Below are 57,671 nucleotides of genomic sequence, written 5' to 3'. Positions count from 1 at the left end.
TTACGAACAGTTGAAGCGTAGTTCAAACATTACTTGTCAAATTGTTACTTTATTATCTAGCAATACGTGTAAATCATGAAGCTTTTTAATTTCAAAATGTGGTTGAATATCGCTTGTATTTTCAATATCACGTATATTAAACCAGCATGTATCAATTCCGGCTTGTAGTCCGCCTTTAACATCGGATGTTAAGGAATCACCAATAATCAAGGTTTTATCCTTATTTATATGTTCGATACGATCAAAAACATAATCGAAAAAAGCTGGCATTGGTTTTTGATAGCCTGTCTGCTCCGAGATAAAAATGTCTTTAAAAAATTGTGCTAAATTTGCATCCTCTAGTCGTTTATTTTGAGTCATTGTTTTACCATTTGAAACGACATATAAATTATAGTTATCGGCAAGCTGTTCGATTACTTCGTAAGCACCATCTACAAAATGATGTGCCTCCTTCAAATATTTTTGAAAGACCGCTTCAACGTACTCCCCATCTACATCTAAGCCGAATTCTTTTAACGCAATCGAAAATCGAGTGTTATGTAATGTATTTTTAGACACCTCACCACGTTCAAAAGCACGCCACATAGATTCATTAATCTCTTTATAACGCGCAATCATCGTCGGAGTTGCTGCAATATTTTCCTGTTTAAATAAACGGTCAAGTGCTGCATTTTCAGCCAAGTCAAAATCTAATAATGTGTCATCCACGTCAAACAATAGTGTTTCATACTTAGTCATGTCTTTTCCTACTTTCTTTGGTGCTGTATTACCATATCATTCCTCCTATCATAACGTTTTTTTAGAAAAATAACAGTAAATTTACCCGCCTGCACTTTTTTCAGAATTTTAGTAATAATCGCATAAAGGAAACTTTGAAAAATATTTCCTTCATCGAGTAATAAAAATGATCATCTTACCTAAAAATAGCCCTTTCGATAATTTCATATTTGAAAATAACAGCGAATATGAGACAATAGAGTGCTAGAAAGGAAGATGTACGAATTATGACGACTCTACAAAAAATTACGCATACCTTTGATCCATGGGAAGCGTATTTAGATGTTGAAGAACATGGGCATATGACCCTATCTAATATTGAATTTACAACAACAACTCTTTGTAATATGCGCTGTGCACACTGCGCAGTTGGTTATACATTACAAACTAAAGATCCAGATGCACTGCCAATTGAGCTAATTATAAAGCGTCTTGATGATATTCCACACCTTAAAACAATCTCAATTACTGGTGGAGAACCGATGATGTCTAAGAAATCCGTTCAAAACTATGTATTGCCTTTATTGAAATATGCGCATGAACGAGGCGTGCGAACACAAATCAACTCCAACCTAACATTGGAGCCTGAACGTTATTTACTGATTGCACCGTATTTAGATGTACTACATATCTCACATAACTGGGGTACGATCGATGAATTCGTCGAAACAGGCTTTGCGATGATGGAGCGAAAACCGACATATGAACAGCGTGCGGCTTTGTTCCAACGCATGATTGATAACTCAAAGATGCTTGCAGAACACGGTGTAATGGTTTCAGCAGAAACAATGTTAAACAAAAAAACTTTACCGTACTTAGAACATATCCATAACCAAATCATCAATGAAATGAAGTGTGCACGCCATGAAGTGCATCCGATGTACCCTTCAGATTTCGCAAGTGCCATGACGTCTCTATCTCTTAAAGAAACTCGTGATGCGATTCATCATCTACTTGATGTTCGAGATAAAAATACTTGGATGCTTTTTGGTACGCTACCTTTCTATCCATGTAGCATGAATGAAGAAGATCAAAAACTCCTAAAACGACTACGAGAAGAAAAGAACGTTACGATGCGTAATGATCCAGATGGTCGCTCTCGCTTGAATGTCAATATCTTTACAGGTGATGTCATTGTGACAGACTTTGGCGATACACCAGCACTCGGTAATATTGAAAACGACGAATTACCAGCAATTTTTGATAAATGGATGGCAACAGATTTAGCGAAATCACTAAACTGCCACTGTCCAGCAGTAAAATGCTTAGGTCCTAACGTTCTTGTTAAAAATATGTATTATAAAGATACACAGTTTGTTAGTGGCTCCGCCAAAATGTAAAAGGAAAAATGTCCAATGCATACATTTGCATTGGACATTTTTTATAGGATTTATGATATTTTCGCCTTAACAATAAATGTTTTGTTAAGCTATTACCTGTTGCTTCTTCTTATTCCTGATGTAAATTTAGACTTTTTATTCTTTCAATTTCTTCTCTCGATAAGCCTAATAAATCCATTATTTCTTCAATCGATTCATGACGTTTTAATAGTTTTTTCACTAACTCTATTTGCTCTTGTTTACGCCCTTGTTCTAATCCTTGTTCTAGTCCTTGTTCTAGTCCTTGTTCTAGTCCTTGTTCTAGTCCTTGTTCTCTTCCCTTATTGATTCCATCAATGTAGCGAGCTTCTTCATCTAGGATATACTTTAAGCGAGACTGATAAGCAAGAATTGTTTCAGGGGATTGACTGATTTCTTCCCATGTTTCAAATGCTGCCCGTAAGTTTTCATCTTTCATCGCTAACTCCTCCAATTCTCGATATATCTCTGCATAAACTTTCTTTTTGCGACCGTCGACCATACCGAGCAATAACAACCATCGAACTAAAATATTATCAAGAACATCCAGTTTTTCTTCATGCCAAAAAGCAATAAACTTATTGATCTCAATAAAATGAATTTCCAGCACATCTTCTTCAGGCATTAACCTCGATAATGTTGTGTCTTCATGTAGATGATAAGTACTATGATAAGCTTTATTATCTTTAAACATCGTAAAGTTACATATATTGATCGTAATGGTTGGGCGTAACTCACTGTACCCCATTCCTCTAACTAGCTGTGACTCATACATTTTTGACCAATAATATAGCGTTCTCTTTGTCATATCATGCTGATTGGATAGTTGAATTTCTACATTGATAAAATCGCCATTTTGTGTTTTTACAAGAATATCGAGCCGAGATTGTTTATCGTCCTGATATTCACCGCCCAATTCATGCTGAATAAATGTTACTTCTTTAATAGTATCTCGTCCAGTAAGCTTTAAAACTGCATTCAAAAAGACAATAGTAATTTTCTTATTCTTTTCATTTCCGAACAATTGCTTGAAGGCAAAATCAACCTTCAAATCAAAAAACTTATCTAACGGGATTCTTCGTATTGCTTTTTGATTCAACAGGTATCACCTCTTTTTTAATTACTATCATTATAGCACGGGCGTACTACTAAACCTCCTTCAAACATCAAAAACGTATTTTGTTATTCATAAAATCATATATTCCTTTTAAGACCCACTCTCAATTACACAGTATCCGGAAGCAAAAAAGTTTAAATAAAAAAAGCCATGCTCACGTAGAACACGACTTCTTTTTTGTTATTTTCCACAAAACTTCTTATTACCAATATACATGGTGTCTTTATTATTTGCTGTTTTACATGAATCATAGAGTTTTTTCACTAGCAAATTCGTAGATACTCTTGTTGATCAGTAGATTCAATATAATACTTAAGTAATTCTTCTTTCACTAAAGCTATGGTGTTCTTATTAATTCCTTTGCCATTAACTTAAAAGTATTCAAGCGACTTTCAAGTGCGTATTGATTGCAGTTTAGCATCACTTCGTCAAATCCATATTGCTCTTGCTCTGCTATTAAAAATTCAGCGACTTCCTTCGGTGTTCCGACAAGATTTGCTTTTCGATTATTAGCAATTGTCATTTTATCCAACTCCGTAAGTGGATAATCCTTTGCTTCCTCAGGTGACATCGCTTGAATGATTTGTCCCTGCATGAGATGAAGACGAGTAATATCAATCGGTTTTGCCAAATATTTCGCTTCCTCTAACGTATCTGCAACTGTCGCCGCATAAGTAACGATAATTTGTGGCTTCTCCATATAATAGGAAGGTATAAAGTAATCCCTATACGTATCAAATATATCCTTTGACATATTGCCAGTGAAAAACTGTGCATATGAATAACCTACTCCTAATCGACCTGCCTGCATAGCGCTTTGACCACTTGACCCAAGTAACCAAGCTTCAGGTAATTGGATATTTACAGGTGCCGCAATCACTTGATCATAGACTTCTACCCCTGTTTTTTGATTATTCATCAGTTTTAAAATGATCTCGAGCTTATCGTATTGCTCTGTAAAACGTTGTCTTCGTCCCTCTGCTAGTGCATAAATAGAGGCATGGTCACCTCCAGGGGCTCTACCCACGCCAAAATCAATACGATTCGGTGCTAAGCCACTTAATGTTTTAAATACCTCTGCCAGCTTATATGGAGAATAGTGCATCATCATCACGCCTCCAGTACCGATACGAAGACGTGATGTTTTCGCTGCTAGGAAAGCAGCTGTAATCTCTGGAGCTGAACTTGCCAGTGAATGGCTATTATGGTGCTCTGCTAACCACATACGATGATAGCCAAGCTCTTCACCTAAGAGCGCTATTTGTTCTGTACGCCGAAAGGCCTCCTCAACAGTATGATCTTTTGGTATAGGCATTTGATCTAAAATGCTTAATCTCATTGATAACACCCTCTCTGTCTAAGCACTCCTCTCTACTGTAATATAGGAAGCTCTTTATACAAAGCAAAAGACCTTACTCATAGGCAAGCCGCTTTTCATGCCATGTGTCATAAACCATGCCAATAAGCAACCGTTTTTGTTCGGGACTCAATACAACATCATTAAATTTCATTGCATAAATAGAAAATTGCTTTGTTTGTTCATCCACTACGAACTGTAAAATGGCATGTCCTTTTTCATCTTCAAATGTAATATCACCTGATAATTCGACAACATTCTCGCCTGTTTTTGCCTGGTAATATCGCCAATACGGTTCAAAAAATGCGTAATTAAATGCATTACGAACAGATACATCTGAAAAGTTCCCCAAATACCCTTCTTTTACAGTATCGATATACTCATTATCAGTTATATCTTTTTTGGCATTATACACACATCCGACAAGAAGCCCCATACATACAACACAAACAAATACTCTTACATGATTTCCTAAACTCAAATGTCATCACGTCCCCTTTACGCAAGAAACATCATCACCTACATAATACATTAAAATATACACATAAAGTAGAATATTTTTGATTTTTGCAGAATTTAAAAATATCAAAAGAGCTAAAATCATCGAAATTAACAGAAAAATATCATTAAAGCTATTTACAGTTACTTTTCATTTCGCTACTATCAAATTATTATTATAGAAAAGAGATGACCTGCTGTGCCTTTTGATTTAGATGTAAACATTTTACTCATTCTTATTTTTTTTGGCTTTCTAGCTGCATTTATCGATTCTGTTGTAGGAGGAGGCGGGCTTATTTCATTACCTGCTCTTATGTTTGTTGGTCTTCCACCATCTGCAGCTGTGGCTACCAATAAGTTAGCTGGCACTATGGGGTCATTAACGAGCACTATAACATTTTATCGCTCTGGTAAATTGGATATTAAATCCGTTTATAAATTGTTCCCTTTTGTTTTTATAGGCTCTATGATCGGTGCATGGATTGTCCATCTTATGGATCCTAGTGTTCTAAAACCACTTATGCTTGTCATGCTTGCAGCTGTGGCTATTTATACTATTTTCAAGAAAGACTGGGGTAGCGTTTCTACCTATAAAAAATTGACACCTAAGCGTTATGCACTTTTTGTGGTGATTATTACCTTAATTGGCTTCTATGATGGCTTTTTAGGGCCAGGGACAGGTTCATTTCTACTGTTTGCCTTTTTAATAGTTGGCTTCGACTTTTTAAAATCGGCAGGTAATGCTAAATTTTTGAATTTCGGAAGTAATATCGCAGCCCTTCTTATGTTTATATACTTAGGGCAAATAAATTATGCCTATGGTTTACCGATGGGACTTGCACAAATTGCCGGGGCAATTGTTGGTTCTAAATTTGCCATTAAACGTGGCAGCGGGTATGTACGTAATTTATTTATCGTTGTGACAATTCTATTACTTTTGAAAAATACATATGACTATTTTTCATGATTGATTCGGTATATCTATCAATTTTTCAATGCCGTTATGATGAAGATCAAACTAGCTGCAGCAATCTCCATTGAAGATGTTATATACGTAGCTATCAATATATCAAACAACTAGAAGCATGCTAAAAATACAGCATGCTTCTAATAAAGTTCTGCGTTATTCATACTTCTCAGTCTATAATTATTCTTTCATACTATAAATTCCATAAGCAATCACTCCAAATAAATAGCCTATTCCAGCCCCTAAACAAATTGTAAACACTAGAAAGTTTGGTTTGAAATACATGCCAAAAATCTCACCGAGAGCACTACCAAAAATCATTCCCAATGGTATAAAACTATCCTTTAAATCTTTAGTGTCTTTAGACTTTTTCATACCTAATGTTCCTTTCTGTTATTATAATTGAGAATAAAAGATATCCTACCAAAAAAAGCAGATGAAAACTCTTTAAATTCATCACTGATCACTACGTAAAAAAATGCCTTTTATGCAAGATGGTGCTGGTCTATATTCAAGAATGGTGCCAATTAATTGTGATTTAAACTCCCCTGTTCAATAAAAATCCCTTTTCTTCAAATCTTATTTTAAGAAGTAATTACTTGTATTTCCCCTCTACTATATGTACGAGATGGTTCATGTAGAAAAAGGTCCGTAGTTGCTTTCTTATTTCGATACTATTCTAGGATATTTTCTTCGATTGCACTTCTAGCTATTCAAATGCTCTTCCTCCCCCGGGAAATATAATTTGTAATTGTGACCAATTTCCTCTTTCCCCTTTCTAAGCAATTGTAAAAGGTTTATAATTTGCTATGATTTTTCACCGCAATATAATGTACAGCAAAGTGCAACTTTACCAGTGGAGGATTTCTTCATCCCCACTAATGATTATCACAAATCGATTTTTTACTGGCAGTTATGCGGGATTAATTACTAAGTACTAATGACTTATCTTTGAAGTTATTAGAATGAGATAAGTTTTTTTGCTATCAACTTTTTTTCCCCTTTCATACGTCTAGTAGTTGTATACAATTTGAAAATGTTAAAAAGGAGCTTCTTTGGACATGAAAACAAGAAATGCATTTCAACATGAAGAGGTATTTGTCCAGTTAATTCGCGAACAGAAAGAGCGCTTTTATTTGCTCGCGTATAGCTATACGAAAAATGAACAGGACGCACTTGATGTTGTACAAGACAGTATTCAAAAAGCAATGCTTTCTCTCGATAGACTAGAAAATGTCGAGTATATGAAAAGCTGGTTTTATAAAATCGTCGTACGTACATCTATAGATTTTTTACGTAAGCATAAACGTTTACAGGTGACAGATGATGATACATTGCAATATTTAACTCCTGCACAAGAGGATGTTTACGAAAACGTTGATTTAGAGCACGCGTTAGATGAATTACCAATGATGTATCGTGAAGTTGTCATTTTACACTATTTTGAAGACTTAAAGCTCGCTGATGTTGCAAATATCCTTAACATTAAGCTGAGTACCGCTAAATCACGTCTTTATAAAGCGTTAAAACTATTGAAAATAGAATTAGAAGATGTGAAGGGAGAAACAGCACATGGATGAAAAATTAAAAGAACTAGAAAAACAATATAATGAGGTATCTATTCCAAAGGAGCTTGATTTTGTGGTTGAAAACGCACTAAAACAAGGTAAAAAGAAAAGAAAAAAACGAGCACCACAATGGTTACTAGGATCTGCGGCAGCTGCAATGCTTTTTACAGCTGGTTTAAATGTCAGTCCTGCAATGGCACGAACACTTTCAGACATTCCTGTTGTTGGTAGTGTCGTTAAAGTCTTAACATGGACTGAATATAAAGTAGCAGATGACTCATATGATGCTGACATAAAAGTACCTTCTATTGAAAACCTAGACAATAAAGATCTTGCTACTACTTTAAATGAAAAATACCGTTCAGAAGGTAAAGCTCTTTATAATGACTTTATTGCCGAAGTTGGTGATATCAAGGCTAAAGGTGGCGGTCATTTAGGCGTAGATAGTGGCTATGAGGTGAAAACTGATAATGACCAAATCTTGTCGATTGGTCGATATACTGTCAATACTGTTGCATCTTCTTCTACAGTAATGCAATACGACACAATTGATAAACAAAATGAAATTTTAATTACACTACCGATGCTATTTAAAGACGATAGTTATATTAAACCTATCAGTGAAAACATTAAGGAACAAATGCGTGAACAAGCTGCCGCATCTAACCAAGAAAAGGTATACTGGTTAAAAGGAGGAGGCCTTCCTGATGAAGAGGTTTTAGATGAATTTACAGCTGTTAAAGCTGATCAACAATTCTATATTTCTGATAAAGGGAAGCTTGTGATCTCTTTCGATAAATACGAAGTAGCACCTGGTTATATGGGTATTGTGGAATTTGAAATCCCAACAGACGTCTTAAAAAATAATCTTGTAAGCTCTAATTATATTCATTAATCATTTACTAATAATGTAAAACTACAATCCGTCGGGGTTTTCTTTATCCCCCACGGATTATTTAATCACTTCTTTGTAATGCGAAAAAAATATTATTCCCAAAAGCGAGGTATTTGACATTTCAATCGTCCAATACCTCGCTTTTTTCGGTGATTACCTTTTCATGATCGTGGTGGGATTACGAATTTAAATTCTTCTTTTCAGAGTAGTTTGTCACGCTTATAATCCTCTCACTTTTTGTCTAAGCTAAAGTGTATCAATTAACGTTAGAGGGTTTTCATATGAAAGGCGTAGGATCAATTAGTATTTTACATGTTGTCTTCTTATCTATGACTGTTATTGGCTTAAAAAATCACGTAACCATTATTCCCCCGATACTAGACGTTGCAGGGAGAGATGGTTGGGCATCTGTATTATTGGCCTCCGTTATTATATTCTTCTGGCTATTTCTTTTAGTTTATATTCAAAAAAAGACGAATCAGGAACCTATTCGAGACTGGTTAGAGGGCAAAATCGGCAAAATCGGCTCTACAATTGTCATTTATCTTATCGTCATTTATTTACTCATTCTAGCTGCTTTTACGATGGTCGAAACGTTACAATGGATAAACTCAACGTTTTTACCTCAAACACCAGCCTTTATATTATTACTCATTTATACAATTCTTTGTATTTTCCTCGTTACAACAAGTTTACAAACCATTGTTATTTTAAATGTCTTTGTATTATTCGGTGTAGTAGTCTTTGGTTTTTTTGTAGCATTTACAAATTTACAGGTAAAAGATTACGAGCTATTACGTCCATTTTTTGAGCATGGATTCCAACCCGTTATAAAAGGGGTGATTTACCCTGCATCAGGATTTATTGAATTATTAACACTTTTATTTTTACAGCATCAATTTAAGGACCGTATTCGTTGGTATCATTTTGGCATCATGCTTATCATTTTAATGGGGCTTACTTTAGGGCCACTCATGGGCGCAATTGCAGAATTTGGGCCTACTGAAGCCGCAAAGCAAAGATATCCTGCCTACGAGGAATGGGGATTAGTATCGATTGGTCGCTATATTGAGCATCTTGACTTTTTCTCTATTTATCAATGGCTTACTGGAACATTTATTAGAGTTAGCTTCTTCTTATATGTTATAGCGGACCTATTAAAAATGACTGGAGATCCGAAGCAAATATGGAAAATGATAGCTCCACCCTTCTTTCTACTTTGTCTACCGCTAATTATTTTAAATGAAAACATATTTTTGAAGGTAAAAGGGAACTATATATTATCAGTTACTCTTATTTTCTTTTTTCTTTTGTCAATTTTTTTCGTACTCGTAGCTTTCTTTTCAAAGAAATCTTCTAAAAAAGGAAAACCTGAAAAACAAGAAATGGAAAGTGGTGAATCATAATGCCTCAGCAGGAGAAGGCTATAGACCTAAACACCTTAAAAAAACTATTTCAAAAATCCGCAGATATTCAATTTCAGGAATATACATTTAATCAAAAAAAGGTTCATTTCGTTACCTGTGATGCAATGATCGACCAGCAAATGCTCAATGAAGTCATTATTCGGCGTATTCAATTTCTTTATGATCATTTAGATGAAACATCCTTTGAAGAAAATATTACAAATCAGCTTCATGTTCCGACTCTTCAAAAAGTCAAAGATAAAGAAGAAGCCATTACATTTGTCTATACCGGTTTTCTATTGCTTTATTTTGAAGAGGATGAACTACTATATGCTAGTAATATCGCTAAAAAGCCTAATCGAAATCCTGAAGAAACTAGGATGGAAGTACTTGTTAAAGGTCCAAGGGATAACTTTATCGAAGATATTCGCGTTAACATTGCACTATTACGTAAACGTTTACCTACAAATTCATTTTGTGTTGAAAAAGTGGAGTTAGGAAAACGTTCAAAAACAACCGTGGCTATACTTTATTTTGACGATATTGTCGATATGGATATTTTACACGGAATAAAAAAACAACTTGCTTCAGTAGATACAGATATTGTCTTTAGCGGGGATGTATTAATGGAGAGTATTAATAAAAACTCCAAACTTTTCCCAAAATTCGATTACACTGGACGACCCGATTATGCTATTCAAGCGCTAATCAGAGGACGTTTTCTCATTTTTGTCGATGGTGTAGCTTATGCCGTTATCACACCTGTCAATTTATTTTTATTATTAAAATCCGCTGAAGATAATGAATACCCCATCATTTTCAGTTCCATAGAACGAGTTTTGAGGATTCTTGGCATTTTAATTGGTTTGCTGTTGCCTGCTTTTTGGCTTTCGCTGACGACTTATCACCAAAATCAATTGCCATTCCAGCTTTTAGCAACCGTCGTCCAAGCAAAAACAGGTTTACCTCTCCCCTCCTCTCTCGAAATGCTAATAATGCTACTAATGTTTGAATTGTTTCGAGAAGCTGGCTTACGTCTGCCTTCTGTTATTGGAGGTACAATAAGCGTTGTTGGCGGTTTAATTATTGGTGATGCGGCCATTCGTGCAGGTGTGACAAGCCCAGAAATGATTGTGGTTATTGCAATTTCTACAATTGCATCATTTACTCTTGTGAACCAATCGCTTGTCACAACGATCAGTTTATTACGTATTACATTCATTCTTGCCAGTGCTTTCTTTGGTTTATTTGGATTTTTTATCTCATTATATTTCACACTTCTTTATTTGTGTAATATCCGGATCTATGGTTATTCTTACATGAATCTTGCAACAGATTTAAATTGGATGACTATAAAAAAATCGATATTCCGTTTATCGCCAAAGGGTTACACTGAGCGAAATAAAGCACTTGCACCCCAAGATAACACTCGTACTTCTATGAGCAAGAAGAAGCAATGAAGAAAAAGATAATTTTACTATCGGGCTTAGCTACTTCACTACTCCTTTCAGGTTGTTGGGATGTAACCGAACCGCAAAGAATGTATTATGTTGATGGCCTTGGTATTGATTATAAAGAGGGTCAATATGAAATCTACTTGCAATTAATTAACTTCACCAATGTAGCAACATCCGAAAGTTCTAACCCTAACCCTAACCCTCAAGCAGCACAGGCAGAGGTTGGCCAAGCTAAGGGAAAAACGTTGGAAGAAGCACTTTTTAAATTATTTCGATCTATCGACCAAAAAGTGTTTTGGGGGCATATGACTTACATTATTTTCTCCAAGGAAGCAATGCAAGATAAAAATGCCCTTTCCATTTTAGATAGTGTATTGCGCTATAGGGAAACAAGGTATCAAATTTGGACCTATTGTACACAAGACCCTATAAAAGACATCCTTCAAATAATGCCTATTTTGAATAAATCTCTAACATCATCAAAGCTTGGTAATCCCTTAAATACAGCAGATCAAGAAACATTTATCGAGCCGGTTAATTTTCGAAATTTAGTTATTGGTTTAAATGAACCAAATCATGAAATTGGCATCCCTTATGTAACCATCAATAAAAACTGGGAAATGGCAGAGCAACAAGGTCAGGATACTGCCTTTATGGGGGTAGGTGTGCTTTCTAAGGATGGGTTTAAAGGCTTCCTTAAGAAGGATACAGCAAGAGGCATGCAATGGATGCATAATAGAACGCATAGAGGTGAAGTAACTTTTAAATTAGATGATAACGAAACAGATTATTTAACGACAACATTAGAAAAAATAAAGGTAGCGATCAAACCAGTTGTTAAAAATAATCAAGTAACCTTTGAGGTAGATGTAAAATTAAATGCAACTTTAAATGGTTTCAAAAGGAATGTTTCAGAAAAAGAAATCAGAAAAAAGATTATCAAAGAAGTGAAGAAAGAAATCATAACAACGTATGAAGAAGCATTAGCGCAAGATATTGATATTTATCGCCTTTCTGAACAGCTATATCGGAAAAATGTAAAAGTGTGGAAAAAACTAGAGAAAGATGGGAAAATCCCACTAACATCTAGTTCTATTAGTAAATTAAAAATAGACGTTAACCAAGTAAATTCCGGTCGTAAAATATTTACGGGGACCATTAATGAATAATCTAAAAATATCCCCTCAAATGTACAAAACAATTTGTCAGGATATTTAAATTTATTGCATCAATTATGCCTTGGCATTGGGCCAACGTGATGGGTCACACAGTCGAATGTTGCTGTTGCTGTCGCACAGATAAAACTGTGTTGCTGTCGCTTTGCTTTCGGTACTAAAAATATATGCTGAAAGAAGTTAATTAGCTTCACATTTTTTATTTGCAATTATCGATGAGCATGCTATAATTCATGTAAAGAATTGAATAGCTTTTGACAATTATGTCAAAGGGGAGTAGCTAGCAGATGCGAACGAAGCATCTGATTTCACATTCGTCATTACATGGTTATTTACCATCGGGTGTGAAGGCATATATTGACGTACAGAAATTTTTCTGTTCAACAAACAGTTAATTGCTTAGCAAGACCTTTGCCTTTTTTTAGGCAGAGGTCTTTTTATTTTGCCTAAAAAAGCAAAGACTACGTTAAAAGAAGTTTATTCATTTCTGTTCTAATTAAAGGAGGAAATTAATTTGGAGGCAATCTTACTTGAATACGCATGGGTACTCGTCGTATTAATTGTACTAGAAGGTTTATTAGCTGCCGATAATGCAGTTGTTATGGCCGTTATGGTTAAGCATTTACCAAAGGCACAACAGCAGAAAGCACTGTTATATGGTTTGGTGGGAGCATTTGTATTCCGCTTTGCTGCATTATTTCTTATTACTACGCTCGTTAATTTCTGGCAAATTCAAGCTCTTGGTGCTGCGTACTTATTAATTATGTCTGGTAAGCATATTTATGATTCCCGGAAAGCCGCGCAAAATCCCGAAGAAATTCATGAGTCTAAAAAGCAAGCTGGCTTCTGGATGACTGTCATGAAAGTAGAATTAGCCGATATTGCCTTTGCGGTAGATTCAATTTTAGCAGCTGTTGCCATTGCGGTGACACTACCTCATATCGGAAATTTTGATGTTGGTGGCATTAATGCGGGACAATTCTCAGTAATGTTTTTAGGTGGTATTATCGGTGTCATCATGATGCGTTTTGCTGCTCGTTGGTTCGTGAAAGTTCTCGATAAATTTCCATCACTTGAAACAGCTGCCTTCTTAATCGTTGGTTGGGTTGGTGTAAAGCTAGCTGTTCTAACATTAGCACACGAAAAACTAGGTATTATTCCACATGAATTTCCACACTCAACTATATGGAAGGCTATTTTCTGGATTGTCTTAATTGGAATTGCCCTTGGTGGTTATTTAGTTGGTGTGAAAAACCAAAGAAAGAATGCAAAATAATACTTAAAAATATTACTTGGTCCTTGCGAAGACCAGGTTAGTGTTTGTATCACCAAACCGAGGTAATTCCCGAACGGAAACCACCCCCCTCGATATGGTGATACAATTTTTTTGTTGGAATCTTTTTCGAAATGGGTTCGTATGTTACTATAAAAGTTTTTTTACAAAAGAAAGGATTCTTCTATATGGCGTATGCTAAAAATCAAAACTTAAACAAAATTTTAAAACACTTTGCTTTTATGTGGGTACTGACGGTTGTCGGAATGTACATAGCAACATTATTACCTCCAGCGGTTGTCATGCCGTTATCTATTATTACTCTTGTACTTCTTATCATCGTCTGCTTTGTGCGTAGTCTTAAGCTTGCTAATTCCATTATGTATGCAATCCCCTTTTTAATGGGAATTTTATTATTCTGGACAACACAATTTTACATTGCGGAGCTAGGGCAACAGCTTGTTTTACTTGTCTTCGTAGCAACAGTAGCTATTTTCATTGTGCTAGCACTGATTGGTATGATGATGAATAAAGACATTTCCAATTGGGGAAGCTATTTATTCACCGTATTAATCGTCATAATTGTATTTTCACTAATCTTTATGTTTATCCCTGTTAACAACATAGTTGGACTGATTATTGCTGGAATTACTGTACTACTTTTTAGTCTCTATACGGTCTATGACTTCAACCAAATCCGACATAATCACGTTTCAGATGCTGAAGTCGTTGGTATGGCTTTAAATCTATACTTAGATTTCATTAATTTATTTGTCAATCTTTTAGAAGTAATTTGGCGTTTAAAGAATCAATTTGATTAAATTTTCTAATTGAGAATTAAAATCAATTAAACTTTGCCAACCTACCATTCTTCGCTGTATACTATAAGAGAAGCAGAAGATATATACTGTAAAGGGAGGAAAATATTTATGTTATCTGAAAAACTACACACAGCACTAAACGAACAAATGAATTTTGAATTTTACTCTGCGCATGCTTATATGGCGATGGCGGCATATTGCACAGATCAAGATTATGATGGCTTTGCCAACTTCTTTTTAGTACAGGCTGAAGAAGAACGCTTCCATGCGATGAAATTTTATAATTTCCTAAGTGATATGGGTTACCGTGCAACAATCCATGGCTTTGATAGTCCAGATAATCATTTCGAGTCTATCTTACATGCCTTCAAAACCGGCCTTTCACACGAGAAAGAAGTAACGCGCCGTATTTATCATTTATCTGATATCGCTTTAGATGAACGCGAGCACGCGACTATGGCTTTCTTAAAATGGTTCATTGACGAGCAAGTGGAAGAAGAATCTACGTTCGACACATTAATCCGTAAAATTGAACGCATAGAAAATGACTCCAACGCAATCTTTATGCTTGACGCAGAATTAGCGACACGTTCATTTACACCAGGTGCTGAAGCATAAAATTTATACTTAATTAAAAAAGACTTAATTAAAAAAGAATCTGCAGTATAAGCAGATTCTTTTTTTGACTATTTCAATGGAATATCAACCGTTTGAGTTCCATCTAAAAAGTTTTCATAATGTGAGAAATAAATGCGTACTGGATTGACAACTTCCTTTATGTCATATGTTTCTGTTTGTTCGATTACGTATTCATCAGGTCTATAGTAACTTCCTGAATTACTGTAAACAGTTTCTCCATTTGCATCTATTGCTGTACCAAGTAAACCGATATTTTTATCTTTATAAGAAGTTGGAACATTTATTGTTACCATTTGCTTATTAGCTTGAACTTTTAAGCCAGGAAGAGGTGGTTTGAATAGTACTTTATTTCGATTAAAATCAACCTCTATAAAATCCTCCCCTTTTGGCAATGCTTTTACTTTTCCAATGGATAATGTTAATTTTTTAGGCTCTCTAAAATAATTACTTTGCATAAAGATTGTTTCTTCTCCATCTATTAGATTACCTGTAGCTGTTAAGCCATTATTGATTGTCGTCCACTCCTCCCCTTTTTCATCCAATAAACGAATATCATCAAATCCTAAAATACGCATCTCATTATTAGGGTCAAGAGCGATTGTAATACCCGTACGGAGTGGTGAAATAGAGACAGATTTGATGGTGATTTGCTGGCCATCGAAGCTCATTTTTTCATTCAATTTATAGGTCTTCGTTTTCGCTATTTGCTTTTTAAGTGAAAATGGGATTGTAAACTCTGTTTGCTTTTTATCTGCAAATTGTATATATAATTCAAAATTAGCATTGTCATAATTAAAAGGATCAAATGTAGCCACAAATTTATCTTCAATCAAAGATGTTTCCTTTTCGCTAAACCCGCTGTAGCTTATTCCAGCGGGTAATACTTCACCATTTCGACGGAGCTCCACTTTCTTGGTTGCTAAATCATGAACATCGAATGGTGCTGACAATGTATAAGGCAAAATCATACCTGTTTCATCAGCAATAACACCTTGAAGTGTAAATGATAAACCATTTTTCGTTTGTGACAATCCTAGTTCTTCATAATAGTTATTATGGAGTATATCTTTAACCCCTTTATCATAAGTAATCATCTGAACTAGCGGCGCAAAGCCAGGGATTTTTGCGATGGCACTAGCAAAAGCTGGAGATACACGGATGGACGTTACAAATAGAAATAATAATGCACAAGTAACAGCAATGCTTTTCCATGTACGTTGTCTATTACTCTTTTCTTTTTGAAAGCGTATGACACTTTTCCTACGTGATTCTTCTAATTGCTCATACGGAATGTCGATTTTCGCTAGTTCTTTGACAAAAGTATCATAGTCATGCTTTTCAACCTGTTTCATCTACAGCTCCCCCTTCTCCGTAAAATATAGTCTCAGCTTTTTCAATGCCGCATGTAACCTCGACTTCACAGTTCCTTCCGGTATATTTTGAAGGATAGCAATATCTTGATTTTTATAGTCTTGAAAATATTTTAGAAAAATAAGCTCTTGCTGCTCGATTGGTAGCTTCGTAATGATATCTGTTATTTCAAAGCACTCGTGATTGGGTGCGTCATCACCGATTTCTATGTCTTCCTGCAAATCAAAACGCTTGCTTTTTTCACGCATATCATGACAAATATTGAGTAAAATTCGGACAAGCCATGTACCAAAATAACCTGGTTCTTTAATGGTATGTATCTTTTTTAAACTTCGATAAGTAGCTTCTTGTACCGCTTCAATTGCATCGTGTTCATTTTTTAAATAGGCAAATGCCATACGGTACATCGTCTGTTCATATTGTTTTATTAGATGTAAAAAAGCACCTTCGTCCCCTGCTATCGCACGCCTCACCAACGCTTGTTCATCCATCGCATTCACTCCCTTCTACTTATTAGACAGTCGAGCTGACCTTTTCGTTCGATTTATTTTCAACTATTTGATCATATGTAACAAATTTAGATCATCAGCTAAACGTGTGGTTGATTTCCGTTCCAACTGAGCACTTTGTTGCTGACGCTTCGCTTTCGCACAGATAAAACATTTGTTGCTGACGCTTCGCTTTCGCACAGAGCAAAGCTTCCTGGGGGCGTCCGGCCTTCACTCCAATCAACTTATTTACATAGTAGACATTTTATCAAAAGTCATCCATTCTTTTGGTGATGAATCACAAATTTCATTTTTTTATAATTGTATATTCTGTATCAAAACTACTACATAAAAAAGAGAAACGCCGGCAATCAACGAGGGCACTGAAAAACTTACGTTTTCATAAAAGCGAACCTTTTTCAGATGAAAATAAGGCACTTCTTGTTCAATTTTGAACAGGAAGTGCCTTATTTCTGTCTCTATTCCTTATTCATTTTCCTTTAGTAGCTTTAATATCCGTTTCAAATTGACAGCGAATATCGTTGTAGCACCTTGAATTTTCATGCCAAATAAACCCGCAGTCGATGCCGTATCGTACCCATGTCCGTTTTTTAATTCACTATAACGTCCATTGTCTAAACAATATTTTGTTTTTAACTCTTTAAAATGAATGAAAAATCAACAAGTTCATTGATTTGGCGAAGCATATTATCTTTTGGCACAACAATATAGTAGATCGCCATGTATGGACTTAAATTAAGGGTTTCTTGATTTGAAATCATTGGGGGCACCACCTGCACATTAATTCTTTTATTATAAAGGAAGGCGTGACTAAAATAATAGTATGATACATTGCGTTGTTTGGAGAAGCATCGCTCAACTCCTGCGGGAAAGCGAGACAGACGAGACCCCGCACGAAGCGAAGCGTAGGAGGAGGCTCGGCGCTCGCCCGCGGAAAGCGAGCGGAATGCTTCGGAAAACAACAGTAGAGTCACAGTGCCAAATGAAAAAAGCGAGGTATTCAACGATTAAATCGTTGAATACCTCGCAATGTGAGAAGATATGGACTTTTTCAGTGCCCTTACAATCAACGTCTCTCTTTTCTTCTTTATAGTTATTGAGGTTCTCGAATCTCTCCATCAAATGCAGCACGATAAATTGTATAAATGTCTTCTCGCTTAAGCGGCATCGGACTACGTGCTAAGATTCTTGTTTGCTTTGTCGCATCATCAGTTAGTTGTTCCAGTGCTAATTCTGGTATATTAAATCCTTTTAATGTTGACGGAATATTAACATCCTGCACAAGTTGCTTCAATGTATCTACACATTTATAAGAAGCCTCTTCTTGCGATAAATACGCTGATGATATACCCATTACATCTAAAATATCTTTCATTCGTTTTTCGCAACTTTGACGAATATAGCCCATTACATAAGGTAATAATACAGCGTTGGAATCACCATGAGCAATATGAAATTGGCCACCAAGAGGATAGGCTAATGCATGTACTCCTGCTACACCGGCATTGAAAAAAGCTAAGCCTGCCAAATAACTGCCATAACTCATATCCGAACGTGCCTGCTTATTTTGACCGTCATGCACAGCAGTTCGGATAGACCCACTAATTAATTTTATAGCTTGTAGTGCTAGTGCATCAGTTACTTCGTTTGCATTTACTGAAACATAGGCCTCAATTGCATGTGTTAAAGCATCTACACCTGTAGCAGCAGTCACTTTTGGTGGTAAGGAAATTGTTAACGCCGGATCTACAATGGCGACATCTGCTAATAAGTAATCATGTGTCACAACATCCTTCGTCGTTTCAAGTGACAGTACTGAAATATTTGTCACTTCTGAGCCTGTTCCAGATGTAGTTGGAATTAAAATCTTAGGCAATCCTTTATTTTCAAGGGTTTTTGTTCCCGTTAAATTTAAGAAATCTGCCACTTTCCCATCATGTGTTGCTAAAACTGCGGCAAGTTTCGCTAAGTCTAATGCGCTTCCTCCCCCTAAACCAATCACTAAATCAAAATGATGTTTTCTTGTAAAATCAACTAGTTTTTCACCAATTGCAAGCGGTGGCTCTGGGACAATATCGGTGTAAATAGTTGTAGAGTACCCATTTTCTAGTAAAGGCTTTTCAAGATGATCTGTTAAACCTAACTCTTTTAAAAATGGGTCCGTGATTAATAAAATATTACTTGCTTTGAATTTTACTACTTCCGGTAGTAGCTGATTTAAACAACCCCAGCCTGTATAACTCACAGGAGTAAAGGTTAATTTATGCATAATTGTTATACTCCCATCTATTCATAATAGCCTTCTGTCGATTTTCTAAATGACTCATGATTAACTGTTATTCCAAATCACTAGCTTCATTTCTGTCATTTCCTCAACGGCATATTTGATTCCTTCACGACCAGTTCCGCTTTCTTTAACGCCACCATATGGCATTTGATCCACACGGTATGTTGGAACGTCATTTATGATGACACCTCCGACTTGTAGTTTCTTTGAAGCTTTAAAGGCCGTCTCAATTGAGGGTGTAAATATCCCTGCCTGTAAGCCATAATTTGAATCATTAACCGCGTCAATGGCTTCTTCTACTGATGAAACAGTATTGACAATAACTACAGGTGCAAATATTTCCTCACAAGATACTCGGCTATTAGAGGATACGTTCAGTAACACTGTTGGAAGTAAAATATTGTTTTCAATACGACCACCTGTCAGTACCTCCGCACCTTCTGCTACCGCTTCTTCTATCCATGTGACAGCACGTTGTTGCTCAGTTTCTGAAATCATCATCGCTAAATCTGTTGTTGCATCAAGTGGGTCCCCTATTGTTAACCGTTCTACTTTTGCTTTTAGCTGCTCTAAAAATTCATCCATTATTTTTTCTTTTACATATATACGCTGTAGGGATATACAAACTTGACCTTGATTTGAAAAAGCCCCCATAACAATTCGGTCCATGATTTTATCGAGCTGAACCCCTTCATCAACAATAACACCAGCATTCGAACCAAGTTCTAATGTGACTTTCTTTAATCCAGCGCGATTACGAAGAGAAATACCTACAGCCGGGCTCCCAGTAAATGTAATCATTTTCACTTTTGGATGTGCTAAAAATGCATCCCCTACTAGTTTTCCTTGCCCAGTTACTAAGTTAAATGCACCTGCTGGTAAATTTGTTTGTGCCAATAGGTTTGCTAGAAAATGAGCAGATAAAGCTGTTTGTGTTGCAGGTTTCAAAACTATCGTATTTCCAGCTGCTAATGCCGGTCCAACTTTATGGGCCACTAAATTTTGCGGAAAATTAAAAGGTGTAATGGCCGCAATAACCCCTAACGGTTCGCGAATTGTATAACCAAATCTACCCTCTCCACTTTTAGAAGCATCCATCGGAATCATTTCACCAGATAGTCGCTTCGCTTCTTCTGCTGCAAATTTGTAAGTTTCAATCGTTCGATCAATTTCAGCATAGGCATATTTTAACGGCTTTGCTGATTCTAGCGAAATAATGCTAGCTGCCTCATCTCGATTTTCTGTAAATAGATCGGATAACTGTTCTAAAATCTCTGCTCTTTGAAATGCTGTTAAAGCTGCCATTTCAGATTCTGCTGCATGAGCACTTTCAATTGCATGCTGTACATCATCTTCAGTTGCCATAGCAAATTGTGCTACGACCTCATTTGAGTAGGGGGCATGAACCTCCATATATTCATCTGTCATTTGCCATTGTCCACTAATAAATAAGCCTCTTTTCAAGACCTAACTCACTCCTCTCATTAAATGGTTACGTATTCATTTTGAAAAATAAAAAATGAATACGTAACCATTACGGTGTAAAAAACAAACTGATGTTCATCAGTTCATTTTTCACACGTTGTATTTCTTGGAAAAAGTCTAACAGATTCTGTTTGTTGGATGCAAGCACTTTTTTTCTCCATTACCTCAAATAATTTTTCAATAGCAATAAATCCGAGGCTTTTTTCGGATTCTAAGCCTACTGTTGTTAAGGCAATCGAATGGTGTTTACTAAGCTCCACATTATCAATGCCAATAACATTAAAATCTTTAGGAACTTGAAAGCCCCGTTCTAAACAAAGATTTAATATTTCAATGGCAATTGCATCTGTTGCTGCACAAATAGCGGTAGGCCTCGTGGGAAGCTTTAGTATTTCTTCAAATACCCGTTTAATATCAGTTTTATTAGTATTTGTAAAAAATGATGACACTGTTTTGATATCTATAGCGCTGTCCTTTAATGCATTTTTAAAGCCTTTGTACCTTCCATAAAAAGTACTTATTTCATGTGGGCCGCCAATCCAGCATATATCTTGATGACCTAAAGATAAAATATGATTCGTCGCTATATAGCCAGCTTCCACATTATCAACCTCTACAAAATGCCTATTTTCCTGATGCTTGCGGTTATACATGATAAATGGGATGCCTCGTTTTTCAAGCTTAAAAAATAAGTCATCTTCATATAACATAGACGATAAAATAATCGCGTCAGCCTTCGTTTCCAAAACAGAATTATAAATGGACTCTAAATTATCTTCAGCCCCAAAATAGACATTTACTTTATAGCCCCTAGCGTTAACATAATTAACGATTGCAGTTGTTGTATCAACAAAAAAAGGATTGTGTAACGGACCTGAAATCAATGTAATAATTCCTGTTTTTTTCTGAACAAGCGATCTTGCTATATCATTTGGAACATAGTTTAATTCTTCAATCGCCTTCATCACTTTTTCAATTGTTTTCGGCTTTACGAGTTCAGGAGTATTTAACACTCTTGAAACCGTTGTTTGAGAAACACCCGCATACTTTGCTACATCTTTTGAAGATACCAAAAAACCACCCATTTCATCTTTGTAAGCCTATTTTATATCATTACAGAAATAATGTTAATAGATAATGGTGCTGTAAGTATTAATTTGAATCTGTATAACCCCCTAACTACGAAAATCGCCTTATTTAGTTTCAATTAACCCCAATTGACGAAAAACTACAAAATGCATAAAAAAATGCTCTAAAAGTTTAAATTACTTTTAGAACATTTATTTTAATGTTTAATCTTCATATTGAACATCAAGCTTTTTCGGAATTTCTGGTATATCGTTTGATTTTACATCTACTTCTGCTAAAGCTAATGTATGTAATGGATATTTCTTCTGAACATCGAAAGGAATCGCTGCATTCTCCATTTTATTGTTCATCTGACTACGTGCAAGTAGGCCATTATTCGACAGGTCAATGCTCATAATACTGTTAATCGTTTCTTTTAGCATTTCAATATCCTTTGCTTTTAGTGGCATTTGTTCGTCCATTAAAAACGGTTGAATATTATCTTTAATATAGCCCTGTGCCTCCATCAAACAAGAAAATTCATTCAATTTATTTGCGTATAATTGTAATTGGGACTTTTCTTTTGAACGTTGTTGATTTAGCTCTTGTACTTTTTCCTCAATACGTGCCAAACGTTTTTTCGTTAACTCCATAAGATAACTTTGTATTGAATGAACGGACTGAAGCATTAATGCCTCCGCTTCGTGCACTTTTTCATATTGCGCAATACAAACCAATTGCTGCTCATTTAACTTGTTAACACGTTCCTTGAAAAACCCATTTTGTGTATGCTGACCAAAGATAGCCTTCATAAGACCTTTTCCGTGAATTTTTTTATGCTGTGCGTCCAATCGATCATATTCACGTAAATATTCACTATGCATATTTCGATATTCTCGTAACATTTGTTGATAAGATACAGCCTTTTCTGTAAAGCTTTCCACAATTTCATCCTGCAAATAATCAGTTTGTGAAATAATTTGTAAAAGTTGGTATAATGTTTGAACATTTTTAAATACATTGGCAACCTGTTCATATTCTTGCTCATATTCGGTCACAATCGCTAAATCACGTTGATAGCGTGAAAATTCGTATTGTGTATCGCCTGTATACTTTTCAATGGTCTTAACAGCAGATTGGAATGGATCTCTTTGTGGAATAACAGTTAATTCGAAGCGGAATCGTTCAAGCCATTGCAAGAAGCGAATTAAAATGCCATACGTTTTCTTATCACTATTTTCTGCAACTCGATGAATTTCTGAAATTAATTGCTCGTACTGACTTTTTTGCCAAAGCTCATCACTATTAATCTGTTTAGCTTCAATTGCTTCTCTTGCAGAGATAGCAACAAAATCACTTATTAAATGACCAAATCGTTCTCTCTCAGCATTGATAAATGCCATCGTATTTTCATTTGAATCTATGGCATTGATGACACAAAGAGGCTCAACACCTTTGTTTTTTAACGTTTCCATCAATAATATTTCTGGATAAACAGCCATCGAACCTGAACGTAATACCCAAAAGATTTCGTCCACACGGTTCATCAATGCTTCTGGGAAGTAGGCCATTTCTCCTCCCCCAGATTCCAATGAAACCGAATCAATAATGGTCACTGATTTTAATAAATCATTTTTTAAATATACTTCTAGGTAATCTAAATGTTCTCGTAGTATTTGAGATGCAAAAGTATCGCCAGTCGTCAATAATTCTAACTTGCTCATATCGAATATGGCCACAACACCATCTAAAAAGTACGCCTTTATTTCTTCATGTTCACCGTATCTCAAAAATGTATTTACCCCTGTTGGATGCTGTTCACTAACAGGCAAAACTTGGCGTCCTAGTAATCCATTCACTAGTGTTGTTTTTCCGACACGCTCTTTCCCCACAATAAGAATCATTGTTTCGTTATTAGCATCTTGAATGATACGATTTAAGTGTTTAGCTGTATCTTTTACATATGTATTTTGTAAAATAATGCCATGCAATTGTCGCAAATGGTCAACAAGCTGTGGCAAAATATTATTCGCTGAGGCTGTATATTCGATCGGCACATTATCAATATTTGTCATCCTCAATACCTCTTTTCGTATGTATATAAAGTTATTATAAATGAAAATATTCCTTTATTAATACATAGTACTAAGAAATAACGACAAAAAAGGACAATATACTTAAATTCAATCGACACAAATAGGTAATAACTCTTATTCTACAAAATCTTCTATCTCAAATTTATTCCTCATTCAGATTAAAAGAAATACTAATTATTAGTTAAATTTGTAAGTGAGTTAGTCTTCTCCTCTTTATTCTTCAACTCCAGCCATACGTGCATAAACAGCTCCAAGTGTTGGCATACCACCTTGTGCACCGAATTTCTCCACTGATAATGAAGCAGCAATATTTGCAAAATACATAGCCTGATCCAATGATTGCCCTTCTACTAAAGCATAAGCGAGTGCACCGTTAAACGTATCGCCTGCACCTGTAGTATCTACCGCTTTCGTCAAATAGCCCGGAACATGAATAGGATATTCACCATCAAAATAACGTGCGCCATTACTACCTAGCGTCATAATTATTTTATTAGGATATCTTTCTAATACTTGCTCAATAGCATCTCCAAAAATCTCAGTACACTCCGTTTCATTTGGTGTGATATAGGTAATATCCTCCATCCATTGCACATCAAAATTAGCTGCTGGTGCTGGGTTTAATAAAACGGGTACATTCGCTTCTTTACAAAGTTTGATTGCATAAGCGGTCGTTTCCATTGGAATTTCTAGCTGCATAATGACCATCTGACTTTTTAGAATGATTTCTTTTGCTGCCTCTATATGTGCTGGCTTTAATTCATAATTTGCCCCAGGCACTACTATGATACGGTTATCATTATTGTAGAGCAAAATATTAGCAATCCCAGTAGGTACCGATACACTTGTAATAGCTTCTGTTTGAACATGCTCTTGCTGTAATACAGTTCGCAATGTTTCACCAAAACTATCGGGGCCCACACACCCTATCATTGTGACATCACTTCCAAGACGTGCCGCGGCAATTGCCTGATTAGCCCCTTTTCCTCCTGGAATCGTTTGAAAATCATTACCGAGGATCGTTTCCCCCTGCTTTGGAAAAACCCCCATTTGTACAACTAAATCCATATTTATGCTACCTATAACTGTAATCATCTTTATACCCTGCCTTCCATCTTATTTTTTCATTTTAACTGAGAAATCCGTAGAAAGACAGGGCATTTACATTAGAAAATTGTGGAGTACCACTCTTCTTATTAGATGTTTTACAATGCCGCTTTTCTTCATCCAAGCTTCAATTTAAAGTTTTCCTAATAAACCTTTCCTTGACTCCAATTCAATTTTTCTATCACAGTCTTCACAAGAGAATTTCCCTTCCATATTTTGTTTATACAGTCTATATTTATTTGTCCCTTCTACAACTTCAAATGTTTTCTTGCAAAAAATACAACGAAGCGAATAGCTAATCATAATATTTCCTCCTTTAACCCGATGTAGTTTTTTGGGGAATATAGTACAAAATATAATGAAATTGAAAATAAAATACTAATAATACCGAAAGTAATTGCAGTCATTTGAAGCGTAAATAGTTCTGCAAATAATCCTAATAGTAAGGTTAAGGAGATTTGTAAAATATTTTGAAAAATACTAGAAATACTACCGAATCTCCCCATCATTTCTGGCGGTACACTTTGCTGATAAAATGTTTCATAACCAGTATTACTAAATGCCATAAAAAAGCCTAGAAAAACTAAACTTACAAATGCCAAAACACTTGATGTTGAGGCATAAAAGGCGGTGTAAAACAACATTGTCAAGAACAAACCAAAAGCTATATATGAGCGAGTGGACCATTTTTTGGCGAAACTCGCAGCAACCATTCCACCAAAAATTGCTCCAGCTCCTGCACTACTCACAAAGGCTCCATATAAGCTATCGGATAAAGCTAAATCTTGTTTTATAAATGTTGCTTCTTGAGAATCCAGCGCAAATGCAATCATTAACGCACTTTGAAACAGTAAATAAATCGTGATAAATAATGAATTTTGTCGAATGAAAGCTAGTACAGCTAGATAATCACTTTTTATTAGTTGCCAAGTTATACGTTGTCGTGAAGTTTCCTTCAGATCATCTACATCTGATAAAAAGTAAATGATCAAAGCACAAACAAAAAATGTAAAGCTATTGAACCAAATCGTAACTGTTGTATTAAAAAGTGTGATGAGGAGCCCTGCTAGTGCTGGCCCTAATAAAAACGACCCTGAATTGAACGTGCCAAGTATTGCGTTAAAACGTTGTCTATCTTCTGAGGGAACAAACTTTGTAATATAATATGTACTACTAGGTCCAAAGAAACTACTCGCTATATTCGCTAAAAATAATAGCGTATAAATGAGCCAAATAGATTCCATAAACGGCATACAAAAAACGATAAACCCTCGAATAATATCCGTTGTCATCATCAACTTGCGTTTATTCATACGATCAATAAAAGAGCCAGCTACCAAACTTGTTAAAACTCTTGCAATTGGTCCGACAATAAAAATTCCAGCCATCGCTGCCGGCGATTGTGTTAAATGCCATATAAATAAATTTAGCGCTACAAGGTAAATCCAGTCTCCTAATTTAGAAAAACCTAAGCCCACAATTAACATGCTGTATTTTCGAAGGATTTTCATGTTATCCCCCCCTTATTTTTCACTTTTGAGTTTTTCCAGTAAATATTTCAATAAGCTAGCCCATTATCAAAACATGTAGTTGTTTTAGTTCTGGACTGGGCACTTTAGTGATGAAACAATAAACTGGATAGAATTCCATTTATTCACCATAACTCTATTTATATATTATCAAAATATTGCATCAATTCTTTAAAGTTTTTTGACAAATAAATGACGAATTAAAATAACGTATTTTTATTATGTAAAGTGATAAGGACTAGTCATTTACCAATCAAAGAGCTTTTTTCACTACCTATGCATTTCTCACTTCTACCCGAACAATTCCTTCTTTATGCAATAAAAAAACTGAAGACAACAAGTCTGTCTTCAGTCAAAAGGAAATCCCTCTCATCTATTAAAATGCAATACGATTTGCTTCATAAGTAGCGATTTGCTCTTCGTATTTAAAGGTAAGGGCAATTTCATCCAAACCATTTAGCAATGTTTCTTTATAGTAAGGGTCGATGCTAAACTTATAAACTGCACCATCTTCACCCGTTACTGTTTGTGCTTCAAGACTAACTTCCAACGAGTATGGTTTTGCTAAGCCTTTAGCTAAAATTTCATCACATTCTGCTTCCGTTAGTTGGATTGGTAAAATCCCATTTTTGAAGCAGTTATTGTGGAAAATATCTGCGAATGATGGTGCAATCACTACATTGAAGCCGTAATCTAAGATTGCCCACGGTGCATGTTCACGAGAAGAACCACAGCCGAAGTTATCTTGTGCTACTAAAATTTTGGAGTCTTTGAACTCAGGTTTGTTTAACACAAAATCCTTTATTGCATTACCCTCTGCATCGAAGCGCCAATGGTAAAATAAATACTGCCCAAAACCTGTACGCTCAATACGCTTTAAAAACTCTTTCGAAATAATTTGGTCTGTATCGACATTTTTACGATCAAGTGGTGTTATCACACTTTTTACGATATTAATTGGTTCCATTTGCAATCATCCCTTCCGTGTAAATGGAAATTACACAGTTTCCTTTACGAATTCACGAACATCCACAAAATGACCAGCAATTGCTGCCGCTGCTGCCATTGGCGGTGAAACTAAGTGTGTACGAGAACCCGCTCCCTGACGTCCTTCAAAGTTACGGTTTGATGTTGATGCACAGCGTTCACCAGCTGGTACTACATCATCATTCATTGCCAGACACATCGAGCAACCAGTCTCACGCCATTCAAAGCCAGCATCTGTAAAGATTTTATCTAATCCTTCTGCTTCTGCTTGTTGTTTCGTCGAATAAGAGCCTGGTACAACGATCGCTGTTACATTTCCATGCACCTTACGCCCTTTGATGACATCTGCTGCTGCACGTAAATCACTGATGCGTGAATTTGTGCAAGAACCGATAAATACGTGTTGAATATCGATTGAGGTTAGTGGTTGACCTTCCTCTAAGCCCATGTAGGAAAGTGCTTTACGAAGAGCCGCTTTATCTGACTCATCCTCATAATCTGCTTGTGTTGGAACTTGACTTGACACACCTGAACCCATGGACGGATTCGTTCCCCAAGTGATAATTGGCTCAATGTCTTCCGCTTGAATGATTCGAACTGTATCATATGTCGCATCTTCATCGGATGCTAAACTTAACCAATAATCTGCCGCTTCCTCAAACTTTTCTCCTTGTGGTGCATGTTTACGTCCACGGATATAATCAACAGTTGTTTGGTCAGGAGAAATTAACCCTGCCTTTGCACCTGCCTCAATTGACATATTACAAATTGTCATTCGTTCTTCCATAGAAAGTTTGTGGATAGCCTCTCCAGTGAATTCCACAATATGTCCTGTGCCGACACCGATACCGAATTTAGCAATAATCGCTAGAATAATATCTTTTGCAGCTACACCGACTGATAGCTCACCTTCTACACGAATTTCCATTGTTTTTGGCTTGTTTTGCCATAGGGTTTGTGTTGACAATACATGTTCTACCTCAGATGTACCAATACCGAAGGCAATCGCTCCGAAGGCACCATGTGTAGACGTATGGGAATCACCACAGACAATCGTTTTACCAGGCTGAGTTAAACCTAGCTCAGGGCCAATTACGTGGACAATTCCTTGGTCAGGGTGCCCCATCCCTGCAAGCTCGACACCAAATTCTTCAGCGTTTTTAGCTAATGTCTCAATTTGGTTACGTGCAATTGGATCCTGAATCGTCGGTAGATTTTTTGTAGGCACGTTATGATCCATTGTCGCAAAACTTAAATCTGGACGACGCACTTGACGTCCGTTCAAACGTAGACCTTCAAAAGCTTGCGGAGAAGTTACTTCATGAATTAAATGGAGATCAATATATAACAGGTCCGGTTTGCCCTCTTCCTGATAAACGATATGTTTATCCCAAATCTTTTCAATTATATTTTTGCCCATTATCTTCACTCATTTCTTAAATGTATGTTGTCATAATGCTTTCTGAAACAAAGCTTGTATCTATTTCGTTAATTACTTTATCTGTCCATTCATTTGTCGACAGTATACGAGCGCCGTCACGTGCAAGATCTGCAGTGAAATAACCATCATCAAATACTGCACTTACAGCACGCTCGATTTCTGCCGCTTCTTCTTTTAAGCCAAATGAATATTGTAGCAACATAGCAACTGAAAGAATTGTTGCTGCCGGATTAGCTACACCTTGACCTGCAATTTCTGGTGCTGAGCCATGTACTGGTTCATATAGTCCAAAATTATCTCCGCGAATGGACGCAGAAGGTAGTACGCCTAAAGAGCCTGTAATAACAGATGCTTCATCACTTAAAATATCTCCAAACATATTTTCAGTAACTACCACATCATATTGACTAGGATTTGTAATTAATTTCATAGCAACTGAGTCAACTAAATTATGCTCTACATGCACATCTGGATAATCCTTTTTCTTCGCTTCTACTACTTCGCGCCATAAACGACTTGTTTCAAGTACGTTTGCTTTATCAACAGAGCATAATTTGCCTCCACGTAAACGTGCTAATTCAAAGGCATTTTCAACGATACGCTCAACTTCTGCAGTTGAGTAAACCGTTGTATCAATCGCGCCATTCTCAGTACGCATACGTGGTTCCCCGAAGTATACGCCGCCTGTTAATTCACGTACAATCACTAGATCGACATTTTCGGCTACTTCACGCTTTAATGGTGAAGCATCTAGTAAACTCGGGAACGCCTTTACTGGACGAAGATTTGCGAATAAGTCAAAATGTTTGCGAATACGTAATAATCCTTTTTCTGGACGCAATTCAGGTGGGTTATTATCCCATTTCGGACCACCAACCGCTCCAAGTAAAACTGCGTCACTATTTTCGCACATCTCAATTGTTTCATCTGGTAGTGGATTATTGTGTTGGTCGATGGCAGCGCCTCCGATTGTTGCATACCCTAAATGGAATGTATGGTTGAATCGCTTACCAATCACCTGTAATACACGTACAGCAGAAGCAACAACCTCTGGCCCAATTCCGTCACCAGGAAGTACTGTAATTTTTTTCTCCATCGTCAAAACACCTTTCTTTGTATAGCGTTGACTACGCTATTTTAGTAAGACTCTCACCTATTTTTAATAGGTGAGGTCATCAATATTACGACTACATGTAATTGGCATAATTGCATCCGGAATCGGCTTTGTGCTTGCACAAAGAACTCCTTTCCGATTCCGTGACATCCGCCGGAGGCTTTAACTTCTTTCAGCGGGTGTTTTGGACACCCGCTGAAAAGTAGCTTAAATCCGTATTCATCTCATTATCTATAGAGGTGGGAGATTTCTGTACCTGTCGCTTCACTTTCGCTACAAAAGACATTTGCTGAAAGAAGTTAAAACCTGCGACATTTACAGAAGATTGAAGATCGATTAACTTACAGGCTGTGCACGAAGGCTTGCTTGTATCAAATGACGGTTAATGGCATTTAAATAAGCTTTTGCCGATGCTTCTAAAACATCATGTGATGAGTTTCGTCCAGTTGTCGATACATCATCGTATCGGATATTAATCACGGCTTCACCTAGTGCATCTCGTCCCTTACCGACAGACTTAACACGGTAATCAATCACATGAATATCCCCTTGTACAAGTTGCTCAAGCGTATTGAAAATAGCTTCCACTGAACCTGAACCTGTTGCAACAACTGTCTTCTCTAGACCTTCTGGTGTTAAAACAATCGCCGTTGCTGTTGGAATATTTTCTGTGCCATATTGCACCTGTACCATCTTTAGTTCAAAGAGTGGAACATCTTCTATTTGAATTTGCTGTTCTGTAAGAAGCGTTAGTAAATCTTCTTCCGTAATTTCTTTTTTACGGTCAGCCAATTTTTTAAATTCAGTAAATGCTTTATTTAGTTTTTCATCCGAAAGATGGAAGCCCATTGTTTCTGCTCGGTCACGGAATGCTGCGCGACCTGAGTGTTTACCAAGAACGAGCGGTACCTCCCCTTCACCAATAAGAGCAGGTGAAATAATCTCATACGTTTCAGGATTTTTTAACACACCATCTTGGTGGATACCTGATTCGTGTGCAAATGCGTTTTTACCAACAATAGCTTTATTCGGCTGAATAACCACATTTGTGAGCTTACTGACTAATTGAGATGTACGCTTAATTTCTTGTAAATGAATACCTGTTTCTACAGGGTACATATCTTTACGGATATGAAGGGCAACTGCGATTTCTTCAAGCGCAACATTTCCAGCGCGCTCCCCGATACCGTTAATCGTACCCTCTACTTGTGAGGCACCATTTTCAATGGCAGCAATCGTGTTAGCGGTTGCCATCCCTAAATCATCATGGCAATGGGCAGAGAATTTTACCTTGTCAGCACCTTTAACGTTTTCAAGTAGGAATTTAAATAATGCACCATATTCTTGAGGTGATGCATATCCTACTGTGTCAGGTACATTAATGGTTGTCGCACCTGCCGCAACAACTTCATTCATAATACGTACTAAAAAGGCACGATCTGAACGGAATGCATCTTCTGCAGACCATTGTACAAGCGGAAAGAATTTTTTCGCATACTTTACAGCTTCCACCGCTTGTTCTACCACTTGATCAGGTGATTTTTTTAGCTTGTATTCCATATGAATTGGAGAAGTTGCTAGGAAAATATGAATGTGTGGCTGTTCGGCCACTTTAATCGCATCCCATGTTGTGTCGATATCTTTTTGTACACAGCGGGCTAATCCTGTTACGATAGAGTTTTTTACCGTTCCTGCAATACGATGTACCGCATCAAAGTCACCGGGTGACGAAGCAGGAAAACCTGCTTCAATAATTGTCACTCCTAGGCGCTCCAGTTGCTTGGCGATTTCAATCTTCTCTGCGGTGTTTAGATTAATCCCAGCAGATTGTTCGCCGTCGCGAAGTGTTGTATCGAAAATATCAATTTTTCGCACTTGTCGCCACTTCTCTCACCACTTTTTCTTTACCTTCGTTGATGAATGGCATCATTGCACGTAATTTAGCACCAACTTCTTCGATTTGGTGATTTGCACCAGCTTCTTTGAATTTTGTATAGTCTGGACGACCGTTTTCGTTTTCTTGAATCCAGCGACGAGCGAATGTACCATCTTGGATATCCGTTAATACATCTTTCATACGAGCTTTTACAGAATCGTCGATAATACGTGGTCCTGCTACATAGTCACCCCACTCAGCTGTATCTGATACTGAGTAACGCATTGTTGCCATACCACCTTCAAACATTAGGTCAACAATTAATTTTAGTTCGTGAAGAGTTTCAAAGTACGCTAATTCTGGTTGATAGCCAGCTTCTACTAATGTTTCAAACCCTGCTCTTACTAATTGTGTAGCACCACCGCACAGTACTGCTTGCTCACCGAATAAATCAGTTTCAGTTTCTTCTTTGAATGATGTTTCAAGTAAACCGCCACGAGCTGCACCGATTCCTTTACCGTAAGCTAGAGCTAAATCTTTTGCTTGACCAGTTGCATCTTGATGAATTGCGAATAAGCCTGGTACACCAGCACCTTCTTGGAACTGACGACGAACTAAGTGTCCTGGACCTTTCGGTGCAACTAAAAATACGTCCACATCTGCTGGTGGTGTAATTTGACCGAAGTGAATGTTGAAGCCGTGTGCAAACATAAGTGCTTTACCTGCTTCAAGATGTGGAGCAATTTCAGCCTCATATACAGCTTTTTGACGCTCATCTGGAAGTAAAATTTGGATAACATCTGCTTCTTGCGCTGCTTCAGCAACAGTCTTTACATCTAATCCATCCGCTTTTGCTGCATCGAAAGATCCGCCTGGACGAACTCCTACTACTACATCGAACCCTGACTCTTTAAGGTTTAGTGCATGTGCATGACCTTGTGAACCATAACCGATGATTGCGATTTTTCTCCCTTTTAATACGTCCTCGTTGATGTTTTGATCATAATACATAGTAGCCATTGTTTGTTTCCTCCTAATTTTTGGTTTGTTTTTTTAACTCCGGATGCCAGTAAACCACTAAGGGCTATGTATCCAAAGCTATCCATTTTATATGCAAACTATTTTAAAATAGAGAGCTGCGTAGTTGAGATTTTTTGTGTTTCACGAACAGATGCAGTAGCCCCTGTACGCGTTAATTCTTTAATACCATAAGGTCTAATTAGTTCAATAAAGGCATCAATCTTATCGGGATCCCCTACTACTTGATAGGTGACAACGTTTTTCGCTGTATCAATAATTTGTGGACGGAATGGTTCAACAATTGAATTCATTTCCAGTCGTAAATTTGGTGGTGAAATTACCTTTACAAGCGCTAACTCGCGTAGCACGATTGATTTATCTGTAATGTCATTGACCTTTAACACATCAATTTGCTTTGATAATTGCTTCACTAGTTGTTCAATTTTACGCTCATCCTCTACGTTTACAACAAAAGTCATTTTCGAAGAGTTTGGCTGTTCAGTATGACCAACTGTGATTGATTCAATATTAAATTGACGCTTCATAAGTAAGCCTGTTACACGGTTTAAGACACCACTTTGGTTAATCACTGTTACTGTAATTACTCGTTTCAATTCTTTTTCACCCCAATCATTTCATGTAAGCCTTTGCCTGGTGCTACCATTGGGTAAACACATTGAAGTTGTTTTACACGACAATCAATTAACACTGGCTCATCAGAAAGTAGTGCCTCACGGAAAATACTCTCCGCTTCATCGATTGTGTTAATTCGATAGCCCTTCAGATCATATGCATCAGCTAATTTAACAAAGTCTGGTTGGATCGGCATAAGTGAAGATGAATAACGCTCCTCATAGAATGTTTCTTGCCATTGGCGTACCATTCCTAAACAGCTGTTATTTAAAATCACGATTTTTACCGGTAAGTTGAATTCTTGCAGTATAGAAAGCTCTTGCGCAGTCATTTGGAATCCTGCATCACCCACAATAGAAACAACTTTTTTGTCTGGCTTCGCAAACTGGGCGCCAATTGCAGCCGGGAAGCCGAAGCCCATCGTACCAAGTCCACCAGACGTTACCCATCCATGATCATTGTTTAATCGATAATATTGAGCAGCCCACATTTGATGCTGGCCAACATCTGTCGTGACAATTGCATTACCTTCTGTAATTTTATGCACAAGCTCTAATGCTTCCTGCGGTAAAACTTCTTTGTCCCCCGGCTCCTTGCTGTACCATAATGGATATTCCTTTGTATGATTATTTAAGAATGTTAGCCAGTCTGTTGTATCTGGACCATCGAAGTCTTTTTTCAATAATGCTTTTAAAGCTTCTTTGGCATCTGCAACGATTGGAATATCTGTCGGCACGTTTTTTCCAATTTCCGCTGGATCAATATCGATGTGTACGATTGTTGCATGTGGAGCAAATGTTGCCAAATTACCAGTTAAACGGTCATCAAAACGAGCTCCGATATTCAACAATAAGTCTGATTTTGTAATAGCTGTATTCGCTGTTACAGTTCCATGCATGCCTGCCATTCCGATGAATAATTCATGCTCTCCATGGATTGAACCAAGTCCTAGCAAAGTGTTTGCTACTGGAATTTGGTATTTTTCAGCGAATGCAGTTAACTCTTCTTTGGCATCTGCAAAGAGTACACCAGCACCAGCTAAAATAACTGGATTTTTGGCCAACGAGATCGCCTGTATAGCCTTTTGAATTTGTAAATAATTTGGTTTGTACGTTGGTTGATAACCTGGTAAATATATTTCTTCAGGAGCCTGTGGTGGATTCTCTACATCAAATAACATTTGAGACACGTTTTTCGGGAAATCTACAACAACAGGACCCTTTCGACCAGTACTTGCAATATGGAAGGCCTCTTTAACAATACGCGGGATATCATTAACATCCTGCACCTGATAATTGTGCTTCGTAATTGGTGTCGTAATGCCCATAATATCTGCTTCTTGGAAAGCATCAGTACCAATCACAGCTGTTGAAACTTGACCTGTGAATACAACTAATGGAATGGAATCAATCATCGCATCAGCAATACCCGTTACTAAGTTCGTTGCCCCCGGGCCACTAGTTGCAATAACAACACCAGGTTTATTGGAAACACGTGCATAACCTTCCGCTGCATGGATTGCACCTTGTTCATGTCTAGTTAAAATATGGCGAATCGGATTTTTATACATGGCATCATAAATTGGTAGTACCGCTCCACCTGGGTAACCAAAAACAATGTCAACACCTTGTTCATGTAGTGCCTGCACTAATACGTCAGCACCATCTTTCGCTTGATAGGTTTGTTCAGCTTTTGCTGATGTTGCTAATTCTTCTTTTTCATCGATAGAAACATTCGTACTCATCAAATATGCCTCCTTCTTATCATTCAATTTCACATCAGTAATGCGCATCAGTAAAGTATTACTCTCTCCTTGAAAAGAGATGACAGACTTTTTTTAACGTCGTTAAAAAAAAATAAAAAGCCTTTTTCTCCACACGCAAAGAACTACCTTACGTAGGGATGAAAAAGACTTTCCATGGTACCACCCTTTTTTATAGCAAATAATTGCTACCTCGTGAATAAATGTCAGCATTTATGCACCAATGCGAAATAATTCGCATTCAAAATGGTGTCATAAATCATTTATTCATTAATAACGAGCACTTTCGATTATGCCCGGAGCTATCTAATGGCGAACACGCGTTTAATAGCTCGCTCCGAGGGGATGTCGGATCTAGTTGTATCGCCGGCTTCCAGCACGACCGGCTCTCTGGTAGATACAAGGCTCTAGAACCTTTAACCTCATCAACGCTTTAACTTTTTAAATTTTTAAATTTTCATAACGCCACCTGTAGAGGCGTTTGTTACTAATTTAGAATATCTTGCTAGCCAACCGCGTTTAATTTTCGGTTCAAAGACCGGTAATTTTGCACGGCGCTCCGCTAATACTTCATCTGAAACTTCTAAATTGATCGTACGATTTGGTAGATCAATTGTGATCACGTCACCGTTCTCTACTAAAGCGATAGGACCGCCTTCTGCTGCCTCTGGTGAAATATGTCCGATCGAAATACCGCGAGATGCACCGGAGAAACGTCCATCTGTGATTAACGCAACCTTTGTACCTAGACCGCGACCTTGAATCGCAGACGTTGGTGCAAGCATTTCAGGCATCCCTGGGCCACCTTTTGGTCCTTCATAGCGAATGACGACTACATGACCCTCTTCAACCGTTCCATTATCGATATTTTCCTGTGCCGCTTCTTGTGACTCAAAGACGATTGCTTCGCCCCTGAATACTTTGATAGAAGGGTCAACAGCTCCTACTTTAATAACTGAACCTTCTGGCGCGATATTACCAAATAAAACCGATAAACCACCAACTGGGCTATAAGGGTTATCTTTCGTACGAATAACTTCAGCATTTGTAATATGATAATCCTTTACAAGCTCTTCCATTGTCACGCCTGCAACTGTTGGTCGATCTGGGTGAATAGCACCTGGAATAGATACCAATTCATTAATAATGGCACTAACGCCACCTGCTTTATTTATATCATCCATTGAAATATCTGAAGCAGGCATAATTTTCGCTAGATACGGAACACGCTCTGCTACTTTATTAATATCTTCAATGTTATAATCGATTTCAGCTTCATTGGCGATTGCTAATGTATGGAGGACTGTATTTGTCGAACCACCCATCGCCATATCAAGTGCAAATGCATCATCAATTGCTTCTTTAGTAATAATGTCACGAGGCTTGATGTCCTCTTTAATCATACGGATTAATTGTTTAGCAGCTTCTTTAATAAGCTTATGGCGCTCTTCAGAAGTAGCTACGATTGTTCCATTACCAGGTAAAGCTACTCCTAGCATTTCCATTAAGCAGTTCATAGAGTTTGCAGTAAACATTCCTGAACATGAACCACATGTTGGGCATGCATTATTTTCAATATCTAACAGCTCTTCAGATGACATTTTGCCTGATTTATGAGCTCCTACACCTTCAAAAACTGAAGTTAATGAAAGTTGCTTGCCAGTAGCAGAAATACCTGCCTCCATTGGACCACCAGATACGAAAATTGATGGTACGTTCGTACGAACTGCTGCCATTAACATTCCAGGTGTAATTTTGTCACAGTTTGGAATATAGAATACGCCATCAAACCAGTGTGCATTAATAACAGTTTCAGCAGAGTCTGCGATAATTTCACGGCTTGGCAACGAGTAACGCATACCAATGTGCCCCATTGCAATACCATCATCTACACCGATTGTGTTAAATTCGAATGGAATTCCACCCGCTTCAATAATGGCCTCTTTGACAACATCAGCAAATGTACGTAAATGAACGTGACCTGGTATAATGTCGATATAAGAATTACAAACCCCAATAAATGGCTTGCCTAAATCTTTCGCTTTTACTTTGCCTGTTGCATATAAAAGACTTCGATGTGGCGCACGATCTACGCCTACTTTAATCATGTCACTTCTCATTTTAAACGCCCCTCATTTATTGCTATGTTCGTTGCTATATACGAAATGTTCTGTCTATTTTATTTTTGCGTATATATTAATCGCCTAAGACAACTAACTGCTGTAACGAACTTTTTAAATTGTTGTTATCATAGTACGAAAAAAAGGTCTCGTCAACAGTATTTTTTGAATTATCTAAACAATTTAAAAAATCTACAAAATTTGAAATCGTTTTCATGCTGATTAATTGTCGTTTTTATCTCGCTTCTGTGAATATTTTGACATTTCGTTCAAATTTTAATTTTTTTAATAATCAACCAACATTTTTGCCAAATCTTTCAACGGCGACGAACTGCCATGAAGGAGATAGCGCTTATAATGTAAATAACTTTCTTAAGTAACCTGTCAAAAACACATTATCAGGATCATATTGACTTCGAATAGCTAAAAACTTTTCGATATCTGGGTATAGCTCATATACATAATTAGCAGTTAAATGACTTAGTTTGCCCCAATGTGGTCGTCCCTTATATTTCTTCATCATCGTATGGACCCATTCAAAATAAGGCCCTTCCTGCATTCCTTTATACATATGAAAGGCAATAAACGCAGATTCTTGCCCTTGGGTAGGGCTTAAAAAACCTGCTTCACCTGCTGTCGTCCGACATTCTAATGGAAAATGCACATTAAAAATTCCACTTTTAAAGGTTGCGTGGATCTCCTCCATACATGACTCAAATTGCGTTAAAGGAATAGCATATTCACTTTCTTGGAACTTTACGCTCCGTGGAGACGGATAAATTTCATAGCTAATCCCCATTTTCTCCCCTTCGACAACATTGGCTGCTGCTAAGTTACTCATAGCACCACTAAACGATGGCTTCCATTTACAAAGCTCTGACATAGCAAAAAAAGCACCGTTCTCTACTATTTGAAGTTTCAATGTTTCAATTCTCTTACTCCATTCACTCTGATAAACAGGCGCTATAGCGTTCATACGCTTCAATTGAATTGTTTCACTACCAGGGAAATAAAACCACTCGACATGTCGATGCTGTCGAATATCTTCAGCAAATATCGCCAGCCCATTTGCTAAAGTATCTCTTGTGCTTACATAATGTAAACTGTAAAGAGGGATTACCTTGATCGTTACTTTCACAAGCACACCAAGCATACCTAATGAAACATGTAAAGCTTCAGATAAATCATCCATTCCTCTCATATGCTCCCTATAAGTACCTGTACCATCTACAAAACCCCACCTTGTTACTACTGAGGATAACGACCCGAGTGTTACACCCGTTCCATGGGTACCTGTTGACACTGCTCCTGCAATGGTTTGCTCTTGAATATCTCCCATATTTATTAGAGCAAAGCCATGCTTCGCAAGTAATGGGCCTATTTCATATAAGTAAGTTCCAGCCCAAAGAGTCGCTTCTTGTTTCTCCTCATTCACAGCAATAAGCCCACGCATATTATGTAAAGAAAGTGCCATATGCTCAGGCATCGCAACAGCGCTAAAGGAGTGAGCTGCACCTGTGACTCGAATCGTTTTTCCTAATTCACGTGCATGCCCCACGATATTTGTAACCTCTTCAATAGATCGAGGTAAGTACATTTCAGATGGATAAGAGATTACATTACCTGCCCAGTTTGTCCACTTCTCCCCATTTTTCCATTTATCTATAGAAAACATTGTCCATCCCCCCTATAGGTTGTATAAGCTCCTATATACTTATGCCCTCTAACTCCATGTAGTTTTTGAAATCTTTCACAAAGTTCTCCAGCCTTAGCGTGTCGGAAATATAGCGTGTCCCCTACATGAACTTTTTTATGTTTTACCTTAACGGGTGTCTGAACTTCTCCTACGCCTTCTAGGTTAAGATATGAAAAAAAGGTTGGTTCATAGAATACCGGTAATCGATCAGCACTAATTGCCCCAGACGCCGTATAGCCTCCGCCGTGACAAACAACAATATTTTTTTCTGGCTTTCTTGTAACACTTAAAGCAAATCCAGCTGCCTTTTCTAGCTGTAAATGCGTAAATTGGTCAAACAAAGCTGGTGCATAAAATGCAGAGCCAACCGTAATTTCTGTTACCTCCTTCTGATGTGCCGTGTATGCCATACTTCCCGAACCACCACCATTTACAAAGTGCAAGCTTGGAAAATATGCTTTTATATGAGCAATGGCTAATCTACGAAACTGGGTAACTTGCTTTTTAGCTTGCAATTGCATTACTTCAATAAACTTTCCTTTCACAGCATTAGCTGGACGATTACCAACTCCTGCAATTTGAGCCTCGTAGCCCATCGCTCCAACCACTTCAATAAATGCTTGATTTTTAATATATTCGAGGAATGGTGTTAGTAACTCAAGTGAATGAAGCGAAGAGCGCTTTGTACCAAAATAAAGCAGCTTAAAATCAGTGGATACATTAATATCAATACATACTCGCACACGAACCCCTAGCTCTCGCCCTAGTTTCGCCAAAAATCGGACATGTTCCCACTTATCGACCATAAAAGTGACAGTTTTTTCTGCCTTTACAAAGTGTAATAACTGTCGAACAGCAGCCTCTTCCATCACCGGATATCCTAGTAGTAAATCATCAAAATGCTGTTTAAGTAAAAAGATTGTTTCTGCTGCAGTAAATGTCATAAACCCCTTCACATTGGGGAGATTATTTTGTAAATAGCGTAATATCTCTATAGAACGAATCGATTTCGTAGCAATACGTATATTTTTCTGCCCACAGGAGTCGTGTACAGTCGCAATATTGTGATCCAGTGCATCAAAGTCCAACCAAGCAAATGGACGCTCTAGTTCATGGAACGCTCGATCAAATCTAGTGGTCATCCTATCACTCCTTTATTTGTACTTTGTCTTTGACATTTACCGAGAAAATTCCTTTTAATAAGTTTTTTCTATGCAAATTCTATCAGGACAAATAAAAAACAACCGTGGACATTTAATCAAATTTGCCTTCACGGTTGTTTTAATTATGGACAAGCATTTAACTCACCTTTCTATTTTTTAAGAGATTACGAGGAGAATATAAAATCCGCCGCTAAGTTTAATAACACTAGCAGATGTAAACCTGCAATAAGAAATCCTTGGCGATTTAAACGTTTCATAGCTGTCATATTCATATAGACCACTCTCCTTTTTTCACATTATACGCTCAGAAAAATCAATTTTCAAACTATTCGTAATATTAAATTTGATTCATTTTTCTGACAAACAGGCCCAAATATGGCATGATAAAAGGTGAAATTATACCTATAGGGAGCGTGAAAAGGTTGAAAAAGGCTTTATTAGTAATTGATTATACGTATGATTTTGTCGCTTCTAATGGAAAACTAACATGTGGGGAGCCCGGTCAAGCATTAGATAAAAAAATTTCATCCTTAATTCAAAAATTTATTGCTGACAAAGAATTTGTTGCTTTTGCGAATGATCTACATGAGGAAGATGATCCATTCCACCCTGAAACTAAACTCTTTCCTCCTCATAATATTCGCGGCACTAAAGGACGCCATTTATACGGGCAAGTTGGTGAACTGTATAACCTTCACAAAGATAAAGTGATGTGGCTCGACAAAACACGTTATAGCGCATTTGCCGGAACCAATTTATCGATTTTATTGAATGAGCGAGGCATCAAAGAAATTCATTTAGTTGGCGTTTGTACTGATATTTGTATTTTACATACAGCAGTTGATGCATATAATTTGGGCATTTCAACGGTTGTTTATGCAGATGGTGTTGCAAGTTTTGATGCTGCAGGTCATGAATGGGCATTGCGCCATTTTGAACATACATTAGGTGCAACAGTTATTAAGTAATCAATTTGTTTTAGCGTAATTGTAGTTGTCTTCGCCACAGAAAACACTTACAGATATTTTTTGCGCGAAAGCGAAGCGGCAGCAACAAAATAGGTTTTATCTGTGTAAAAGCGATAGCATCAGCTGAATAAAGATAAAAACCTTATTGTGAATTTGTAATAATTACTAAGAAGCAAGACGCGTAATATACTCCATTCCGGGCATAACTAAGCAATCGCCATTATATCTTAGTTTAAGGAGATGAAAAAAATGATTAGCTTCATTTGGTATTTAATCATCGGCGGAGTATTAGGTTGGTTAGCTGGCGTCATTTTAGGTAAAAATGTACCTGGCGGCATAATCGGAAATATTGTTGCAGGGGTTGTCGGTTCGTGGATCGGTAGTATGGTTCTTGGCAACTGGGGTTGGCGAGTTAGTAATTTTTACGTATTCCCAGCATTAATTGGTGCCGTCGTGCTGATCTTCATTGTAAGCATTATTTTAAAGGGTATGCGTAAAGCAACCTAAATATGTAATAAAGAGCCATCATTTTTGATGGCTCTTTACTTGTTGTAAAAAAACAGATCAAGGAAATGATGAGATCATTAGTTCCCGGTTTTCTTTATAAAGAAAAGTAACGGCTTGTTAATAATGGCTTTATTGTTTCGGCAAAATGAATGGTTGATTTCCGTTCCAACTGGGCGCTTTCCTGGGGGCGTCCGATGAGCCGCTTCACTCGCGATGCTCGCTCCAGGGTCTCGGGCCAACATGATGTTGGTCACGAAGGCGTTATCACAGGATGTGATGCTCTTAGCCTTCGTTCCTCTATTGCTGATCCCCAAGGAGTCGCCCAGTCTCCACTCCAATCAACCACAACATTTACCTCTGGCAACAAAGCGAAACCCAACATAACATTTCAGGACTCGACTCCCATCAGGACTGCTTCCTTTAGCTCATCATGATAGTCATTATATAAATTGAAATAATGTAACACCTTTTTAACATATTCATCACTGTGATTATACTTAAAAACAGCTTGCTCTATATGACCATCTGCTGCACCATTTTTCGATAAATAATTGGCGGCACTATATATAGCGTCCTCAATATCATAAGGATCTGCAATGCCGTCACCATTAGCATCTACGCCATATCCACCATATTTTTTAATGGCTTCTAAATTCATTAATTCTGCCTTCGATATATCCCCTTTTCCTAATCCCGAGCAGGAAGGATGTTGCCAACCGACAAATGTACAAGGCATAAATTGCATCGGACCTTCAGCCCCAGCTGATGAAACAAGCGATTTCATTGTAGAAAAGCGTGTTTCAATTCGATGATGGGCGGCAAGCAACGTCCAAGGCACACCGTATTTCTCTTCCGCTGCTACATAGATGGGAATATATTGCTCAGGAATGTTCATATCGAAATTTTGTTGAATTTCTTCTAGTTCTTTTTGCTTTGCTAATTTTTCAAATATAGTTAATGTTTGCAGTTCCTTCCATGCAAAAAAGGCGAAAACACAAACAGTTATCGCTATTGGTATTAATAAAGCTATCATGCCTAATTGAACGGAAGGCGATAGCATCGGTTTTGTCTTCTTTTTTTTCGCCATATGTCACACCTAATCTATTATGCTACTTCTATTTTACCAAACTTACGTTTTATGTAGTACATTTTTCTGATTATAATTACCCCTATTTTAACAGTTGAAAAGATAGGGAAAAATATAGTAAAATATAATTCGGTTAATTTTTATGGATAATTATAGGGAGGAATTTGTTTTGTGGAAAGACTTTAAAGAGTTTGCTATGAAAGGCAATATTGTCGATCTAGCAGTGGCAGTAGTAATCGGTGGTGCTTTCGGTAAAATTGTTACCTCCTTAGTTGAAAATATCATTATGCCATTAGTCGGTGTCTTAACTGGTGGTATTGATTTAACAAAAAGCTTTGCTTTTGGTTCAGGTGATGCTCAAATAAAATTTGGTGTATTTTTACAGTCTATTCTTGACTTTTTCATTATCGCCTTTGCAATTTTCATGGCATTACGAATTATGACCAAACTATCTCGTAAAAAAGAAGAGGCTGTTGTGGAAGAACCAGCACTAGAGTTGGATTCTAAAGAAGAGCTTCTAAAAGAAATTCGAGATTTATTAAAAAAAGAACAAGCTTAAACCATATTTAAAAAGAATCTGTCTACTTACCTCGGATATGACGCGGTAAGTGGCAGATTCTTTTTTATTGAAGAGATTTTTTATGGTCGCATGTTCCATGGTTCAAATACGCCCACATGTTTTTCCGGTATTTCTTGTTTTATTGCATCAATAATTCCTTGGGCAATTTCATTATTTGTTAGCTATCTCGAGGAGTTGTTCTTTTCTATGACAAATCCAAGTTTCACTACTCTATATACTATATAGAAGGTAAATAACTTTTGGTACGGTCATTTTTTACGAAAGAGCTACTTCCTTTTATATGGGATAAAATCAAATTTTTTGTAGTAGGAATTACTTCTAAAAGAGACTCCCAAACTCTTTTATCAGAGCCGTGAATCCAAGCAATAATACAATCAAATGATCCATTTGTTTGCTGAGACTTTTTTAATGCCAATTTAAAGCTATTGTAATTCGTATAATCAACTAATAAGGGTGACAATTTCGAATCATTTTTAACATCATTTATCAAATTTTGCATTTTCTTTTGTTGTCTCCCGATTACGGTTACAGGATTACCTTGCTGTATAAGCCATAAAGAAACATCCTTTAGCATTCCTGTTCCACCTATTACTAACCAATTTTTCATATAATTTTCCTCCCTCACTTATCTCCTACTATTCCTAGACGATTTAATTTAAATAATCTCTCTAATTTTCTGAAATTACCTTGTCCTTCTTAAGTATACATGTTAAATTGGTAACAATTATTTAGAATATTGGGACAAGAAGTTCTAGTCTTTTAGATATTTTGACTCCCGTTATTATGATGAAGAAAAGAGTGACGACATGACAAACAGCAGAAGTATTGAAACAAAACTTGTACAACTTGGGAATTTAAGTGATCCGATAACAGGTGCTGTCAACCCACCAATCCATTTATCGACAGCTTACAAACATACAGGTATCGGTGAATCCACTGGTTTTGATTACACACGTACAAAAAATCCAACTCGTGCCCTATTAGAAGCAGGAATTGCTGATTTAGAAGGCGGAGATATGGGCTTTGCCTGTAGCTCTGGTATGGCGGCCATTCAACTAGTTCTATCCTTGTTTAAACCAGGTGATGAATTAGTGGTGCCTGATGATTTATATGGTGGTACATATCGTCTTTTTAATTTCTTTGAAGAAACATATAATATTAAGCCTGTCTACTCAAAATTTGAATCGGTTGAACAGGTAGAAGCATTAATCAACGACAATACGCGTGCTCTATTCATTGAAACGCCGACTAATCCCCTTATGCAAGAATTTGATTTGCAAATATATGCGGAATTAGCTCACAAACATGGGGCATGGTTAATTGTCGATAACACGTTCTATACACCATATTTCCAACGTCCAATCGAATTAGGTGCAGACATTGTCCTTCATTCGGCGACTAAATATATTGGCGGACATAATGATGTGTTAGCTGGTTTAGTTGTCGCTAAGGGGGCTGAATTAGCAGAACGCATTGGCTTTATTCATAATGGTAGCGGTATGGTATTAGGTCCAATGGATTCCTGGTTACTTATTCGTGGATTAAAAACATTGCATCTTCGATTAAAGCAGCACGATGCAAACGCAAAAGCAATTGCTGCCTATTTAGAGGAGGAAAAGCTTGTAACAGACGTACTCTACACAGGAAAAGGTGGTATGCTTTCATTCCGCTTGAAAAAAGCCGAGTGGGTTGACCCATTCCTTCGAAACTTGAAGTTAATTACATTCGCTGAAAGTCTTGGTGGTGTTGAAAGCTTTATTACGTATCCTGCTACTCAAACACATGCGGATATGCCTTATGAAGAGCGCATTGAACGTGGTGTTTGTGACCGATTACTCCGCTTCTCTATTGGAGTTGAAGAGGCTGAAGATTTAATTGCGGATTTAAAACAAGTATTCGATATCCTTAGAAAAGAGGCTTAATGATGAAGCAGCATATTGAAACAAGCCTAATTCACGCAGGTGTTCGTGACGGCTATGAAAATAAAAAAGGTGCAGTGAATGTGCCTATGTATTTATCATCTACTTTCCATCAGGAGCGTATCGATGAATTCGGCGAATATGATTATGCACGTTCTGGCAACCCTACACGTGATGCATTAGAAAAAGCAGTAGCAGAGCTTGAAGGTGGTGTACGAGCACATGCATATTCTTCTGGAATTGCCGCTGTATCTGCGGCATTAATGTTATTATCTCAAGGTGATCATATGGTCATTACGGAGGATGTTTATGGAGGAACATACCGCTTCGTCTCAAAGGTCTTACCACGTTTCGGTATTTCTCATACTTTCGTCGATTTCACAGATTTAGCGGCGGTAGAAGCAGCCATTACACCAGCTACAAAGCTACTATATATGGAAACACCGTCGAATCCAACACTTGGTATCACAGATATTCGCGGAGTAGTAGCACTTGCCAAGCAGCATAATTGCTTAACGTTTTTAGATAATACTTTTATGACACCTTTACACCAACGTCCACTTGAGCTAGGTGTCGATGTTGTTATTCATAGTGCTACAAAGTTTTTATCTGGACACTCCGATATTATCGCAGGATTAACAGTCACTGCTGACGAAAAGATTGGTCAGGATCTTTACTTTATCCAAAATTCATTCGGCAATATATTAGGTGTACAGGACTGCTTTACTTTATTGCAAAATATGAAAACAACAGATGTGCGTTTTAGTCGATCTACTGAATCGGCACAAAAAATTGCGGAGTTTTTAGACACAAATGCTCTTGTCGAGCAAGTATACTACCCAGGGCTTGCATTGCATCCTGGTTATGAGATTCATCAAAATCAGACCACGAGTGCAGGTGCAGTACTATCCTTCCGCCTACCAAGCTATGAAGCTGCAAAAGCACTTGTAGAAGCGATGAAAATTCCAGTGTTCGCTGTCTCTCTAGGTGGCGTTGAATCGATTTTATCCTACCCTGCTAAAATGAGTCATGCAGCAATGGAGCCTGAGGAGCGTGCAAAACGTGGTATTACTGATGGTTTATTACGTTTCTCAGTAGGGCTTGAGCATGTTGATGATCTAATCGCGGATTTCGCTCAAGCATTAGAAGTTGCCGCAAAGGCAATATAATAGAACAACCGCGTTTCCGAAATTTAGGAACGCGGTTTTGTTAATCTTGTACCGTCTAGATGATTCAGTTGTTCACACGTGCTAGCACTCGATATAAATAATCTCCATGTCCCTTCGCTAGTGTTACTTCTAGTTCATCTGATATCCAGTAAAATGAAAATTCTAAGCCTGCCTCGTTTACACCTGTCGGACAATGCTTCCATGAATCTCTTTTTTCATTTGTCGTTAAATGATAAAAATAGCGCTTTTGTAATACCCCTGAATGATGATTAAAATAATCTTGGGCAATTAACCCTTTAACGACTAAATTGGCTAACCCTGTTTCCTCAAACATCTCACGAGTTACAGCTTCTAGCGGTGTTTCCCCTTCCTCTACCGTGCCTTTAGGAATTTGAATCCCTGCTCCTTCTGTATTTTGCTCAAATACTAGCACTTGTAACTGACCCTCATGCTCTCTCGTAATATAGCCAAATGCTTTTTCAACAACTTGCATGAAGTCATCCCCTTTCTCAAAATTAATGTTACAATAAATAGAAAAATTGGAATTGTAGGTGAATAGTATTGAGTTCAATTATACGACATATGCAAAAGAATGACATCATTTCTGTGCAAGAAATTGCCAAAAAGAGTTGGCACCAAACATACGAAGGAATTATCCCTCACGAGGTTCAAGATCGTTTTTTACAAGTTGCTTATAGTAGGGACCGATTGCTAAGTCGTTTGGAAAATAGTCTATTTTTAGTTGCTATACTTGAAGAATCGATCGTAGGCTTTGCGAATTTTTCAAATGTTGTAGATGGAGAGGCAGAGCTATTCTCAATATATTTACTTCCTGAAACTCAGGGCAAAGGTATTGGTACAGCCCTATTACAAGAAGGGATCAAAACGCTTCCAGATTTAACGTCACTTTTAGTTTGTGTAGAAAAGGAAAATACGATTGGTATGAACTTTTACCATGCAAAGGGCTTTAAAAAAATAGAGGAATTTGATGAGTTATTTGATGATCATTTATTAAAAACAGTTAAACTTAGCTTAACACTAACTGCTTAGTGCAACGGAGTTAAAACTTACTCCGTTACACATTTTATATGTAATCTATGCAAGATGGATTTGCTCGGATTGGATGACAAGTGCTGTTACGCCTGAATGACTCCCAGATTCATGCGCCTCTCCTGTTTGCCAAAGAACACCTTCCCCAGTCTTTAAATTTACTTTCTCCTGGTCCTTACCACAAACCCATCCTTCTCCCTGAATAACAATAAATAACTGTGGTACAGGCGCCTCATGCATCCCAACAACACCACCAGGCTCTATATAAATGAAGCCAATATTGGCAGGCTCTACCGTCTTCATGATTTTCGTATAGAAAGCATCTATCGATTGATAATTACTAATTTGATTGGCCATTTCTTGTGAGAAATTATATTTTTTCATGTTAACATTGTTTCCTTTCAAATTTTTACTACCATCCTATTTTTATTGTGTTTGTCTGTTGCTTATATAATAAATTGATTACGTCCTTCTGATGTGTAGTAATCAATTTCTTCTTGAATATCTGGATTGTATTCGAGGGGTTCTATCGTCACCGTTGTACCTTTTTCATACTCACCATATTCTCTAATATATGACCTAATACTAGAGTCATCTTTAATATTTACAAACGTTTCATAATCTAATTCACCTTCAAAATGCAATACACAGTACACTACAAATTCGTTATCATAACAAATTTCACATAAACCTTCATCATATGGTTCACAATCTTCTTCAGAATCAAAAGCAACATGCTGTCCACATGCTTCACACTCATATTCTGCAACTAATGACATATTGAATTCCTCCTCTGTGTTTATAAATTAATTAAATAAGTGTTAAAGATTATATCGGATTAATTACAAATAATTGAAGATAAAATAATAATTGGTTTTTCTATAACATGTGGTTGATTTCCGTTTCGACTGGGCGTTTTCCTGGAGCGTCCGATTTCCACTCCAATCTATTAAGAGATAATAAAGATGTTTAATTTACAATAAAGTCCTTTATAAAAAAATAATAAAGTTGTTTAATTCTTATTGAACTACAGTAATTTAGTTGTATAAGAGGTAACTGGATCATTCGAACAGAAAATAGCGATATTAATGGGAACGCATAGAAAATAATGTTCGTACTTGTATCGTAAGATTTTGAATAGATATTCCAGTATTATAATGAATAAAAGACTTGATTGGAGTGAAGACATGGATGAATACATTCGATTGGTGTACAAATCCGAAGATTATATTGAAAGCCATCTGAGCGAAAAAATCTCACTAGATGACTTAGCAAATAATGTGAATATGTCCAAATATCATTTCCATCGTATTTTTAGCAAATACAGTGACGAGACGGTGAAACAGTTTGTTACCAGAATAAAAGTGGAGCGAGTAGGGATATTCCTCACAGTCCGCAATGATTTTAGCATCACAGATATTGCTCTCCAATATGGCTACAATGATGCGAGTACCTTCAACAAAGCTTTTAAGAAGTATTTAGGAATGTCTCCATTAGAATACAGGAAAGCAAGAAACGACAAGAAACAGCAGATAGTCTCCCCTATACTTAAGTTAAGGGAGATGATATTGATGGAAAAACCAACGATCGCAGTAGAAAATATTGAAATGAAAGTAATCTATGTACGCTTCAAAGGAAATTATGTTGAGTATAGAAAAAATAGTCGTAAGATGTTTAATGAACTATTCAAATTCGCAAAAAAATATGATCTTATCAAGGATAATGTCACAAAGGTAATGACTATATACCATGACAATCCTTTTGTAACTGATTCAGAAAATTTACGAACTAGCGTAGCAATGACGGTTCCATTAGATACTGCAATTGAAGAAGAAGGACAAATCGGTACGATGACTTTTGGCGGAAAATACGCAGTATTACATTATGATTTAACGCTGTGTGAGTATGAAGAAGCTTGGAAATATGCTTATTCTGATTGGTTACTGAATAAAGGTGAATACACACCGAGAGATTCATTCCCATTTGAATTATATGTTACTGAGCCACCAAAAAGCTTCAAAGCCAAGAGTAAGACAGATATTTATGTTCCAATCGAGTAAAAATACAATATTTTGGTAGCCTTTAATGTTAGTTGATACAATGTCAATAAGTATACTTCGAATAAGTGCTTTACTGAAATAAGGAGTAGAGCATTTTTCTACTTAAAGTAGTTTAGTTGTATGAGAGAAAACCTGGTTTTTGTTGGTATTTATGTAATAATAGATGTATTAAAACATAATTCGGGGAGGTTTTTATGCAAACTGCAATACCAGCTACTTCTATGTTTCTAATTATTGGATTGTTCATTTTAGTTCGTAGAATCCGTTCTATGTACAAACCAACCAAAGGCAGAGGAGTGCGAATAATTCTTCCTCTTCTATTTTTAACACCAGGATTTTCATTTTTTCTAAACGCTTCTGGGCACGTCACATACCTTCAATTATCTATAGCAATTTTTTTAGGAGTGGGTTTTTCTATTCCTCTTATTTTATGGTCAGATTATGAAATACGAAATGATGGTTTAATTTATGCTAAGAAAAGTCCTGCTTTTATAATTACTTTCGCCATTATGATTGCTTTACGTTATTATTTTCGACAACATATTTCTACTATCGAACCAGGTACACTCAGTATGCTAATTTTCTTACTTGTTATTTGTTATTTAATTCCTTGGAGAATAGCTTGTTATATAAAGTATAAAAAGGTTCTTAAACTACAAAATACAGTCAGTTTGTAGAACTTCGTATATCACTAACACCCTCCAAAATGAAACAAGAAGTATAAGTTTGTGAATAAATGCACTTAAACTAACGGGATGCTTTAGTTGAATAACGATCTTCAAAATAAAAAAACCCAGAATATGTTCTGGGCTTGATGACACTTACTTTTCTAGCATGATTAAAACTGTCGGGCTCTTGCTTCACTTCTCAAGATACGGTTATGGAGAGTAATCTCCGTTTCACCATTTACTTGAGATTTCGAATGCTTAATCCTTGACCAGTTGCGGTGGATTTTTTGAGATTTTGGGTCTAAGTGTTCGAACCTACTCATTCGTGCCATCCTCCTCATCAATATAGATTTCATAAGTGAAACCTTTCTTAGTATGACCTTGCGATTAAAAATTATTCAGTTTTCTATCATCTATGACCATTATCCCCACACTTCTTGCAATGTACTTCTAAATAACGCATCTAATTTTTGTGTAGGATCATCGATTTTAACGTGGAGATTTTTACAGTATGTCTCTATATGCTCTATTTCTTTATCTAAATACTCATTAATACGTTCAATTCGCGGCTCCAAATTTAGTTCATCACCAGCCATTTTTCTCTGGAAAAGTTGCTGAATTTCGGTTTTTAATGGACCCTCAGAAATGATTTCATTTAATAATTTCTGAAAATCAATTGGTGAAAACTGTATTGTTTTTCTCTATCCATTTACATGCTAAAACTGGTCTAAGGACATAGAAATATTTTTTTATTTTCACTTCTGAGCTCTGTAAATACTCTCGATAATTGTTTTTAGCCATATTTAAATAATGATACAAACATGCATTTGGATAAAATACTTCTCTTTCCAGTAACCGTACATTGTCAATAAATGAATATTGTTAATCATACACAATATTGCTTCGTAACCATTCTAATAGAGGTGGATTACTTTTGCGAAATAGCCTTAAGGCTTTTGTTATTTCCCAACCACTAATATCCAACAAATCATTAATAGGTACTTCAATAACATCCCTCTTAGCACCAATACCTTGAGGATCAATTGAAAGATACCACTGAGGTTGATGTATATATATGAAACGCACATCATAATCACTATCCTTGGAAGGAAATCCCCAAGCTCGACTACCTGATTCTACAGCATATAATATTTTTACTTGATACTCACTTTCAATTTCTTTTAATTTACTTAGTATAATTTCCTTCATGTAAATACCACTTTCTAAATAAGTCTTTTAAAGCATCTGGCTTGTATCAACTTTACCTGTATGATCACATACTCTCAGTTGGTTTCGACCGCTTTCCTTTGCAATATAAAGTGCTTGATCCGCCTTGTCAAGTAGCTCGTAAAATGTTGAAATGTTTTTAGAATGACCGTACCCTGCGATGCCAATACTCACTGTCACATTAATCTCAACATCATCCACATGATAAGGATGATGTTCAACATGCTTTCGAACTCTTTCCGCTATCTTTACTGCGCTCTCTAACGTCGTATTTGGGGATAAAATGACAAACTCCTCTCCCCCATACCTTGTAATAATGTCGATTCTTCGCACAGAATTTGTAATGATATTTGCTACGTGCTTTAGGACTTCATCACCGATTAAATGTCCATATGTGTCATTGACCTTTTTGAAGAAATCAATATCAATCGCTATACATGAACAATAGTTTTGTTCTTCTAAACATTTCTGAAAAACAAGCTCCCCCTGCTCAATCAAATAACGCCGATTGTACAGCTTCGTCAACTGACAAGTAATCGATAATTCTTTCAGTAAGATGGTATCTGTTTTCACCTTAGCGCTCATTTCGTTGAAGGACGAACAAAGCTCCTGAAATTCATGCGCATAAGGTGCTAGCTGTTGTTCATCTATTTGATAATCATAAAAACCTTGTTCTACCTTTCTAACGCCTGTAAGAAGCTGCTGGATTGGTTCTTCAATTTTTTTAGAAAGATGTAACATCATTTTAATCGTAAAAAATGAACCTACTACTAAACATAAGGTTATCCATAAAATTCTAATGATTAATGGTTTATACGCATCTAACAGACCCATTTCTGATATGATAAACCATTTCCCTTCATTTATAGGCTTACTTTTAGCAAGAACCCGCTTATTATTCGCATCTTTATAAAGCTCTAGGTCACTTTTTTTAGCTGCGTTCAAGATATGCTCATCCACTAAATAATTACCAGAAGACCGTTGTTGTTTATGATTAAATTCTGTGAGCATAGTACCTTCCTGATCGATAATATAAGCTTGACCTAAAAAGCCAACTCTTGATTCATGTAGCAGTTGATCGATTGTGTCTAAATTTACAGCGCCAAAAACTACACCATTGAATTGTTGTTGTGCATTAAGAATCGGTGAAGCAAATGCAAGTATAGGCTTCTTAGTAACTTTACTAATTAAAATATCTGTTATATATGGTTGTTTCGTCTTTTTAGCAGCTTGAAAATACTTACGATCCTTTACATCCATTCCAACACCAACACCAGTTGCACTAAATTCAGTAACTGTATCAAATTGTACGATGCCTTCTTTATTAACGAATATTAAGTCTGTAAAATCTGTTTTTTCTTTAAAATCTTGAAAAAAAGCTTGCGATTTTTCAAAATTATAGTCCTTTACAAAATCTAAATTAGCTATTGTATGTATATCACTGGATCGTTCTGATAACCAGCTTTCAAAAAAATATGTTTGAGCATCCAAATATTGCGTCATCTCTTCATTTTGATGCTGAATCGTTTGCCGATATTCAATATAAAGCGTTGGAATAAAAATACATAGACCAATAATAAAAGTAATCCAAACAAGCGCTCGATGAAGCTGACCTTTTATCGTGTTTGGTCGTGGAAACTTTTTCAAAACCCTCAAAGCACTAACCTCCAAATTAATCTAAATATTTCCTTAAAATGGGCAATAAATAGTATTTTATTCATTAAAAATACCACAACCGAATGATTGTGGCAGTGAGAAATTTAACTTCTTTCAGCGGGTGTCCATACATCCGCTGAAATAGAAGAACTTAGTCTAAGAACGCCACGTCCTGTGGCAACGACTGAGTGACCAACATCATGTTGGCCCAAAGCCTCCGGCGGATGTCATAGAATCGGAAAGGAGTTCGCATAGGATGTTAGCCTAAAATCATCGCATCCATGCGATAACGGCTAACTGACCTGCATCGGTAAAAACGCCACGTCCTGTGGCATTACCGAAATGACCGACATCGTGTCGGCCCTCAGCAGGCCTAAGCACAAAGTCGATTCCGGACGCAATTATGCCGAGGCATAATTGATTAGTTGATAAAATTTATTGCAATAAAATTTGAAGAATTGTAATAAATACTGCCGCAACAATGGGCACTATTTTCAAAGAGGTATAGCCGACTGAAGATGTACATATTGGCTCTAACGGATCCTTCGTTGGTGAAGCTAAATATTGAAGAAAACGTTGCCAGCGACTTTTCTTGTATGTCATTAGCTGCTTAGGAATCTCCACTTTATCGTGATCTAAGCTGTCTTTTAACCATTGTTCCTTTTGAAATTCATCCTTAAGCATCGAAATCCTCCTTTAGCTCTTCCTTTAAAGTCCTTATCGCATACTTGATTTAACTGTACCAAGGGGAATAGACAATATTTGTGCAATTTCCTCCTGTGGCAAATCATGATAGTAAACAAGCAAAATAACAGCTCGCTGCTTTTCGGGTAAATGAAGTATCGCCTCTTGTATCGTTAACTTCTCATCAGCAGATATCCGATGACTTGACGTCGGTACTAAAAACGGGAAGAGCGTGCGCCATTTTTTCCGCCGGTTCAATTTATTAATCATTAAGCGATACGCGATTTGAAATAAAAAGGCTTTCACCGTTCCCTTTTGCTCATCAAAATCTTCTTTTATATATTGTAAACGCTCAAAGGTATCTTGCACAATATCAATGCTTAGCTGATCTTCCCGAGTATAGCGAAATAAAAAGCAGTACAATGGCTCATACAAACAACTATAGAGCTGTTCAAAGCCCTCGACATCGCCGTTTTTATAGGCCTCCATCCACTCCTCGTTACTTATCATCTAGCTCATCCCCCAAATGAGCCTTAATAGACTTTAATGTCATAGAAACACGAGTTACCAAATTGGCAACTATTACAATGACCCATGCTTGCGATTGGTTTGTAAAAAACTGCACATATGGATTTTCGATTGTTTGTGAGAAAGACAAAAGCATGTTTAATGCCTGCATACAAAGTATTGTATATATGGCTAAAACGAGCGTTAAAGTATCAAATACATTCCAACGTAAATAAATTGTTGTTTTTTTATAATTAATTTTTCCATTTTCGCGAACAATATATTTTTTATTCATCTGGAATGTAATTACCGAAATAATAATAAACCAAATGCCAATGACAATTAAAGATACAATAAATCCGATCCCCATAAAATCACCTACTTACTGGTATATACTTTTTTAGCGATAGCTGCTAGCACCATGCTAATCACTGCTAAAATTATACAATATTGATACTGTGGAAGCCATGTGTCGTTAATTAAATTTAAGTACATTTGCAAGCTATCATTTAAATAAAGCATTGGATTCCAGCTTAGAAAAATATAATAATCATGTGGGTTTTTTCCCCCAATTGTTAAAAACATCGTTGTCATCGTTACTGAAAACATGAATAAAATCATAATTGGCACTAACATACTTTGAGCTACTTTCTCGTTTTTAAATAGACCTGCTAATATAAAACTCAATGGATATAATGCCAGTAAAACAAAATTACTAATCAAAATAATCATAAAATAAGATGAAAGTGAAATATCAATAATGAAGGAATAGCCAATGAGTAATAGCACTAAAAATACATTTAATAATGTAAAGACACCGATTCCCATCCCAATATAGTAAGTGTGTGGCTTAATGCCTGTTCGCTGTACCCATTGGAACGTTTTATTGGCCTTCATATCTGCCAAATATATAGTAGAGCTAGAAAATGCAAATGAGAAAATTAACATTAAAATTGAAACTGGTAAAAACTGGCCTTTAATTAGATAATCAAATGCTTCTCCGGTCATCATGTTTTTACAAATAACTGACATGATTAAAAAAATAAATGCTGGTGACAAGTTTCCAATAGACATTCCTGCATTTCGTATACTTTCTAACATATAAATTCGTGCAATTTGTTTCATCATCCCGCTCTTCCTCCTAAAATTTGGCCTGTCACTTCATAGTAGAGACCTTCGATTCCCGGTAATTTCGCCTCAGTGTATTTTTGATAGAGCTCATCCTGAGTGCTATTTTCAATAAGCTTCCCGTCTTTTAAGATCACTACATAATCAAATAACGGCTCTAATCCTGCCACTTCATGACTAATAATGATAATCATTTTGTTACGTTGACGAATTTCATCTTGTAAGTAAAACATCAATTGCTTTTTCTTCGTTAAATCTAAATCAGCAAACGGCTCATCTAAAATGATGATTGGTTTATTTAATAAAAAAGATAGATAGATTGATACTGCTTTTCTCTGACCGCCTGAAGCATTTTTCAATAAGATGTGGTCATAAGTCGGTAACCCTAACATTTCATATAGCTCTCCCAAATCAACCTTATTGTTCGTCAATTTAGTAAAAAGAGTGATCACTTCACGAATTTTTAGATGCTGATAACTCGAAAAAAATTGGTACTGCAACGCAACTTGCTCCTGTACATGTTGAGACGTCTCATTGAATACAATGGTACCTCTATCAGGTTTTACATCTCCCGCTATACATTTTGATAATGTAGATTTACCCGCTCCATTCTGACCTAATAATAAATAACAATACCCCATTTGAAATGTAGCCGACACACCATCCAAAACGTTCACACCATTATATTTTTTCACAATATCCTTCACAATAAGCTCCAAAATAATCCCTCCTTATTTTTATGTTCACTGACTATACAAACGGCAATTGGAAAAGATTCATTTTATTTTTAAAAAAATGAAATAAAATTATATGTTTCTATAAAATGATTTTTATATATAAAATACATAATTATTGGGAATTAAGTAAAAACGAAGGAATATCATCTTAATATGGCTCTGATGAAAGAAGTTTGATGAGCGGTTGGGGAAGAAATTTTTATCTTGTTTTCCTGCACGATTAATAATACTAACTTAAAAGGGAGTTACCTAAGTGCGCGATTTTGAAGAACTTAAGTATTTTTTAGAACCTCATTTTGGTTCGAAGATAGGCTGGGAGCTAATCGAATACGCTGTTATTGAACATCGACAATTAAGTAAAAAAGAACGATCCAAATTCAAAAAAGAACTTTTATATATGAAACAACTGTTAGAACAACATCAATATGAAAAAATACAACAAATTATTAAGAAGAATAATTTAGAAAATACAAAGCTTTACAATATTGATAAAATGCAAAAATTTATTGATAAGGTTTTACCTATTATTGAGAAATATGAATTTAAAAAAGGTATCCCTTATGTCCCCTTTAAAGCTTTAAATTATTTGTTTGATACAATTATTACTCCACCTAAAACAAAATTATCTTTCGATTTTATTGCTATAGATATTAAAAGAGAAGGAGATACATTTATACATCATATCTTGCAAGATTTAAAATATGTAGAAAAAGTCTTTATGGAGAAAGATGAAGCTAATATTCAAAAGTTACTACAACTTTCCAAAGAAAAAGGGGTTACTATTTTTGAATCACAACATCGAGATGAATTTATCCAAGTAGTAACGAACGAATTAAGTTAAGAAACAAGTGTGTCTTAAAGAGAATTTACTATAAAAAATGGCCACTATGTATTTTTTCTATGTAATTACGCTTTAGTAAATGGCAACACCGAGACTTTCAGGTACATGCAAAAAGACCTATCACTGTTTTTTATTAGAAGTCAGGAGATACTTTCGCAATGTGAACCACTATAACAATTTATTTTTAAGTTGAACTAATTTTTGGATTAGTTCAGCTTATATTTGTGATAAAAGATAAAATTTTAAACTATCTATGAAATGAAAGTATATTATTTGTGAGGTCTTAAATAATGGATTAGGAAAGAATAGTA

General features: G+C 36.5%; 55 protein-coding genes and 2 pseudogenes. 19 read left to right on the top strand and 38 right to left on the bottom strand.

Annotated features, from left to right (window positions below):
- Positions 1–36 precede the first annotated feature (36 nt).
- Positions 37–738, bottom strand: a complete 702-nt coding sequence (locus tag ACQKN2_RS08360; RefSeq protein WP_427414558.1) for a YjjG family noncanonical pyrimidine nucleotidase — start codon at positions 736–738, stop codon at positions 37–39.
- 266 nt (positions 739–1,004) lie between these two features.
- On the opposite strand from ACQKN2_RS08360, the gene yfkAB reads away from it, so the two are divergent.
- A complete protein-coding gene (yfkAB, locus tag ACQKN2_RS08355; RefSeq protein WP_427414557.1) occupies positions 1,005–2,117 on the top strand; it encodes a radical SAM/CxCxxxxC motif protein YfkAB in 1,113 nt (370 codons plus the stop codon).
- 109 nt (positions 2,118–2,226) lie between these two features.
- On the opposite strand, the gene ACQKN2_RS08350 is transcribed toward yfkAB, so the two are convergent.
- From ACQKN2_RS08350 to ACQKN2_RS08340, 3 genes are all read right to left on the bottom strand, one after another.
- On the bottom strand, positions 2,227–3,234 hold the full coding sequence (locus ACQKN2_RS08350; RefSeq protein WP_427414556.1) for an Rpn family recombination-promoting nuclease/putative transposase: 1,008 nt from the start codon (positions 3,232–3,234) through the stop codon (positions 2,227–2,229).
- A gap of 355 nt (positions 3,235–3,589) precedes the next feature.
- Positions 3,590–4,591 carry an LLM class flavin-dependent oxidoreductase gene (locus tag ACQKN2_RS08345; RefSeq protein ID WP_427414555.1) on the bottom strand — a complete coding sequence of 334 codons (1,002 nt, stop codon included), beginning with the start codon at positions 4,589–4,591 and terminating at the stop codon, positions 3,590–3,592.
- Between the two features lie 73 nt (positions 4,592–4,664).
- Positions 4,665–5,090, bottom strand: coding sequence for a hypothetical protein (locus ACQKN2_RS08340; protein WP_427414554.1), 426 nt, complete (start codon positions 5,088–5,090; stop codon positions 4,665–4,667).
- Positions 5,091–5,306: 216 nt separating this feature from the next.
- Between ACQKN2_RS08340 and ACQKN2_RS08335 the strand changes: the two genes are divergently transcribed.
- Positions 5,307–6,074, top strand: a complete 768-nt coding sequence (locus tag ACQKN2_RS08335) for a TSUP family transporter (protein WP_427414553.1) — start codon at positions 5,307–5,309, stop codon at positions 6,072–6,074.
- Positions 6,075–6,254: 180 nt separating this feature from the next.
- On the opposite strand, the gene ACQKN2_RS08330 is transcribed toward ACQKN2_RS08335, so the two are convergent.
- Positions 6,255–6,449, bottom strand: coding sequence for a hypothetical protein (locus tag ACQKN2_RS08330; RefSeq protein WP_427414552.1), 195 nt, complete (start codon positions 6,447–6,449; stop codon positions 6,255–6,257).
- A 686-nt stretch (positions 6,450–7,135) separates the two neighbouring features.
- On the opposite strand from ACQKN2_RS08330, the gene ACQKN2_RS08325 reads away from it, so the two are divergent.
- The 8 genes from ACQKN2_RS08325 (at position 7,136) to ACQKN2_RS08290 (ending at position 15,287) form a co-directional block, all read left to right on the top strand.
- Complete coding sequence (locus tag ACQKN2_RS08325; protein ID WP_427414551.1) at positions 7,136–7,654, top strand: sigma-70 family RNA polymerase sigma factor; 519 nt, start codon at positions 7,136–7,138, stop codon at positions 7,652–7,654.
- The gene (locus ACQKN2_RS08320) at positions 7,647–8,537 is read left to right on the top strand and encodes a DUF3298 domain-containing protein (protein ID WP_427414550.1); all 891 of its coding nucleotides are present in this window, start codon (positions 7,647–7,649) and stop codon (positions 8,535–8,537) included. Before ACQKN2_RS08325 ends, ACQKN2_RS08320 begins: the two co-directional genes overlap by 8 nt.
- 281 nt (positions 8,538–8,818) lie before the next feature.
- Positions 8,819–9,943 carry an endospore germination permease gene (locus ACQKN2_RS08315; RefSeq protein ID WP_427414549.1) on the top strand — a complete coding sequence of 375 codons (1,125 nt, stop codon included), beginning with the start codon at positions 8,819–8,821 and terminating at the stop codon, positions 9,941–9,943.
- Positions 9,943–11,403 (top strand): spore germination protein, encoded by a 1,461-nt coding sequence (locus ACQKN2_RS08310; protein ID WP_427414548.1) that lies wholly within the window; start codon positions 9,943–9,945, stop codon positions 11,401–11,403. The genes ACQKN2_RS08315 and ACQKN2_RS08310 overlap by 1 nt, the downstream gene beginning before the upstream one ends.
- Positions 11,400–12,569 carry a Ger(x)C family spore germination protein gene (locus tag ACQKN2_RS08305; RefSeq protein ID WP_427414547.1) on the top strand — a complete coding sequence of 390 codons (1,170 nt, stop codon included), beginning with the start codon at positions 11,400–11,402 and terminating at the stop codon, positions 12,567–12,569. The genes ACQKN2_RS08310 and ACQKN2_RS08305 overlap by 4 nt, the downstream gene beginning before the upstream one ends.
- A 520-nt stretch (positions 12,570–13,089) precedes the next feature.
- Positions 13,090–13,851 (top strand): TerC family protein, encoded by a 762-nt coding sequence (locus tag ACQKN2_RS08300; RefSeq protein ID WP_323646724.1) that lies wholly within the window; start codon positions 13,090–13,092, stop codon positions 13,849–13,851.
- 185 nt (positions 13,852–14,036) lie between these two features.
- Positions 14,037–14,669 carry a Bax inhibitor-1/YccA family protein gene (locus ACQKN2_RS08295; RefSeq protein ID WP_427414546.1) on the top strand — a complete coding sequence of 211 codons (633 nt, stop codon included), beginning with the start codon at positions 14,037–14,039 and terminating at the stop codon, positions 14,667–14,669.
- Positions 14,670–14,777: 108 nt separating this feature from the next.
- A complete protein-coding gene (locus tag ACQKN2_RS08290; RefSeq protein ID WP_427414545.1) occupies positions 14,778–15,287 on the top strand; it encodes a ferritin in 510 nt (169 codons plus the stop codon).
- A 68-nt stretch (positions 15,288–15,355) separates the two neighbouring features.
- Here ACQKN2_RS08290 and ACQKN2_RS08285 read toward each other — a convergent pair whose 3' ends face one another.
- The 20 genes and pseudogenes from ACQKN2_RS08285 to ACQKN2_RS08190 all read right to left on the bottom strand — a co-directional run bounded on the left by ACQKN2_RS08285 (position 15,356) and on the right by ACQKN2_RS08190 (position 40,551).
- On the bottom strand, positions 15,356–16,660 hold the full coding sequence (locus ACQKN2_RS08285) for a DUF4179 domain-containing protein (protein WP_427414544.1): 1,305 nt from the start codon (positions 16,658–16,660) through the stop codon (positions 15,356–15,358).
- The gene (locus ACQKN2_RS08280) at positions 16,661–17,170 is read right to left on the bottom strand and encodes a sigma-70 family RNA polymerase sigma factor (protein ID WP_427414543.1); all 510 of its coding nucleotides are present in this window, start codon (positions 17,168–17,170) and stop codon (positions 16,661–16,663) included.
- 621 nt (positions 17,171–17,791) lie between these two features.
- A pseudogene (locus ACQKN2_RS08275) lies at positions 17,792–17,949 on the bottom strand (IS5/IS1182 family transposase); the annotation flags it as partial.
- 332 nt (positions 17,950–18,281) lie between these two features.
- Positions 18,282–19,457 (bottom strand): iron-containing alcohol dehydrogenase, encoded by a 1,176-nt coding sequence (locus ACQKN2_RS08270; protein ID WP_427414542.1) that lies wholly within the window; start codon positions 19,455–19,457, stop codon positions 18,282–18,284.
- Positions 19,458–19,517: 60 nt separating this feature from the next.
- Positions 19,518–20,939, bottom strand: coding sequence for an aldehyde dehydrogenase family protein (locus ACQKN2_RS08265; protein ID WP_427414541.1), 1,422 nt, complete (start codon positions 20,937–20,939; stop codon positions 19,518–19,520).
- Positions 20,940–21,043: 104 nt separating this feature from the next.
- On the bottom strand, positions 21,044–22,033 hold the full coding sequence (locus ACQKN2_RS08260; protein ID WP_427414540.1) for a LacI family DNA-binding transcriptional regulator: 990 nt from the start codon (positions 22,031–22,033) through the stop codon (positions 21,044–21,046).
- 219 nt (positions 22,034–22,252) lie between these two features.
- Positions 22,253–24,103, bottom strand: a complete 1,851-nt coding sequence (locus tag ACQKN2_RS08255) for a dynamin family protein (protein WP_427414539.1) — start codon at positions 24,101–24,103, stop codon at positions 22,253–22,255.
- Between the two features lie 234 nt (positions 24,104–24,337).
- Positions 24,338–25,219: a ribokinase gene (rbsK, locus tag ACQKN2_RS08250; RefSeq protein WP_427414538.1), complete on the bottom strand. Its 882-nt coding sequence runs from the start codon at positions 25,217–25,219 to the stop codon at positions 24,338–24,340.
- A 144-nt stretch (positions 25,220–25,363) separates the two neighbouring features.
- A complete protein-coding gene (locus ACQKN2_RS08245) occupies positions 25,364–25,534 on the bottom strand; it encodes a hypothetical protein (RefSeq protein ID WP_427414537.1) in 171 nt (56 codons plus the stop codon).
- On the bottom strand, positions 25,531–26,742 hold the full coding sequence (locus tag ACQKN2_RS08240; RefSeq protein WP_427414536.1) for an MFS transporter: 1,212 nt from the start codon (positions 26,740–26,742) through the stop codon (positions 25,531–25,533). Before ACQKN2_RS08240 ends, ACQKN2_RS08245 begins: the two co-directional genes overlap by 4 nt.
- A gap of 394 nt (positions 26,743–27,136) precedes the next feature.
- Positions 27,137–27,727, bottom strand: a complete 591-nt coding sequence (gene leuD, locus ACQKN2_RS08235; protein ID WP_427414535.1) for a 3-isopropylmalate dehydratase small subunit — start codon at positions 27,725–27,727, stop codon at positions 27,137–27,139.
- A 30-nt stretch (positions 27,728–27,757) separates the two neighbouring features.
- A complete protein-coding gene (gene leuC / locus ACQKN2_RS08230) occupies positions 27,758–29,167 on the bottom strand; it encodes a 3-isopropylmalate dehydratase large subunit (RefSeq protein ID WP_427414534.1) in 1,410 nt (469 codons plus the stop codon).
- A 16-nt stretch (positions 29,168–29,183) separates the two neighbouring features.
- Entirely contained in the window at positions 29,184–30,284 is a 1,101-nt protein-coding gene (gene leuB / locus ACQKN2_RS08225; RefSeq protein WP_427414533.1) for a 3-isopropylmalate dehydrogenase, read from the bottom strand.
- Positions 30,285–30,638: 354 nt separating this feature from the next.
- Positions 30,639–32,177, bottom strand: coding sequence for a 2-isopropylmalate synthase (locus tag ACQKN2_RS08220; RefSeq protein ID WP_427414532.1), 1,539 nt, complete (start codon positions 32,175–32,177; stop codon positions 30,639–30,641).
- Entirely contained in the window at positions 32,164–33,198 is a 1,035-nt protein-coding gene (gene ilvC, locus ACQKN2_RS08215; RefSeq protein WP_427414531.1) for a ketol-acid reductoisomerase, read from the bottom strand. The genes ACQKN2_RS08220 and ilvC overlap by 14 nt, the downstream gene beginning before the upstream one ends.
- 98 nt (positions 33,199–33,296) lie before the next feature.
- Positions 33,297–33,812, bottom strand: coding sequence for an acetolactate synthase small subunit (gene ilvN, locus ACQKN2_RS08210; protein WP_427414530.1), 516 nt, complete (start codon positions 33,810–33,812; stop codon positions 33,297–33,299).
- Entirely contained in the window at positions 33,809–35,575 is a 1,767-nt protein-coding gene (ilvB, locus tag ACQKN2_RS08205; protein ID WP_427414529.1) for a biosynthetic-type acetolactate synthase large subunit, read from the bottom strand. The genes ilvN and ilvB overlap by 4 nt, the downstream gene beginning before the upstream one ends.
- Positions 35,576–36,042: 467 nt before the next feature.
- Entirely contained in the window at positions 36,043–37,713 is a 1,671-nt protein-coding gene (ilvD, locus tag ACQKN2_RS08200; protein ID WP_427414528.1) for a dihydroxy-acid dehydratase, read from the bottom strand.
- A 352-nt stretch (positions 37,714–38,065) separates the two neighbouring features.
- On the bottom strand, positions 38,066–39,388 hold the full coding sequence (locus ACQKN2_RS08195; protein ID WP_427414527.1) for a D-arabinono-1,4-lactone oxidase: 1,323 nt from the start codon (positions 39,386–39,388) through the stop codon (positions 38,066–38,068).
- Complete coding sequence (locus ACQKN2_RS08190) at positions 39,376–40,551, bottom strand: amino acid deaminase/aldolase (protein ID WP_427414526.1); 1,176 nt, start codon at positions 40,549–40,551, stop codon at positions 39,376–39,378. The genes ACQKN2_RS08195 and ACQKN2_RS08190 overlap by 13 nt, the downstream gene beginning before the upstream one ends.
- A 443-nt stretch (positions 40,552–40,994) precedes the next feature.
- Here ACQKN2_RS08190 and ACQKN2_RS08185 point away from each other — a divergent pair, with 443 nt between their 5' ends.
- Positions 40,995–41,540 (top strand): cysteine hydrolase family protein, encoded by a 546-nt coding sequence (locus ACQKN2_RS08185; protein WP_427414525.1) that lies wholly within the window; start codon positions 40,995–40,997, stop codon positions 41,538–41,540.
- Between the two features lie 249 nt (positions 41,541–41,789).
- Positions 41,790–42,047 carry a GlsB/YeaQ/YmgE family stress response membrane protein gene (locus ACQKN2_RS08180; RefSeq protein ID WP_370080445.1) on the top strand — a complete coding sequence of 86 codons (258 nt, stop codon included), beginning with the start codon at positions 41,790–41,792 and terminating at the stop codon, positions 42,045–42,047.
- A 388-nt stretch (positions 42,048–42,435) separates the two neighbouring features.
- Here ACQKN2_RS08180 and ACQKN2_RS08175 read toward each other — a convergent pair whose 3' ends face one another.
- The gene (locus ACQKN2_RS08175; RefSeq protein WP_427414524.1) at positions 42,436–43,134 is read right to left on the bottom strand and encodes a lytic transglycosylase domain-containing protein; all 699 of its coding nucleotides are present in this window, start codon (positions 43,132–43,134) and stop codon (positions 42,436–42,438) included.
- A gap of 169 nt (positions 43,135–43,303) precedes the next feature.
- Between ACQKN2_RS08175 and mscL the strand changes: the two genes are divergently transcribed.
- Complete coding sequence (gene mscL, locus ACQKN2_RS08170) at positions 43,304–43,693, top strand: large conductance mechanosensitive channel protein MscL (RefSeq protein WP_427414523.1); 390 nt, start codon at positions 43,304–43,306, stop codon at positions 43,691–43,693.
- Between the two features lie 238 nt (positions 43,694–43,931).
- On the opposite strand, the gene ACQKN2_RS08165 is transcribed toward mscL, so the two are convergent.
- On the bottom strand, positions 43,932–44,321 hold the full coding sequence (locus ACQKN2_RS08165; RefSeq protein ID WP_427414522.1) for a hypothetical protein: 390 nt from the start codon (positions 44,319–44,321) through the stop codon (positions 43,932–43,934).
- Between the two features lie 199 nt (positions 44,322–44,520).
- On the opposite strand from ACQKN2_RS08165, the gene ACQKN2_RS08160 reads away from it, so the two are divergent.
- Both ACQKN2_RS08160 and ACQKN2_RS08155 read left to right on the top strand, forming a co-directional pair.
- Positions 44,521–45,636 (top strand): methionine biosynthesis PLP-dependent protein, encoded by a 1,116-nt coding sequence (locus ACQKN2_RS08160; protein ID WP_427414521.1) that lies wholly within the window; start codon positions 44,521–44,523, stop codon positions 45,634–45,636.
- Between the two features lie 2 nt (positions 45,637–45,638).
- Positions 45,639–46,802: an aminotransferase class I/II-fold pyridoxal phosphate-dependent enzyme gene (locus tag ACQKN2_RS08155; RefSeq protein WP_427414617.1), complete on the top strand. Its 1,164-nt coding sequence runs from the start codon at positions 45,639–45,641 to the stop codon at positions 46,800–46,802.
- 64 nt (positions 46,803–46,866) lie between these two features.
- Here the strand turns inward: ACQKN2_RS08155 and ACQKN2_RS08150 are convergent, their stop codons facing one another.
- On the bottom strand, positions 46,867–47,295 hold the full coding sequence (locus tag ACQKN2_RS08150; RefSeq protein WP_427414520.1) for an NUDIX hydrolase: 429 nt from the start codon (positions 47,293–47,295) through the stop codon (positions 46,867–46,869).
- Positions 47,296–47,363: 68 nt separating this feature from the next.
- On the opposite strand from ACQKN2_RS08150, the gene ACQKN2_RS08145 reads away from it, so the two are divergent.
- A complete protein-coding gene (locus tag ACQKN2_RS08145; RefSeq protein WP_427414519.1) occupies positions 47,364–47,852 on the top strand; it encodes an N-acetyltransferase family protein in 489 nt (162 codons plus the stop codon).
- Between the two features lie 45 nt (positions 47,853–47,897).
- Here ACQKN2_RS08145 and ACQKN2_RS08140 read toward each other — a convergent pair whose 3' ends face one another.
- Both ACQKN2_RS08140 and ACQKN2_RS08135 read right to left on the bottom strand, forming a co-directional pair.
- A complete protein-coding gene (locus ACQKN2_RS08140) occupies positions 47,898–48,236 on the bottom strand; it encodes a cupin domain-containing protein (protein ID WP_427414518.1) in 339 nt (112 codons plus the stop codon).
- A 62-nt stretch (positions 48,237–48,298) separates the two neighbouring features.
- Positions 48,299–48,631, bottom strand: a complete 333-nt coding sequence (locus tag ACQKN2_RS08135; protein WP_427414517.1) for a hypothetical protein — start codon at positions 48,629–48,631, stop codon at positions 48,299–48,301.
- 408 nt (positions 48,632–49,039) lie between these two features.
- On the opposite strand from ACQKN2_RS08135, the gene ACQKN2_RS08130 reads away from it, so the two are divergent.
- Positions 49,040–49,912, top strand: coding sequence for an AraC family transcriptional regulator (locus tag ACQKN2_RS08130; protein WP_427414516.1), 873 nt, complete (start codon positions 49,040–49,042; stop codon positions 49,910–49,912).
- Positions 49,913–50,106: 194 nt separating this feature from the next.
- On the top strand, positions 50,107–50,589 hold the full coding sequence (locus ACQKN2_RS08125; protein ID WP_427414515.1) for a CcdC family protein: 483 nt from the start codon (positions 50,107–50,109) through the stop codon (positions 50,587–50,589).
- Positions 50,590–50,750: 161 nt separating this feature from the next.
- Here the strand turns inward: ACQKN2_RS08125 and ACQKN2_RS08120 are convergent, their stop codons facing one another.
- From ACQKN2_RS08120 to ACQKN2_RS08085, 8 genes and pseudogenes are all read right to left on the bottom strand, one after another.
- Complete coding sequence (locus ACQKN2_RS08120; protein WP_075807286.1) at positions 50,751–50,903, bottom strand: YpzG family protein; 153 nt, start codon at positions 50,901–50,903, stop codon at positions 50,751–50,753.
- Between the two features lie 99 nt (positions 50,904–51,002).
- Positions 51,003–51,789, bottom strand: a pseudogene (locus ACQKN2_RS08115) (nucleotidyltransferase domain-containing protein).
- 27 nt (positions 51,790–51,816) lie between these two features.
- On the bottom strand, positions 51,817–53,463 hold the full coding sequence (locus tag ACQKN2_RS08110) for a sensor domain-containing diguanylate cyclase (RefSeq protein WP_427414514.1): 1,647 nt from the start codon (positions 53,461–53,463) through the stop codon (positions 51,817–51,819).
- 435 nt (positions 53,464–53,898) lie between these two features.
- Complete coding sequence (locus ACQKN2_RS08105) at positions 53,899–54,147, bottom strand: hypothetical protein (protein WP_427414513.1); 249 nt, start codon at positions 54,145–54,147, stop codon at positions 53,899–53,901.
- A gap of 33 nt (positions 54,148–54,180) precedes the next feature.
- Positions 54,181–54,657, bottom strand: a complete 477-nt coding sequence (locus ACQKN2_RS08100) for an RNA polymerase sigma factor (protein WP_427414512.1) — start codon at positions 54,655–54,657, stop codon at positions 54,181–54,183.
- Positions 54,647–55,024, bottom strand: coding sequence for a group-specific protein (locus tag ACQKN2_RS08095; RefSeq protein WP_427414511.1), 378 nt, complete (start codon positions 55,022–55,024; stop codon positions 54,647–54,649). Before ACQKN2_RS08095 ends, ACQKN2_RS08100 begins: the two co-directional genes overlap by 11 nt.
- Positions 55,025–55,032: 8 nt before the next feature.
- Positions 55,033–55,782, bottom strand: a complete 750-nt coding sequence (locus tag ACQKN2_RS08090) for an ABC transporter permease (RefSeq protein ID WP_427414510.1) — start codon at positions 55,780–55,782, stop codon at positions 55,033–55,035.
- Positions 55,779–56,501 (bottom strand): ATP-binding cassette domain-containing protein, encoded by a 723-nt coding sequence (locus tag ACQKN2_RS08085; protein WP_427414509.1) that lies wholly within the window; start codon positions 56,499–56,501, stop codon positions 55,779–55,781. The genes ACQKN2_RS08090 and ACQKN2_RS08085 overlap by 4 nt, the downstream gene beginning before the upstream one ends.
- A 271-nt stretch (positions 56,502–56,772) precedes the next feature.
- On the opposite strand from ACQKN2_RS08085, the gene ACQKN2_RS08080 reads away from it, so the two are divergent.
- Positions 56,773–57,360 carry a hypothetical protein gene (locus ACQKN2_RS08080; protein ID WP_427414508.1) on the top strand — a complete coding sequence of 196 codons (588 nt, stop codon included), beginning with the start codon at positions 56,773–56,775 and terminating at the stop codon, positions 57,358–57,360.
- The last annotated feature ends 311 nt before the right edge of the window (positions 57,361–57,671 follow it).

Origin of the sequence: Lysinibacillus sp. NPDC093688, from assembly GCF_050280145.1 — a bacterium.
GTDB classification, from domain to species: domain Bacteria; phylum Bacillota; class Bacilli; order Bacillales_A; family Planococcaceae; genus Lysinibacillus; species Lysinibacillus xylanilyticus_B.
This window is presented reverse-complemented; position numbering and strand designations above follow the sequence as displayed.

What these genes read in the sequence shown, in the direction of transcription:
- ACQKN2_RS08360 (WP_427414558.1), bottom strand. Translation starts at nt 738, where the DNA reads ATGACTAAGTATGAAACACTATTGTTTGACGTGGATGACACATTATTA.
- yfkAB (WP_427414557.1), top strand. Translation starts at nt 1,005, where the DNA reads ATGACGACTCTACAAAAAATTACGCATACCTTTGATCCATGGGAAGCG.
- ACQKN2_RS08345 (WP_427414555.1), bottom strand. Translation starts at nt 4,591, where the DNA reads ATGAGATTAAGCATTTTAGATCAAATGCCTATACCAAAAGATCATACT.
- ACQKN2_RS08330 (WP_427414552.1), bottom strand. Translation starts at nt 6,449, where the DNA reads ATGAAAAAGTCTAAAGACACTAAAGATTTAAAGGATAGTTTTATACCA.
- ACQKN2_RS08325 (WP_427414551.1), top strand. Translation starts at nt 7,136, where the DNA reads ATGAAAACAAGAAATGCATTTCAACATGAAGAGGTATTTGTCCAGTTA.
- ACQKN2_RS08320 (WP_427414550.1), top strand. Translation starts at nt 7,647, where the DNA reads ATGGATGAAAAATTAAAAGAACTAGAAAAACAATATAATGAGGTATCT.
- ACQKN2_RS08315 (WP_427414549.1), top strand. Translation starts at nt 8,819, where the DNA reads ATGAAAGGCGTAGGATCAATTAGTATTTTACATGTTGTCTTCTTATCT.
- ACQKN2_RS08310 (WP_427414548.1), top strand. Translation starts at nt 9,943, where the DNA reads ATGCCTCAGCAGGAGAAGGCTATAGACCTAAACACCTTAAAAAAACTA.
- ACQKN2_RS08305 (WP_427414547.1), top strand. Translation starts at nt 11,400, where the DNA reads ATGAAGAAAAAGATAATTTTACTATCGGGCTTAGCTACTTCACTACTC.
- ACQKN2_RS08295 (WP_427414546.1), top strand. Translation starts at nt 14,037, where the DNA reads ATGGCGTATGCTAAAAATCAAAACTTAAACAAAATTTTAAAACACTTT.
- ACQKN2_RS08290 (WP_427414545.1), top strand. Translation starts at nt 14,778, where the DNA reads ATGTTATCTGAAAAACTACACACAGCACTAAACGAACAAATGAATTTT.
- ACQKN2_RS08285 (WP_427414544.1), bottom strand. Translation starts at nt 16,660, where the DNA reads ATGAAACAGGTTGAAAAGCATGACTATGATACTTTTGTCAAAGAACTA.
- ACQKN2_RS08280 (WP_427414543.1), bottom strand. Translation starts at nt 17,170, where the DNA reads ATGGATGAACAAGCGTTGGTGAGGCGTGCGATAGCAGGGGACGAAGGT.
- ACQKN2_RS08270 (WP_427414542.1), bottom strand. Translation starts at nt 19,457, where the DNA reads ATGCATAAATTAACCTTTACTCCTGTGAGTTATACAGGCTGGGGTTGT.
- ACQKN2_RS08255 (WP_427414539.1), bottom strand. Translation starts at nt 24,103, where the DNA reads ATGACAAATATTGATAATGTGCCGATCGAATATACAGCCTCAGCGAAT.
- rbsK (WP_427414538.1), bottom strand. Translation starts at nt 25,219, where the DNA reads ATGATTACAGTTATAGGTAGCATAAATATGGATTTAGTTGTACAAATG.
- ACQKN2_RS08245 (WP_427414537.1), bottom strand. Translation starts at nt 25,534, where the DNA reads ATGATTAGCTATTCGCTTCGTTGTATTTTTTGCAAGAAAACATTTGAA.
- ACQKN2_RS08240 (WP_427414536.1), bottom strand. Translation starts at nt 26,742, where the DNA reads ATGAAAATCCTTCGAAAATACAGCATGTTAATTGTGGGCTTAGGTTTT.
- leuD (WP_427414535.1), bottom strand. Translation starts at nt 27,727, where the DNA reads ATGGAACCAATTAATATCGTAAAAAGTGTGATAACACCACTTGATCGT.
- leuC (WP_427414534.1), bottom strand. Translation starts at nt 29,167, where the DNA reads ATGGGCAAAAATATAATTGAAAAGATTTGGGATAAACATATCGTTTAT.
- leuB (WP_427414533.1), bottom strand. Translation starts at nt 30,284, where the DNA reads ATGGAGAAAAAAATTACAGTACTTCCTGGTGACGGAATTGGGCCAGAG.
- ilvC (WP_427414531.1), bottom strand. Translation starts at nt 33,198, where the DNA reads ATGGCTACTATGTATTATGATCAAAACATCAACGAGGACGTATTAAAA.
- ilvB (WP_427414529.1), bottom strand. Translation starts at nt 35,575, where the DNA reads ATGAGTACGAATGTTTCTATCGATGAAAAAGAAGAATTAGCAACATCA.
- ilvD (WP_427414528.1), bottom strand. Translation starts at nt 37,713, where the DNA reads ATGAGAAGTGACATGATTAAAGTAGGCGTAGATCGTGCGCCACATCGA.
- ACQKN2_RS08195 (WP_427414527.1), bottom strand. Translation starts at nt 39,388, where the DNA reads ATGTTTTCTATAGATAAATGGAAAAATGGGGAGAAGTGGACAAACTGG.
- ACQKN2_RS08190 (WP_427414526.1), bottom strand. Translation starts at nt 40,551, where the DNA reads ATGACCACTAGATTTGATCGAGCGTTCCATGAACTAGAGCGTCCATTT.
- ACQKN2_RS08180 (WP_370080445.1), top strand. Translation starts at nt 41,790, where the DNA reads ATGATTAGCTTCATTTGGTATTTAATCATCGGCGGAGTATTAGGTTGG.
- ACQKN2_RS08175 (WP_427414524.1), bottom strand. Translation starts at nt 43,134, where the DNA reads ATGGCGAAAAAAAAGAAGACAAAACCGATGCTATCGCCTTCCGTTCAA.
- ACQKN2_RS08165 (WP_427414522.1), bottom strand. Translation starts at nt 44,321, where the DNA reads ATGAAAAATTGGTTAGTAATAGGTGGAACAGGAATGCTAAAGGATGTT.
- ACQKN2_RS08160 (WP_427414521.1), top strand. Translation starts at nt 44,521, where the DNA reads ATGACAAACAGCAGAAGTATTGAAACAAAACTTGTACAACTTGGGAAT.
- ACQKN2_RS08155 (WP_427414617.1), top strand. Translation starts at nt 45,639, where the DNA reads ATGAAGCAGCATATTGAAACAAGCCTAATTCACGCAGGTGTTCGTGAC.
- ACQKN2_RS08150 (WP_427414520.1), bottom strand. Translation starts at nt 47,295, where the DNA reads ATGCAAGTTGTTGAAAAAGCATTTGGCTATATTACGAGAGAGCATGAG.
- ACQKN2_RS08140 (WP_427414518.1), bottom strand. Translation starts at nt 48,236, where the DNA reads ATGAAAAAATATAATTTCTCACAAGAAATGGCCAATCAAATTAGTAAT.
- ACQKN2_RS08135 (WP_427414517.1), bottom strand. Translation starts at nt 48,631, where the DNA reads ATGTCATTAGTTGCAGAATATGAGTGTGAAGCATGTGGACAGCATGTT.
- ACQKN2_RS08130 (WP_427414516.1), top strand. Translation starts at nt 49,040, where the DNA reads ATGGATGAATACATTCGATTGGTGTACAAATCCGAAGATTATATTGAA.
- ACQKN2_RS08125 (WP_427414515.1), top strand. Translation starts at nt 50,107, where the DNA reads ATGCAAACTGCAATACCAGCTACTTCTATGTTTCTAATTATTGGATTG.
- ACQKN2_RS08120 (WP_075807286.1), bottom strand. Translation starts at nt 50,903, where the DNA reads ATGAGTAGGTTCGAACACTTAGACCCAAAATCTCAAAAAATCCACCGC.
- ACQKN2_RS08105 (WP_427414513.1), bottom strand. Translation starts at nt 54,147, where the DNA reads ATGCTTAAGGATGAATTTCAAAAGGAACAATGGTTAAAAGACAGCTTA.
- ACQKN2_RS08100 (WP_427414512.1), bottom strand. Translation starts at nt 54,657, where the DNA reads ATGATAAGTAACGAGGAGTGGATGGAGGCCTATAAAAACGGCGATGTC.
- ACQKN2_RS08095 (WP_427414511.1), bottom strand. Translation starts at nt 55,024, where the DNA reads ATGGGGATCGGATTTATTGTATCTTTAATTGTCATTGGCATTTGGTTT.
- ACQKN2_RS08090 (WP_427414510.1), bottom strand. Translation starts at nt 55,782, where the DNA reads ATGATGAAACAAATTGCACGAATTTATATGTTAGAAAGTATACGAAAT.